The organism is Mucilaginibacter sp. OK098 (genome assembly GCF_900142915.1).
Taxonomy (GTDB): Bacteria; Bacteroidota; Bacteroidia; order Sphingobacteriales; family Sphingobacteriaceae; genus Mucilaginibacter.
Window position 1 is genome coordinate 749,728 of sequence record NZ_FRCM01000002.1, and the last position, 48,291, is coordinate 798,018.

Genomic DNA, 48,291 nt, shown 5'->3' on the forward strand with positions numbered 1-48,291 from the left:
TTGTTCCGCTTTACCATGTGCGGCGCTTCGAAATAATGAGGCGGGGTAATATCTACGGGCTCACCATCAAATGTTACCATGTCCTTTTTTAATTTTACTGCCATGCAATGCCCGTTCACCCAATTGAAACCTGACCCCCAGTATAGGTATGCCTGTCCATCGCTATCAATAAAACAATCCGGGTCGATATTATGAACACCCGGGTATTTATTCCCGGCCACTAAAGGGGTATTATCTGCTTTCGCATTTTTCCAGGGGCCAAGGGGCTTATCACTTACACCTGCCCAAACTTCACTGCCTACTGCCACATACATATAAAATTTACCATTTGCAGCTTTCCTTACGGATGGCGCCCATACCATCGACCCATTGGAGGTTGCGCTTGTACAAGCTTCTTTTGTTGGCCAGTTGATGTGTTTGGTTTCAAACTTTACAAAATCCTTTGTTACCAGCACACCAAGTTCTTTGCCGCCCCATGGGTCAATTGTAGCATAGATATAAAAAACACCCTTATCTTTTATTATTGTGGGGTCGGCGTAATAACCTTTAACAATAGGGTTATTGATAAGCACTTTTTGAGCATACGCTATTTGCGAAAAGCTAAAAACCAATATTATTACTGCGGATCTTATAATACGTTTTTTGAATATGCTCATAAAAGATTTGAAAACTATAACTTAACAACCATTGCCTTGCCAATATAGCTAAAACTTTTATCCGCTTTGCTGCTGATGCCGATGCCGATATTTTCGCCATGATTTTCTCTTACCAAAACAATATTGAAAATATGCTTTTTCACCATACCCGGAAAGCTACCTTTACGGTCAGTAATAGTTAGCTGATGTGTTTTATCATTCCATTTAAAAGTGAATGTTGAAGAGTTGCCCTTTTCGTAGTTATAGTTATCGTTTTCATCTTCATAAAATTTAAACTCACCGTTAACACCGGGGTAGATCCGCAGTTCAATAGCGCCGGCCGGTTTTTCAGTAGCATATTCAATATTTGGCCCCATAGGTACAATGGAACCTGCTTTAACATAAAGCGGCATTGTTTCTATCGGCGCTTCGGCATCAATAGTTTGGCCGCCATTAAGCGTTTCTCCAGTCCAGAAATTAAACCACTTGCTGCCTTTTGGCAGATATACCTTTCTTGTTTTTGTTTGAGCACTTGCGTTACTGCCTGAGTAAAATTGTTGTGTTACCGGGTTTACCAAAAATGCGGGACCAAACATATACTGATCAGGAATACTATAAACATTTTTATCATTCCTGAAATCAAATGCAAGGGAACGCATTATGGTATAATTATCATTGGTAACCTTTGCAGCCAGCGAGTATGTATATGGCAGCAAACGGTAGCGCAGCTTGTCATAATTTAACAGGATAGCTTTGGTTTTATCGTCCCAGTTCTTTGAGAACAAAGCTCTTTCTCCTTTACCGTGGATCCGCATTATCGGGCTAAATGTTCCAAACTGGAACCAGCGGGTAAACAGCTCGCGGTATTTTGGAAGCGACCAATCGGGAATTCCGTCTTTATCTACCCTCGACAAGTAACCTCCGATATCTGATGTCCAGTAAGGGATGCCGGATACACAGGCATTAATACCCTGCGGGATTTGATTGCGTAAGGAGGCAAAAGTACAGGTAATATCAGACGACCATAATGTAGCCGCACTACGCTGCTCCCCGGCAAATGACTGGCGGATAAGCAGGAAAGCACGCTTACCCGGAATATCCCTGCGCCATCCCTTGTAAAGCCCTTTAGAATGCTCCAAAGAGTAGGTATTAAAATAATCTATCCCTTTACCAACTGAAAAATTAGCCTTGCGTCGTTCGTCAAGCAAGCTGCCATTATCAGGTTCGCATTGGTCAACCCACCAGGCGTCCCAGCCGTAACGTTTTACAACACTGTCGCGGGCTTGCTCCCAGTATTTTTCCCTGGCCTTAGGGTTATGGGCATCATAATAACTATCAAACGTACGGGTAACAAAATTATCCCAGGTAATACTTGTTAAAAACCCTTTACTCTTCAAATCATCAAAATCCCGGGTTCCACCGCCAAATACCGGCCATATCGAGATCATAGCATGCATGTTAGCTTTGTGCAATTCATCAATCATTGCTTTAGGGTTTGGGTACCTGTCAGGACTCATAACATGCGATCCCATTGGCAGTGGCGACCACCAATACCAATCCTGCACTATTGCATCAACAGGAATGTGATTATTGCGATAGTTATCCTTAACCCCTAAAATTTCGTCTTGCCCTTTGTACCTGTCCTGCGACTGAAATAACCCAAATGACCATTTTGGATACATCGGAGCTTTACCGGTAGCGGTTCTGTAAAGGTCAATAATCCGATCAAAATCAGGCCCGTAAAAAAAGTAATAATCAACCATTTTACCACTTTCTGATACGTATTTGTATTGGGTATTATCAGCCTCGGCACCATAAAAATTCGATGCGGCGTAATTGTCCCATAGTAATCCATAGCCTTTGTTTGAGAGCATAACTGGTATAGCGCCTGTCATGTATTTGATCAGCATTTCCTGGTTACGGCCCTTGTAATTGATAGATAGTGTATCTTCAGGATGGCAGCCCAGGCCAAAAAGCGCTTCATCAGCCGGTGAGTTAAATTTAGTGGTGCAGTTATAGGTAGAGATCCCGGCTATGGTTGCCGGTTCCATGTTTTTGTTTTCAGCACCTTCGGCAGTTATAACTACACCGCTTTTATTTGTATAAGTTATGGCATTGGTAGTTTTGTTAATGCTGATATTTAGTTTTGATGTAGAGATGATTATTTTTCCGCCGCGCTCCGAAACAGTGAATGGGGTTTTCTCTTTCCATGTATTATTCACAACCAACGAATTTTTTGCAGGGAAAGCGTCAAAAATGGTGTACTTAACTTCAATTATATCTGCTTTACAAATCCTTATATTCATTAAACCCTTATCTAGCTTAAAAATAATGCCATCAGCGTTTTTGGTATAAGAAATTACCGAGGCCCTTGTTGATTGTAAGGATGCCAGGCTAATTATTAAAAATGCGGCGAATTTTAAAAAAAGTGTTTTACTTAAATGGTTTTTCATTTAATACAATTGTTTAGGGCGTAAGAATTTTAATATTATATAGACAACGTTTATACTGGCTTTGATCTTGCTGTGGTCACAACAAAACATCCGGGGCTAAAACTACCCCGGTTTTTTAAAAACCAATAACAACATTGATAATATGTATAAAACAAATGTTTACCAAGAGCACCATTTGGGAGCTAAACAACGCAATTATGGTATTTATAAGTGTTATTGGTTAAAATATCACCTGATAAACCTTAGTTCGGATAAGCTACTTTTATTAAATTTTAGCACCGGTAATATTGTACTTCACCCCTTTAATTGTGTTAAAACTTGTCACATAACCGTTAGCAGTTTTTTTGGAGGTTACCTGCATGCCTGCAATTTTCAAAGATTCATTGCTGCGGATAATACATTTACCACCAACAACAGCCAATACAGATGCGGTTGTGATCTTTTTATTTTTCCAGCTCATGCTTACTTCAAAATTACCCCTGGCTTTTAAGCCGGAAATTTCCCCGGTGGCCCAGGCATCAGGAAGAGCCGGCAATAGTTGAATTTCGTTATTTTGGCTTTGTAAAAGCATTTCGGCCATGCCTGATACGCCTCCAAAGTTCCCGTCTATCTGAAACGGCGGATGGGCATCAAAAAGGTTGATGTAAGAACCTCCCCCGCCCGAATAATTTGTTCCTTCTACATTTGTTGCCCTTAACAGGTCTTTTAACATTTTATAGCTATGGTTTCCGTCAAGCAACCGCGCCCAAAAATTAATTTTCCATGCAAGGCTCCAGCCGGTACCTTCATCACCACGTAATTCAAGGGTCCTTTTTGCGGCGGCAGTTAACTCAGGCGTATTTACAGGCGAGATCTGGTTTCCCGGGAATAAGCCAAATAAATGTGATACATGGCGGTGATGTGGCTCCGGATCTTCCCAATCTTTATACCACTCCTGCAGGTTACCTTTTTTACCAATATGGAAAGGATATAATTTTGCTTTTTTAGCAATGATGGTATCGCGGAACGCTTTATCATCACCCAATTCATTGGCGGCCTCAATTACATTTGTGAACAGATCACGGATGATTGACATGTCCATTGTGGTGGCCACTGATACACTGGCCCTTTTCCCTTTATCATCAAAAAAAGCATTCTCCGGCGATACGGATGGAGCTGTTACCAGGTATCCGTCCTTATCCTTAACCAGCCAGTCTTCACAAAACTCAGCGGCCCCTTTCATCAGCGGATAAGCTACTTCCCTCAAGTATTTTTTATCTTTTGTAAACTGGTAATGCCACCACAAATGCTGCGAAAGCCATGGCGATCCCATTGTCCAGTTGGCCCATGTAGGGTCGCCGTTGCCTTTGTCGCCCACAGGGTTTGATAATGCCCAAATGTCACTGTTATGGTGCAATGCCCAGCCTTTTGCATGGTAAAATTCCTTAGCTGTAACCTTACCAGTAACTGCCACATTTTTAATAAAATCAATAAATGGCATATGCATTTCTGAAAGATTGGCTACTTCGGCAGGCCAGTAATTCATTTGCACATTAATATTGGTGGTATAGTTCGAGCTCCATGGCGGACGTAATTCCTTATTCCAGATACCCTGCAGATTGGCAGGCACGCCACCGGTACGCGAGCTTGAGATAAGCAGGTAACGGCCATATTGAAAGTAAAGCGTTTCCAGCTCAGGGTCTTTTGCTCCTTTGGTGTAAGATACTAACCGTTCATCGGTAGGTAATTTGGCGTTGCCGTTATCTGCCGGAGTTGCAAGCTTAAAAGCTACCCGGTTAAAGTAATGGTGATAATCTGCATAGTGCCTGGTCAATAAAGTTTGCCAGCTTTTCACTGCAGCATTGTTAAGGTATTGCGTAGCTATCTTATTTTCATCCTTGCCTGCAGTAACGGGGCATTTATCAAACCCATTAAAACTGGTTGCAGCCGAAAGCAAAATAGTTACATCTGTAGCATTCTTTATAGTTATGCCGCTGGTATCGGCACTTATCCGTCCATCTTTACTCACTGCTTTTACCTGCAATTCAAAACGCATTCCTTTGCAGCCTGCGCTATCATCATAAGTAGTTGGGTTGGCAGAGTCAACGTAACTTGGATCGTCATGAGCAGGGGCCTTACCTTTCATGGCTATTTCATTGGCAGCAACAGCAACAGTATGATATTTTAAAAGACTTGAAGCCCCAACTTTAAAATTTAATTGCCCGGCCTTATTTGCAGTCAGATGGATAACTATTACCTGGTCGGGCGCAGAGCTGATGATCTGCCTGGTATAAGTGATCCCGTCAATAGTGAACCGCGTTGTTGAAATGGCATCCTTAATATTCAGATCGCGGTAATAGGCAGTTGTCACCGTGTCTTTTAAATCCTGGGTAATGGCTAAATCGCCAAGTGGCAAATAGGATTCTGAATAATAACCCTGCATCTTTTTTGCGTAGTTGTAAGCTTTCGCATAATCTTCTTCTTTAAAAAGCGCTTCCCTTGCTAACAATAAGTTGGCATAAGCACCAGGGTTTACATTGGTGCGTACAGGACCGCCCGACCACAAAGTAGCTTCATTTAACTGAATAAGCTCCCGCTTAACACCTCCAAACACCATGGCTCCTAAGCGGCCATTCCCCAGCGGCAAGGCATCTGTCCAAACCTTTGCCGACTGTTTGTACCAAAGCTTTAGGTTATCCTGGCAAAAAGCACCAAGCGGAATAATACAGGTAAGCAGAATGAGGATTTTTTTCATCATAAAGGTTGTTGTTGCGAAGGCAGGGATTAAGCCTCAAGAATCAGGAAAAAAATTGATATTCAATGATTATTATTAAAAATTTAAATTATACTTTCCTGATTCCTGACTCTTAATCATTAATTCTTTTTCACTGAGGAGATAACTTAAATAATGCCGCCCCGTGCTTGTTAACTTGTTGATGGTAGTTTTGCCTCAATGCACCCACATCCTGCTTTTTCCACAGGTCTCTAACCATTATTTTTCCTATCAGCCCTACAGAAGCAAAAGAGAAATCTATATCCTGGGTCTGCTCGCTTAAGTTAAACATAGCTACATAAACATCCTTACTGCCCTGGGCGTGGGAGTACCAGATCATTTTTCCGTCTTTTTGATACAATTGCCTCGGGTTTTCACCTTGCTGGTTTACCGCTAAAACTTCGCTGTTGTTAAACAGGCTTAACTCAAACGGTCTGTTTTCAGGAAGATTCCCACCAAGCATCAGCGGTGAGCGGAAGATACTCCAAAAGGTCATATGGGTATATTCTTCATCTTCGGTAAAACGGCTGTAACGCTCTTCGCCAACGGGGCCTCTCTTTGATAATTTACCGATCTGGATCATATCGCAATCAGGCCAGTGGCCGGGGCCGCTTACCCCTTCCCATTGCTTTGCATAGTTCATCATCCCGGTTATCTCTTTCCAGTTATCCCAAAAATCATCGGCCATACGCCACATGTTTGCATTTAAAACTGCATGATCTGCCTCCGCTACAGGCGTGGCCCCCGGCGATAAGCTCAATACGATGGGCCTGCCACAATGTGCAATTGCTTTGCTGTATCCTTCAACTTCCGGCTCGCTGTATGGCCTTGACAGGTCATCAACCTTAATAAAATCAACCCCCCACTCAGCATACAGCTCTAACAGGGAGTTCAAATATTCCTGTGCTCCGGGTTTCTTCATGTTAAGCCCGTACATATGGTTCATCCAGGGGCATTTTGAGTTGGTATCGGCAACCATGTCTGCTGTTATTCCGTTAGTTCCTTTTATTGGGGATTTTGCCCAAACAGCCTGGCGCGGAATGCCCCGCATTACATGAATACCAAATTTCAAGCCCAATGAATGTACATATGCTGCCAGCGGACCAAACCCTTTACCGCCAAATGCGGATGGAAATTTGGTTGGCTGGGGGCTTAACCTGCCCCATTTATCCATTGTTAACCAGGGGATGTATGAACCATCCTGCAATCTTGATTGAAACGGGTTGCCAATATTGCTTCCCACCGGGTTATCATACGACCATAAAAAATCAACTACTACATATTGCCACCCGTATTGTTTCAGGTTTTTGGCCATATAATCGGCATTTGCTTTTACTTCATCTTCGTGAACAGCAGAACCAAAACAGTTATAACTGTTCCATCCCATTGGAGGTGTTTGCGCTACGGTTTGTGCGGATGCGGAATTGAAAAAAGAGATTAAAACGACAGTAATAAAAATGGATAAATATTTCATTGGGATTTTAAATTCGATCAATTAGTTAGTTAAAAGAGTTATTATATAAAATTATGCAATGGTTTCTTCTTTTTCTTTACTCCGCATTTCAATTATGTATTCTGAAGGGAGCATTCCGAATTCTTCTTTAAACACTTTGGCAAAATAGGCGGCATTATTAAAGCCTACTTCGTAAGCAACATTGGCAATGCTTAGCTTACTTTTTTCTAACAGTTGTACTGCCCTTTTTAACCGGATGGTTCTGATACAATCAACAGGTGTTTTACCGGTAAGCGTTAATAATTTTTTATAAAGCGAAACCCTGCTCAGGTTTAAATTCCTGCTCAGCTCTTCAACGGAAAAATTAGGGTTAGTGATATTTTTCTCAATGCTTGCAAACGCATTTTTTAGAAATTTCTCATCTTCTGATACCACAACTATATCCTGCGCCTCAACCTCCGTCTGCTTTTGATAGGTTTTTTGGATCCGCAGCAAGCTATGAATTTTTGATAGCAGTATCTCGAAGTTAAAAGGCTTTACTATGTAATCATTGGCGCCGCTGTCAAGCCCCGCCAGTTGATCTTCCTGTCCTGTTAATGCGGTTAATAAAATAATAGGGATCTGGGCCGTACGGCTATCTCCTTTTATTTTTTTACAAAGGTCTAAGCCATTCATTTCGGGCATACTCACGTCACTCACAATAAGTTTTGGATGCAATGCAAGCGCCTTTTGCCAGCCATCTTTGCCGTTTACGGCTTCAATAATATGAAAACTATGCTTTAAATTATCCTTCAGATAGAACCTTAAATCGTCATTATCCTCTATCAGTAAAACAGTTAACTTTTTAGCTGATAAATGTGCACTATCCGCATTTTGCAATATAGCATATGAAGTTTCCTCCTGCTCAGGTGCAGCAACTGCATGTCCTTCATTCAAATCGCCAACAGGTAGTTCAATTATAAAACAAGTGCCATAGTCAGGTTCGCTTTCTATTTTTATTGTCCCGCCATGCATTTTTATAAATTCTTTGGTGATAGACAGCCCTATCCCGCTGCCCTGGTTCAGCAAACTTTCGGGCATATTATCCTGGAAAAAGCGTTCGAAGATCTTTTCCTGGTTTTCTACCGGGATCCCGATTCCGGTATCGATCACCTTTATCTCCAGCATTTTTTGATCTTGTGCAAACACATCCGGGGCCGATAAATTCAGCATAACGCTAATATAACCGCCCGAAGGTGTAAACTTAAAGGAGTTGGAGAGCAGGTTAAAAAGGATCCTTTCTATCTTGTCATGATCAAAATTGGTAATAAACGAATTTACCTCGCTCTCAAAAAGAAATTGAATTTGCTTTTGATGGGCAACATCTGTAAATGAGGAGGAAACCTCCTTTATAAATTGTATGATGTCGCCCTTTTTTAAACAAAGCTTTAGCTCATTGTATTCCATCTTTCTAAAATCAAGCAGCTGGTTTACAAGGTTAAGCAAGCGCTTCCCGTTTCTTTTTATCATTACCAGGTGATTTTGCTGGTCGGGTTTGTCGGTTGTTTTAATTAAATCATCAATTGGCGATAATATTAAAGATAAAGGGGTCCGGAACTCGTGGCTTACATTGGTAAAAAATTTAATTTTCATCAAATCAAGCTGGTGCATGCGGCGAGCCTCTTCACGTTCATTCTCAAGTTTCCGTTCTCCTTCAAGTTTATCCTGTTTAATCTTAAATTCATTTTTCAACTTACGGATCCCCCTATGGCGGATATAAAATAAAAGGCAAACAACGCTGACGAAATAGAACAGGTAAGCTAAGGGCGATTTCCAAAATGGCGGCAATACCTTAATATTGAGGGTTATTGTACTTGTATTTTCCGGATCGTTTATATTGCCGGCCTTTACTTTAAATACATAATCACCGGCGTCTAAGTTTGTATAAGTTGCCTTACGGGTATTATTCGGGGCCGAAAGCCATTGTTTGTCAAAGTCTTCCAGCATATACTGGTAAACAATTTTATCGGGGTTAAAATATTCGCAGGCTGCAAACTCAATACTAAAATCGTTTTCGTTATGGCTTAACGTTAAATTCTTAGTATTAGTAATTGAGCTCTTTAATAGTACATTTCCATTTATGGTATCGCCAACGGCAACGCTCTTATTAAATAATTGAAAATCTGTAAATAATAACTGGGGCTTGCTCTTAGTAATATTTATACTCTGCGGATTAAACATGTTAAACCCATGTGCTCCGCCAAATATCAGCTGCCCATTTTGAGTTTTAAAAGCCGAATAGGCATTAAATTCCCGGCCCTGCAAACCATCGAACTCATCAAACTTATTGATCTGAAACTTATAGTTACCGCCTGTTTTAACTGATTTAATGCTGGCCAACCCATTTGTGGTGCTTATCCAAATTTTGCCATTGTTATCTTCCAAAACCTTTAAAACATCATTTCCGGGTAAGCCATTCGTTTCATTAAGATTATAGAATTTACCGTTTTGTGCATTTAAAATACTTATCCCATCTTTTGTTCCTATCCATATCATTCCTTTGCTATCCTGGATAATACTGTTTACATCATTCCCAATTAAACTGTTAGGATTATTGGGGTTATTAACATAGTGTTTGGCTATACTTTTCCCATTCTTTATAAAATCAATGCCCCTGTCTCTTCCTATCCAGATATTTTTTTGTTTATCCTCATATATTACCGCGGTATAATTGGAAAGCATTTGGTAATTGGGATGCAAAAAACTATTGGATGCCCTGTCAAAAATATTTGTGCTGCCGGCAAAAGTGCCCACCCATAATTTTAATGAGGAGTCCTCCATAATACTATAAACCCTATCGTCAGAAATACTCGAAGGGATATTGTCATTATGCCGGTAATGGATAAACGTTTTCCCATCAAAACAATCCAGCCCACCAAAATAGGTCCCAATCCAAAGCTTATGCTCATGATCAATACACAAGCTAATAACTATGTCATTGGCAATGCTATTAGGATTATTAGGATCATGTTTAAACTGTACATATTTTTTAGTGGCCGAATTATAGTTGAGCAGTCCGCCTCCATTTGTACCTATCCACAAATTCCCTCCGGTGTCATCGGCAAAACAATCAACATCCTCATAAGGCAGGCTTTTAGCGTCAGAGACATAGTGCCTGATCAGCGGGAACTGGATTATACTTTTATGATAATAGCTGATCCCCTGTTTAAAGGTACCGGCCCAAATTATACCGGTATTATCTTTATAAAGCACCACACTGTTACCCTGCAATGATTTTGGGTCATCTTCCCTGTTCAAAAGATATTGAATACTATTGGTTACAGGGTCTATCCGGTTAATGCCGCCATGATCAGTTCCTATCCATATTTTATTATCATCACCTAGTATAATATTATAAATAACATTATAGTTAAGCCTTATATCGCCAGTCTCCGTAGTAAAATGATCAAGTTTGTCGGTATTTATACCATAGCGGTAAACCCCAATAGGGCTGCTTGCAGCATACAGCCATAAGTTATCGCTATTATCAAACGTTGCCGAATAAAGCTCGGGCTTATTATTGTTAGCCTTAGCTAACTTGTTTGAGCTGGAAACGATCGTATTGGTCAGAGGATCCAGTTTATCAATTTTTCCGTCGGCGTAAATAAGCCACATAAAATTATGATTGTCTTCAACAACATCTGTTACGGCATCTGAGTGTAATATGGCTATTGAGTTATTACCTGCGCTGTTGAAAAAGCTGGTCGTATTGTTTTTAGGATCATAACAGTATAAACCCTCGTTATTTGTTAAAAACCAAAAGTTTCCTCTTTTGTCTTTTTTAATTAAGGTTAACTGGTCTGTTAAAACTTTATATTTAGCCAGTTCGCGGGCAACATCATTTGAAAACTTTTCGGTAGTGGAATTATAAATACTAAAACCGATATGCGTTTTTATCCAGAGCATTTTTTGGGGTCCCTCAAAAATACCTGTAACGGAATTATCTGCTAATGAATTGGGATTGTTCGCCGAATGTTTAAACACCCTGAACTTATACCCGTCATACCTGTTTAACCCGGAAATTGTGCCAAACCACATAAATCCGTTTGAGTCTTTAAAAATGCTGTTTACCTGGTTAACTGAAAGCCCGTTGGTAATATCAAGGTGCGAGAACTGGTACGCTGTATTTTGGGCATACAACCATTGTTGCATTATAACAAACAGGATAACCGGTAAGTAAACTTTAAAACGCATAATATTAAGCTACTGGTATAATTGGCAATACCTAAAAATGTATATTACAATACTAATGTATGGAATAATTGTTAAAACAACAGTAATAATTAACTAAACAGCCTGCATATCATAATTATTCCATTAATTATTTATAAATGCACTTCAACCACATTTGCTGAATTTACCAGGTTTACTTATTGGTTGATATGAAATACACATTGTAAAGTTATTGATTTATAGCCGTAACCTGATGCCGCAAATGTTAACTATGATACGAAAACTGTTAGGCAGAGCGGATCAGATATAAACTTTTCCGGAGGTATAGGTTTCTCTGAATTCTTTGGGAACGCATAATTTTTTACGTTTAAAAGCCCTGTTAAAATTAGAAATATTGTTGAAACCACATTTATAAGCTATAAGGGCGATCGTAAAATTAGTGTCGGCCAGCATCCGGGATGCATGCCCCAGCCTTATTTCATTTACAGTGTCAATAAATGATTTTCCTGTTCGTTTTTTAAAAAACCTGCTGAAAGATACTGTGGGCATATTTGCAATTTCGGCAGCCTCGGCAAGGGCTATACGTTTTTCATAATTATCATACAAAAATTCAAAAACCTTTTCAACCCGTCTGCTCTTGTACAAGAATTTTTCATTTGAAAAGCCAGGTTCCGAAAGCAGCTTAATACTGGGTGAAACAGATAAGGTATGCAGAATCGACAGCAGCTCTAACACCGCTTCAAACTGTACTTTTTGCTTTAAATTTATAATCCGGTCAACCACATTAGCCGCAGTTTCCTGCGGAAAAAGAATTCCCCGCTGTGCATTATTAAACATATTTTTAAGCACGCTAAGCTGGTTTCTTTTTAAAAAGCCCTCGCCAAACAGATCCTTGTGAAACTGTATGGTAATTTCGGTAATTGCCTCCGAGGTGCATAGGTGTGTAAACCAGGAATGGTACAGGTTGGGGCCTATAAATACCAGCTCAACATCATCTATTACACCTATGCTTCCACCAATAACCCTTTTGGCTCCTTTTGCATTTAATATCAGCGTAAGCTCATACTCATTATGGTAATGCAACGGGAAATCAAACCCTTTTTTTACTCTTGATGATATGGTAAAACAATCGCCTGTGGTTAAAGGTGTTATTTCGTGCATTACACCCGGAGTTGATACTTGATACATTGCTGAAATAATTGGGTGATATAGTTTCCTTTTGTAAAACTATAGCATTACAATTTTTCCGCACCCCACAAAAGTTAATGTTTAATATAACAAATGTTAACTAAAGGGGTATAAGCGGCTTAATTACCAAAATTTAAAGATTAAAAGTAGCCTTAACCAGCAGAATGCGGCCCGGAATTGTGTAGGTATTGGATGTAAACGTATTTGCCGATAAATAAAGCGCGCTATATTTTCTGGTATCGAAAAGATTGTTGGCGCTTAGTTCCACATCTGTTTTAATCTTGTTAAATCTGTACCTTACCGATGCATCTGCAAAAATATATTTCTGATTATTGAGCTGATCCTGGTGACTGTAATAATCATCCCCGGATAACTTAATGAACAGGTTGACCAGCGGATTATAATTTATGGATGCCTGCTGATAAATGCTTTTTATAGCCGTACCTGATGCCGAAACCGGTGATTTGCTGCTGAGCTGGTTGTAAATTACTTTATAGCTGAGATTCAGCGCATCGGTTATTTTTGTTTCGGCGCTTGCACTTTCAGTTGCCGATACAGTTTTATAGGGTAAAAGAATGTTGTTTTGCAGCTGATTTGAGCTATTTGACTGCCATGACACACCACCACTGATAGTGGTACGCAATGCAAACACATATTTACTGATGTAGCCATTAAGCATCCATGAGTTTGTATGGTTAACATAGGGCAGCACTATGTTTTGCTCAATGTTATTACTGATAATGCTTGAGGCAATGTTATTGGCCGTTACGTGATCATACGAGGCCGTAATGCTAAAAAAGAAGAGGGTTATGGCTTTACGGTAATTAAAGCCAAGCGCTGCAGTTTGATCCCGTTGTTCTGTAAGGGCAGAATTATTGGCATTTAGTGTACGGTAATCTTTCAAAACATATCCCCGGTAAATATCCTCGATACTCCCTATCTTGTTTTTAAGATCATAAACCAGGCTGAAATAGTTTTCAATGCCGCTTTGATACTTTACAAATAACCTGGGGGTAAAATATAGATGGGTTGTTTGTTTATCAAAAGCAAACAGGTTATCGGTATAATGGATCTGCTGCAGGCTTAACGGTAAGGTTAAGTTTACCTTAAGTATTTTGCCCGGGAAATCATACCCCGCCTCTGCATATAGCTTTTGCCGCGACCAGTTTAAATTGTTCTGCGTACTATCTGTTACCAAATTAACGGTATTGTTGGTTTGTACCGCGCTTAAAGTAGAAACTAATTTTTGCTGTTGCAAGCTAAAACCAACCTTGTAGCTTTGTGTAACATAATCTGATGGCAACTTGTAAGCAAAGTAATTATTTGTAAACCAGGTTGGCACATTAACCTTTTGATTTAGCTGACTGTAAGGATTGCCGTTATTGAAGATTGCGGGGTTTAAACCGGGATTAATGGATAAGTTTTCCGGTTCGGCAATATGGTTCAGGTACGAATAAACTTCAATAATATTATTTGTCTTAAATGTTTTCATGAGGTTAAACTCGTTGGAGAAATCGGCAATATTGTCCTTAAAAACCTGGTTCACCGCCGTCCCGTTAGTAACCAATGCCGAATAATTGGTGTTGTGATTATAATCAGCTATTAAAGCATCGTTTAAATAGTATTTATCCTTATTAATATTTAAGGTAAGCTGCCCGTGCAAAATGTCGGGGCGGCGTTTGTTATGCTGAATTTCCGAATAACGTACCGTATCATTTGGCAGGTAGATAGCTGTTTGCTTTTGATAATCCTGCAGTTGTGTATCATGCAGGTAATAAAGGTTAGCCTTTAGCTGAACATCCTTTTGCAGGTGTACCAGGTTATTGAGGTTGATAATACCAGCCTGGTTAAACAAATACCTGTTTCGCGGCAGGTCGGGGTCAGTTGCGGTACCGGTAGAAAGCAGGGTAGCGGGTTTATTGTTATCTATCCGTTGCAGGTAATCTGATAAATTATGCGATACCAGGTCATTCTGAACATCAACCCCGGTATTGTTACCTTTAAGGTAGTTAATGGCTTTAAAGTTATCCTTAAACATCATCGCGTTAAGGTCCTCGTCATATTTGCCGGGCGTACCGCCACCTACTGTTTCCTGCCCTATCAGTTGCAGCTTTGCATCTTTTTTAAAAGTGAGGTTAAGGGCAACGTCTTCACTCACCACTTTGTCCTTCAGCATCTTAATCGGCTGATGATTTTCTATTACCTGCACCTGGTCAACCACACCATTTGGAATGCTGCTGGTGGCAATGTTATATTTATCATCAAGCAGGTTATCGCCACCGATATAAAGGTTGGAGATTCCCTTCCCATTGTAAGAAATTCTGCCATCAGCCGCAACCTGGATCCCCGGCAGTTTTTTAATTACATCACCTATAACCCTGTCCTGCGGATTGCTGAAATCAGATACTTTGTAGCTTAACGTATCTCCGCTGGTTTTAAGAAAAGGCCTTTTATCCTTTACAATTACCGTTTGCAGTTGATTGGTTGCTACTGGCAATATAAAGTTGTATGGCGCTGTAAAATCCGTTACTGAATTGGCTTGTTTTATAAAACCAATGCAGCTTGCTTCAATTGTTAAGCCATTTCTTGGGGCATCTGCGGGTAAATGCAGGGTAAACTCGCCTTTATTGTTGCTCACTGCATAGCTTAAAATTGAGCTACCGGCACCTTTTAAATTTATAGTTGCAAAAGATATCCCTTTGCCGGTACTGTCTTTAACTGTGCCTTTTAAATTTTGTGCAAAGCATCCAAAAGAAAGCAACATTACGGAAAGAAAGATCAATGCAAATTTGCTGAATCTGATCATTTCTTTTCGGGCAGCTCTATTGGGTTATTAATTACAGGACCGTCTCCAATTTTTAATTTAATGTCCTGCTTAGGACCCGAACGATTAAACTGCATGTTTCCGCCTGACCCGCCCATTGCAGAATGTACAAAAGCATCGGGGTCTTTCTTCATGGCTTCTCTTAAATTAGCAAACTCCTTTTCGGTGGTTTTTATCCCGCCCGATGGTAGTTGAATTACATTAGGATCACCTTCATCATCCATATCAAAAAGCCTTATTTCATGGCCGCCTCCTGCAGGCTGTTGATCAGCGCTGGCAACAGGACTTGCTTTAGGCGTTTTACTCAGATCTTCAATCCCCTCAAACTTAAATTCCACTTCTTTTTTAGCATCATAAGCTTCAAGGATAACACCGGGTAAACCATTTAATTTCCATGGGCCACTATGAAAAGGCAGATCGGGGCAAAACCATGCGGTATAGTCGCGCCCCCTGAAATGGGCAGTTGCTTTTTGACAATGCAAGCCGGCAAAGCTGGCTGTATCACTGCTGATTTTCCAGTCGATTGCTGCCATGGGCTCTTCAATCAGGTAGCTATTGATAAGCTTCTCTTTTCTTATCAATTTTCCTTCAACAGGAAATTGATAATACTCTGTACTTGAGCCAGAGCCCTTACCCCTCATAATTTTTATCGGGCCATTCGGGTTAGCAGCCATTTGCTCCTGCACTTGTTTTCTTACTAAAGCATCGGCCATTTTTTTGTCGTAGCTTTTATAGGCGCTTGAGTTTTTGCCCAGGAACAGGATCATATTTTCATTATAAATATCATTCCTTTTGGTTGTATCCCTCAGGTGCGAAAATTTATAATGAACAACAGCCTGTGCTGTTTCGGGTTGGCTTTGCTGTGCTTTGCCCGAAACTGATAACAGGCCAAAAGCAACGCACAGAACGAAAATTGAACGTAATGTTTTCATGATCATAATTTTATTTAAAGTAATAGTAGGGCAACCATTTCGCTCTTTAAAAACTCAGGTGCAAACAGAAGTTTTACAGGGATGAAATGCTGGTTATTTGTTATCCGGCATTTCAAAAAAGAGGCATTCAGCTAACTATTTCTGTAATTGGTAACATAAATTTTAAAGCTGCTGTAATTAAAATTACCTTAGATTGTATATGCCGGGAATCAGGAAAAAATACCTTCTGGAAATTTTGCTTCACCTATTGTTTTGGGTGGGTATTTTTTATGTGGAGCAAAATTTCACCAGTATTTATCAATTTCTGCGGAAGGATGTTAACGGGCGGTTTGAACAACATATCATATTAAAATCTGCCTACCCCATTTCCATAATAACATTAGGTTTGTTAATGATGCTTTTTTACACCAATGCTTTTTGGTTATTAAAAACGATAGTTGGATATAAAAACAAAACCGGCCGGATTGCCATTGTTATTGGGTGGACGGTTTTCCTCATTTTAACTAATTACTTTTTAGGTCTTCTTTTTATTCGCTTTGCCAGCATCAACGTGCGCGAGTGGCAGCGCTTTCAGTTTAACATTTCGCTGGTCTTTCTTTTCGTACTTGGACTTTCAACAGCTTACTTTTTTTCGAAGGAATGGATAAAGAATGAGTTGCTTCGTAAGCAGCTGGAATCCTACCAGCTTACTACCGAAATAAAGTTCCTCAAATCGCAGATCAACCCGCACTTTCTTTTTAATACGCTGAATAACCTTTTTTCAATGGCCCAGGAAAAAGGAAATGATGAGTTGGCTGATGGCATTTCCAGGCTTTCGGGCATGATGCGTTATATGATCTATGAAAGCAATGCCGAAACAGTTCCACTGAAAAATGAGATAGAATATATTAAAAGCTGCATAGCCTTAAACAAGCTGAGGTATGCCGATGACGAAGCACTTGTTAATTTTCGCTATGGCGAACAAGTGCCCGATGCATTTATCGCCCCAATGCTATTTATTCCCTTTATTGAAAATGCATTTAAGCATGGGGTGCTTATTAATAATACATCGCCGATTGATATTTCTATAGCTGTGAATGATAAAGAGCTATTGTTTACCTGCGAAAACAAAAATTATAGTTTCGTTAAAAAGATGGAAAATGATAAAAGCGGCATCGGTTTAGAAAATGTAAAAAGAAGGCTGGAGCTGGTATATCCCGGCAAACATGAGCTGCTGATTAAAAGCGATGAAAACCTGTTCCGTGTGGATCTCAAAATAAATTTAAGCTGATGAACTGCATTGCAATTGATGATGAGCCCCGGGCACTTGAGGTAATAGAAAGGTACTGCACCAAAAGCGGGGTCTTGAACTTGCAGGCATCATTCCGCGAGCCGCTTAAGGCCATTGAATTTTTGAACCGCGAAAATATTGAACTTGTTTTTTTAGATATTAATATGCCGGGGATCAACGGCATCGAGCTGCTTTCAACACTTGCCATTAAGCCAATGGTTATCTTCACTACTGCCTATAGCGATTATGCCGTAGAAAGTTATCAGCTTAATGCGATAGATTATTTGCTAAAGCCGATAACATTTGAACGTTTTTTAACTGCCACCAACAAAGCGCTGAATTTACATTTGATGAAAAACAATGTTCAGCGCAAAGATGATTTTGGAGATTATGCATTTGTTAAAAGCGGGGCGCAAACCTACCAGGTAAAGATCAGCGAGATCCTGTATTTAGAAAAAGATGGTAATTATATTTCTATTGTATTAAAGGACAAAAAGATCCTGATCCGCCAAAACATGGCTGATATTTTTGAAGTGATCCCCGCGCAGAATTTTGTTAGGGTTCATAAATCATTTGTAGTGGCCATAAGGCACATTGCTATGGTCGAAAATCACCAGTTGATAATTAATGGTGATAAAATACCTATTGGAAGTACCTACCGGGATGAATTGAAAACAAGGCTTGGTTTAATTTAACTTTCTCCGGTTAATAGAACATTTAAACAGGCAATGTGAACCAAAAGGTACTGCCTTTACCTAATTCGCTATTAATGCCTATCTGGCCGTTGTGCTTTTTAATAATTTCGGCGCAAATGTAAAGTCCAAGTCCTAAACCCGAACCCTGGATCCCCTGGGTTTCTACCCGGTAATACCGATCAAATAAATGCGTTAGCTTATCGGCTGTAATGCCAGGGCCTTTGTCAGTTACTGATACTTTAGCCATATCATTTATTTTTTCAATACACACCTTAATAATTTTTGATTCAGGGGCATATTTAATGGCATTATTGATAAAGTTTATTATTACCTGGTTCATTCTTTCAGCATCTGCATAAACCTGGAGCCGCAGATCACCTTCAGTAACTATGGTGTATATGCCTTCCATATGAATGTAATTGCAGCACTCGTCAATCAGTTCAGCTATTACAATTGGTTTTTTGTTTAAATGAAGCTGCCCTTCATTTACCTTAGTTGCATTTAGCAGATCTTCAACCAGTACAGTAACTTTATTTAAACTTTTATTAGCCTGTCCAATCAGCGTAGGTAACATTTTATGAGAAGGGTTATCCTTCATTTGGTTCAAAAGCTGTAAAGAAGCTTTCAGCGTGGTAATTGGCGTCTTCAATTCATGGCTGGCAATACTGATAAAATCATCTTTCTGTTGTTGCAGTAACCTAAGTTCATGAATATCTGTTGCTGTACCAACCCATAGTTGTACCTCACCTTCTTCATTATTGATCGGCATTAAACGGCTTAAATGCCAAAGGTAAGTACCTTCTGTGCTCTTAATGCGGACTTGAAACTCACCACCATCATGGCTTTTACGAATTGTTCTAAATTGTTCTAATGTAAATTGAAGGTCGTCCGGGTGAATTGCTTTCCGCCATCCCCGCGTCCTGGTTTGTTCTGAATCAAGTCCGGTATAATCATACCATCGCTGGTTGTAAAAAGTAATTTCACCTTCAAATGTATTTGTCCAGGCTATTTGCGGAATGGTTTCCATCATGTTACGAAACCTGTTTTCGCTTTCTGCCAAAGCTTTTGTACGGTTTACTACCCGTTCTTCCAATTCCTGGTTTAGTAGTAAAAGGTCCTGATTAATAACCCTAACCTTTTCCTCCTGCTTAATAAGCAATTCCGTTTTATCATTAAGATCATCATTTGCCTGCCTTAATTCTTCTTGCTGCGCATGTAATTCCAGGGTTAAGAGGGCCAGATCCGCAGCGCGTTTTTCCTTTTCTTCATTTTGAATAACAAGCTCATCATTTGCCTGCCTCAATTCTTCTTGCTGCGCATGTAATTCCATGGTTAAAAGAGCCAGATCCGCAGCGCGTTTTTCCTTTTCTTCATTTTGAATAACAAGCTCCTTGTTGGCAATTATTAATTCAGCAGCTCGGTTTTCTTTCTCTTCGTTTTGAAAAGCAAGTTCTATGTTAGCAATTAATAACTCTGCTGCGCGATTTTCCTTTTCACCATTTTGAAAGGCAAGTTCCACGTTAGCTATGAGTAGTTCTGCTGCACGATTCTCTTTTTCACCATTTTGAAAGGCGAGTTCTTTATTAGCAATAGCTAATTCTGCTGCGCGATTTTCTTTTTCGCTGTTTTGAAAAACAAGTTTTTTGTTAGCAATCACTAACTCAGCGGCACGATTTTCTTTTTCACCATTTTGAAAAGCGAGTTCAATATTAGCAACAACTAATTCTGCGGCACGGTTTTCCTTCTCTTCGTTTTGAAAAATAAGTTCATTATTTGCAATGGCTAATTCTGCTGCACGGTTTTCTTTCTCCCCGTTTTGAAACACAAGTTCCTTGTTTGCAATCACTAATTCTGCAGCACGATTTTCTTTCTCATTATTTTGAAAGACAAGTTCTCTATTAGCAATAGCTAATTCTGCCGCACGGTTCTCTTTTTCCAGATTTTGAAAAGCCAGCTCTTTGTTAGCAATCACTAATTCTGCGGCGCGGTTTTTTTCCCCCACTTTTTGAAGAGCAAGCTCCATGTTAGCAGTAACTAATTCTGCTGCACGGCTTTTTTTCTCTTCATTTTGAAAAGCAAGTTCTTTGTTTGCAATAATTAATTCTGCGGCGCGTTTTCTTTTCTCTTCGTTTTGAAAAGCAAGTTCTTTGTTTGCAATAGCTAATTCTGCAGCACGTTTTTCTTTCTCTTCGTTTTGAAAAGCAAGTTGTTTGTTTGCAATGATTAACTCATCCGACTCTCTTTTACTCATATGCAGTCTTTACGAAGTCGGTTTGTTTTGAAGATGTGGCATTACCATGATTATGTAACAGTAGGATAGAAAAATTGTTCTGCCTAAATGTAACCTAATACAGCGAACTTCTCCCATATTTTTATATTAAAAGAGTAGACCCTAATTCCCTAAGGCACAATTGGTTTTAAATTTTCGATAAATTGGCCTGGTGATAATCCAGCCTGGGTACAAACCCTTTTGATTTTTCTGAAGCATTACCGGAACGAAAAAATAAATTATTTTTTTTATAAAATTTAAACTCCCACACTTAACTATAAATTAAGCAATTAAGTATAGTTGGGTTTTGCATCACTTTAAATACAGCTCCTCTTTTTGATTATTCATGTCAGTGAAAGGCAATATCTATTAAATTAAAGCGTCTTAATAAGTATAAAAAGCATTCGGATTAATTTAAAACTATTCAGAACATCTGTAAAAAGACAGCATCAAAAGTTTTTAACTTAAAGTTACAGCTATGCAATACTTTTTATAACTAAAGGCCAAATCAGCCGCCAATTCCGTAGAATTTCTTTTCATTTAAGCAGGGTTAACCTGTATTCAAAGCATATAGGCTTTTCTTTTTTTATATGCTCTAAATGTGCATTAATAGCAATTTTTAATATAAACTTTTAATCATCAAATTAATGGAAACACAAACAATGAAAGCAACAAATTTAAAACTCAAGGAGTTTTTTGTTCACCAGTTAAGAGATATTTATTGGGCAGAAAAAAAATTGTCTAAAGCACTCCCTAAACTGCAGGATGCAGCAACCACACCGGAATTAAAGGACGCCTTTGGCCGGCACCGCAATCAGGCACAAACTCATGTTGAAAGACTGGAGCAGGTATTCGGCATGGTTAATGAAAAAATAGACTCTACTAAATGTTCCGCTATAGCCGATATTGTAGATGAGGGTGAGGAGATTATTGACCAAACAAATAAAGGCACCGCACAAAGGGATACTGGCCTCATATTTGCAGGCCAGAAAGCCGAACATTATAAAATTGCCACCTATAGCGCAATGGTTAACCTCGCTAAAAACATTGGCTATAATAACGCAGCAGATGTTTTGAGGAAGACACTAACCGAAGACAGGGCAGCTGATGACTTGCTGATGCAGATTGCAGAAAGAAACGTCAATTATCAATTAAATTAGTATCGTGTCAATCATGAATTGACGCTTAGTCTTGGGTCGAAAGTCTTGAGTTCTAAGTCAAAAAAAGACCGAATTTGACTTACGACTAAAGACTATTGACTTAACACCAGGAATTGTTATTAATTAAAACTGCAAAACCAGTATTTTCAACGAATACTGGTTTTGCAGTTTATATATGTTGTCGCAAACATCCTGCAATCAAAATATCATTTAAATAAAAAAAGCATAACCGGGGCTCCCCCCGGTTATGCCATTCTCAACTAAACTCAACAAATAAAAATTTATCTGTCCCACCAAACCATTGCATTTTATTAAAAAAAATAATTAACATTGTTCTAACTCCTATCCTAATTATGGGAGTAAAATAATAACCTATTCACCTCTTCAATCATCACAAATTATTTACTTATGAAAACACAAATTAAAATTTTCCTTTCGGTAATTGTTTTGTCCTTGTTATTTTATCGCTGTACGCAAAAAAACAATGACGTTGTACCTTCCCATTCTATTTCAAGTGTATCTGCCCTCCCTGTGTCAAATTTAAATGTATCTAAAGCGTTTAGCGCGATCCCTTCAGGTGGAAATCCTGCTAATGTCCCCGGTTTTACAAAATGGGTTGATAGTGTTTGGCATACCTGGTACGATCCGATACTTAACCCAATGCATGTTATGATCCCAATAAAATACAAGGTATCTCCCAACAACAATTTCCCCTATTATTATATGAAATCTTACCCTTCAACAACTACCTTTTCACTTGCCACTCCCTCTAATTCAATGGTAATAAATGCCGTATCCACCTTCTATAATCTACAGTTCAGCGTGAATGCAAGATATCATTATCAAATGGGGCCTGCTTCTATTAATTTCGGTAATCAGTCAATGAAAGTTTTATCAGTAACTAGTTCAACGTATAATAGTACACCCCAGATAGTAGGAGGCATTTATTCTTATAAAGGCACCTATCAGATGATCTTTCAAGCTGCACAGTATGTTTCTCATTGGGGATATTCAGTATGGTGGCCTTGTCAGATTACAGTAACTTGTGGATCGCCTGATTATTTACCTGGTCTTGCTGACCCAACACCAACGACTGTAGATTGCGAAGTTTATGTTATTTATCCATATAATGCAGCCGGCGCTTAAGAATAAATTAAATCTGTGCTAGGTTGTTGTCTCAATATCATCCAACTTAGTGTATAATACATATCACCAAAAAAAAACATAACCGGGGCTCCCCCCGGCTATGCCATTCTCAACTAAACGTTAACAAATAAAAATTTATTTGCTCTATTAAGCCCTGATTATTTCGTTATCCAAATTTTGGTGCTGGTAAGATCGCTTCCACCTGTGGCGGCTTTCCAGTTAGCACTGTTAAACTGCTTTTCGTCTGCAGGGTATTGGTAGCGTTGTAAAGTGCCATAATTCTGCTGATAACCTGCCGGGTTGCTTGCATCCATTGGGGTCGCGCCACCGGTTCTTCTCAATAAGGTCCAGGCTACCCATGGCTGACGGAACAAATCAATCCATTCCTGTGCATATATCAACTGAACAGCATTTGCCGCATTAAAGGCCACCTTTGAATTGGTCAACACTGCCTTTACGGTTGCATCTTGTGCAGTAGCCGGATCAGGCTTGTTTACCTGCCAAACAGAAGAGTTGTGAGCCGCCGTTGTCCAAAAAATAATAGAAGCTGTTACTCCCGCCTCATATTCAATTTTAGCAGTTGCAGTATTTTGACTAATACCGGCAATGCCCCTGGCATATACTTCCGCTTTCAAAAAATGTACTTCTGCAGGTGTCATAAAAATTTCAGGAATGGCTCCGGTTGATCCGGAGATATTCCCGTCCCGTCCCAAGTAGTAATTGTAATCTGAATATAGGTTACCCGCTCTATATTTAGGGTCCGCCCAATTGGCATCTCTGTTTTTATTATACGGATCGCCACCGTCGGATATAGGGCTAACCGGGTTTTGCGGATAAGGCACCCACTCATTATTCCCGTTTACCTCAAAAAATATTTTACATCTCGGATCGAATATCCCACTACCATCAGTATTATTATTATTGCTCATTAAATTCCACATGGTAGTTCCCATTCGGGCACGGCTTTCCGAGCTAAAAAAAGCATCGCGGCCTGCCGCATCAATGTCAAAAGATATACCGGAAATATTTGCCTGGCTAAGGCCAACTACATCAGTAACAGGATCTGTTAATAATGGCTTGGTCATTGCATCGGCTATAATTGGCGTGGCATCCACATTATCCTTGTCATACATTGTAAGCGCGTAACGTAAACGGAGCGAGTTGGCGAATTGGATCCATTGAGTAATATTATTCGCTAAAAGAAATTCCCCCGAACCAAACGAGTATTGGTTACCGCTGGTATTAAAATGATTAACAGCCCAGGTTAAATCATTTAAGCAGGATATATATATAGCCTGCTGTTTATCATAAGGTACGGTAAGGTCTGTTGTAGATCCCGAAAATGCCTTCCCTGCTTTAGAATAAGGCATATCACCATAAAAATTCGATACCTCAATAGCCTGGTACGCCCTGAGCACCTTTACCATAGCCTCCGCATTGACATAAGTTGCAGAATCGGGGCTTTTTTGCATTGTATTAAGCATTTGATTCATAGCAGGTAAATTTGCATAGAAATTGGTCCAGTTTACCCCCTGTATAAATGGAAAATCAGATGCTGCATACACAGCGCCCTGCTGCGTAATTGGGTACAGCCATCTTGCCGCGGCGTTGTCTTCACCTATGTTGACGGTACGATCAATATTAGCCCCGATACCTGTATAAAGCTGTGGCAGGGTAGCTGACACCGGGCCATTATAGGCGGCATTCTCTTTTTGAAAATTCTTGGTACAGGACGCAAGAATTGCAGCAACAAACACCGTAAGGGCTATTATCCCCGTCCATTGTTTTATATTATAATACTTTAACATAACGTTATCTTTAAATTTTTTAAAAAAATCATATTAAAATCCCGCCTTTACGGAAAAACCATAAGAACGCACACCAGGCAAACCGCCAAACTGTATACCCTGAACATTTCCACTGGAAACAATACTTTCAGGGTTAATTTTATCCGGCAATGTTGTAAACAGGTAAAACAGGTCGCGGCCTATTAATGAGAACGATAGGCTCTGGAATACTTTGGTTTTCTGTACGAAGTCTTTTGGAAGGTTGTAAGTAATAGATAATTCACGCAATTTAGCCCATGAATCATTAAATATGGAATTAGTACGCACTATAGGGTCGTTATCCCATGATTGATAATTACCGGCATATTTCCACCATGAGTTAACAACATTAGTGTTTGGCGTGTATGTACCCGGCGTGGCGCCCTGTACAACTCCAGGTAAAATTACGCCAACATTAGCCTTCGTTCCATCAGGGAAGGTATATGGTAATCCATGACCGTCTCTTTCATAAACTGTTTCAGGGGCCATGCCTTGTCCCATAAGGGTTGCATAATCACCAGACCAAATCTGACCGCCAATTTTAAAATCAGTTAAAATATATACGCTGAAGTTTTTGTAACGGAAAGTTTGGGAAATACCACCTGTTAATTTTGGCGTTGCATTACCTATTTTAACAATACTGTCTGAAGTGGCGTATTGCGCACCAAGCACAGGGCCGTGCCCGGTATTTAAGCCATTGTCATAAACCAGGTTCACAATTTTCTGGCCGTTAGCGGTATATTTGTAATCAGAACCATAAATGTTGCCGTAATTATCACCAGCATCAACCTTCATGATTACACCATCGCCCCCAAACCACGAACCTAATTGCAGGGATTTAATGCCCTGCTCCAATGCCACAACTTTATTTTGGTTATGCGCTGCATTCAGGGTTACATCCCATGAAAAATTACTTGTCTTTATTACTTTCGCGTTCACTGTTAACTCAACACCTCTGTTGCGCAAAGCTCCGGAGTTGATCAAAACGCTATTAATCCCTGACGAACCGGCAACAGGAACTGTTAATATTTGATGATCTGAATAGGTATTATAGTAGGTGAAATTCACATTTAACCGGGAGTTAAAAAAGCCCAGATCCGGCCCAATTTCAAATGATCTTGAACGTTGCGGCTGTATATCAGTGGGATATGTTCCAGGTAAGTTTAAGCCGGTTGAAAAACCCGGTGTGCTATTATTTACAGGGTTATAAATAAGTCCGTTTTGATAAGGTAAATAAGCATTTGCGCTTTTCGCTTCGCTGATCCGCAATTTTCCATAGCTCAGCCAATTTTTTACTGAACCCAGATCAAACGCATCTGTAAATACAAAGCTCAAACTTGCTGAAGGATAAAAATAGCTCCAGTTTGAAGGTCGCAGTGTGGAAGACCAGTCATTAGTTCCGGATATGTCTAAAAACAGGTAATTTTTATACGACAAATTGAGCAAACCATACGCGGAATTTATTTCCATTTCGTACCTGTTCTCTGAAGGATTAAGATCCGTTGGAGTAGCGCCATTATAATTGGACAAGTTAAAAACAGAAGGATAATTAAACGGTCCGGGATTATTTGCCGCTATATCATACATACTGTTATAATAACGCCTTACACCAAGGGAAAGGCTGGCATTAAAATCTTTTACCACGTTTTCTTTATGAAAAACTAAACGACCGTCAAGGTTATTGGTAGATGTCCTTGCCAGATCATATCCATATTTTCCCTGCAGGCCTTCTGAATCTGTAGGATAGTCTTTGGTTATGTACTGGTTAGTATGATAGTCTATTCCCACATTACCAACCGCTCTTAACCAGGGTGAGATCTCAGCATTAAGCGAAATAGAGCCCACAAATTGATTTTGAGTAAAAGTGGTAATATTATTATAAACACCCCACCAGTATAAGCTCTGCCCATACTCATAAGGCGATTGCTTCAATAAAGGATTTTGCGATCCGTCTGGTAGTGTCGTAAGGCCCCTTTCAATAGGCTTGTAATCGGCTGGTATATTATAAACAGTCATATAACCAACACCGCCGTTGGCTCCGGCTGCGGCGCCATTTTCAGCATATAAGTTTACCGGGTTAAACTTGTTAAGGTTAACATAGCTGGCTGTCGCGTCAACTCTTACTTTCGGGCTAATATTTATAGAAGAACCGATATTGAAGGTGTTGGTCGTGTTATTGCTATTGTAGGTTATAGCGTCGTTTGTTGTTCTGGTAAATGATATGCGCAGGGTACCCAAATCGCCTCCGCCTGAGAAGGATATGTTGTGGGTTTGTGTATTGCCGTTTTTGTAAAAGCTCTTGAAAATATTAGAATTAGGTGAGTAGGGCCTGGTTGTGCCGTCCCACCAAACTAATGGCTGACCTAACATTTTTGGCCCCCATGATGCTCCGTCTCCGGGAAAACCAATGTAATTATAAAACGGGCCACCAGCCGCACTGGTAACTCCCGGGCCTAAATAAGCTCCCGGTATGCTTCCCAAAGAGCCGTATGGGTCACCGCCTATTTGTTCCTGCCTGTCTTTTCCATCACCGTTTTTATAAAACTGTGGGTTTGCAGAATAAAGCGCTTCTGTCATCCCATTGCCGTATTCATGCTGAGTTTGCATAAACCGGTATGGATCATTAACACGGTACGAATAGTTATAATCTATGCCAAACCCTTTCTTTTTTCCGCCTTTTTTAGTAACAATAAGAATTACCCCATTTGCCCCGCGTGCGCCGTACAAAGCTGCCGCTGTCGGGCCTTTTAATACGTCAATGCTTTCTATGTCATCAGGGTTTATGCTGTTTAAAAAAGACCCATAATCTGTTGGCGGTTGCGATACATCAGTTTGTCCTTTACTTAATGCATCAGTATAAGATTGAACGCCTCCTTTTGGTTGTACCGGCTCATTATCAACTATAACGTTATCAACCACAATTAAAGCCTGGTTATTCCCTAAAAGGTTATTATTACCCCTAATCACGATGCGGGTAGAGGCTCCTTCAACACCATTTGGAGCTGTAATATTTAAACCTGATACTTTCCCCATCAAACCTGTGGCAATATTCGGCGGATTTACCTTATTCATATCCGTCCCTGAAATTGTTTGGGCCGAATATCCTAATGATCTGGATTCACGCTTTATACCAAGTGCGGTAACAACTACTTCATTCAAAACACCGGATGGCACCAATGAAATAGTTAATGGCGCATTACCAGATACGGTTACTTCTTTGGTTTGATAGCCAATGTAGCTCACAATCAATACGCCGCCATCGGGTATATCAATGTTAAACTCGCCTTTTACATCGGTAACAGTACCTGCCTGGCTGCCTTTCACTTTTACTGATGCATCGGGCAATGGCAGCCCTTTCTCATCAACAACCTTTCCTTTTACATTGACAGGCGTTACCTGCTCGCCCAACGGAGAAATTACAACAAGGTGATTTTGCAATTCGTTATACTTAAAGCCCGAATTTGCCAATACCTGGTCAAGCACTGCTGTTACTTCTGCATTCTCAACATTAATATTTATGTTTTTATCACCCGGGATCTTGCTTTCGCTGTATACAAAGTGATAGGCGCTTTGCTTCTCAATACTTGATATTATCGTTTTAAAACTAGCCGATTTAAGGTTAAGCGTAACCTTTGTTTGCGAATAGCCATCCGCAACAACATTTATACTAAAAAATAATATGAGTATTACTGTTAATTTCATGATTAATATAGACTTAAGCAGCCAATACTTCTCCATTACACCCATTTTGGGGTGTTTAAAAAATTTCATATGTTTACTGAATTAAAGGTGAATAATTGCCGTGATCTGTACCAGAGATACACGGCATAATTAACTTTAGGAATCATCTTAAGCGGGGATTACCATTAAAGAGGGTTCCCGCTTTTGTTTAAGTAATTTTTTCTTTTGTCATACGCATCATCTTTGTTTAGTTGGTTAATATATAAATACAGTTGTGTTTTCTATTTTGTAATTAAAATGCTCAATCATTTTCAACGCGTCAAGCGCCTGTGGCAGCGTTTCTTTTTCAAACATCCCGGTAAACTTGTACTGTTTTACCTGTTCGTTTTCAAATACTATGTTCATCCCATACCATCTTTCTAACTGGTCAGACAGGTGGCCAAAATCCTTATCGCTGAATACCAGCTTGTTTTGAACCCATGAGGTTTCAATTATTGTTTTATCATTATTGGGGAAGTAGGTTAAATTAGTAAGGGAGTATCGCGTCCCTTTGCCGATGCTTTCCGGGGAGGATGAATCGGCGGTTATATTGGTTCTTTTTCTTATAAATGCATTATTTTGAACTATAAGCTTTTCTTTGGGTTTAAGAATGATCCTGTCTGAAGGGCGGTCATTCAACGTAACTTCTATTGATCCCCTGATCAGGGTAGTTTCACTTAAAGGTTCGTTTTGGTACGATTTGACATTGAAAGATGTGCCCAATACCCTTACATTCATTTTATTTGTATGGATAATAAACGGGTGCTCATGATCTTTGTGCACATCAAAATAAGCTTCGCCATCCAGGTAAACTTCGCGCGTTTTACCGCTAAAGTTCTCCGGATATTTTAAAGTTGTTGCCGAGTTTAAGGTAACAACAGTGCCATCAGCCAGCGTTATAATTGATTTTATAGTGGGCTTTGTGTTTTTTTGCAGCCATTTAATTGCTGCCAGATCATTATTAAGCCTTGGGGTAATTACATAATGGTAGGTAGCAATGCTTATTATGGCCAGGATAACGGCAGCTGCGCTATACCATGCTGTAAACCTGAATCTTTTACGTGGTGCCTCTTCTTCAATTTCATCAATAGTTTCCACCGGGCTTTCTTCGGCCCTGATCCTATCCATTACCTTTTTAAACATGGCAGCATTGGCAGCATATTCAACGTTGTTCCGTTTCCAGTAATCCTTTAAGATCCTCCGCTGATCACGACATTCCTTATTATCCTGCAAAAGCACCTTTAACTCCAGCTGCTCATCATAAGTGAGTTCATCGCTTAGTTCTTTTGTAAGCAGCTTAATAAATCTATCGTTTACCATAAAGCGGAATATCCCTGATTGCGGTAAGGACAATATTTTTTTACGAATTGCCTACAGGCCTGGAAAAAATAATTTAAAGAAACTTAAAAGCAGCACAATGTTTAAAAGTGCTTCGTTGGTTTTTGATGCGCGGGCAGGGATCAGATAATCAGACAAAGAAACACTGAGCTTTTTAACGGCTCTGAAAAGTTGGGTTTGTACGGTGCGGGGAGAAATGTCGAGAATTTCGGCTACCTCTTTGTATTTAAGTCCGTCTTCTTTTATCAGCCTGAAAATAATCCGGCATTGTTGGGGCAAAGCTTCAATAGATTGCTCCATTTTAAATACCAGCTCCTTTTTTTCAAACTCTTCCTGCGGGTTAAAAGTATTAACAAACTTTAGTTCATTAGTATCTTCAATTTGAACAAGATGGACGTGCGAGTATTTTTTAATGTAGTTTAACGATTGATTTTTTACCGCTACAAACAAGTAGGTATCCAGGCTTTGAATATCAGCCAGGTTTTTACGATTTAACCAGCATTTAACAAACACATCCGAAACTATTTCTTCAGCCGCTTCATTCCGATGAACATACATCATGCAAAATTTAATAAGCGGCTTGTTTAGCAAATAAAAAAGCGTTTCAAATGCTTTATCGTCATCATTATTACTGATGCGTTTCCACAAATTTAAAATATCAACTTTTCTATCTTTCAAAATATCAAGAAATAAAACTGAGGCCCTGCGAAACTTAATAATAATGTAACAATTATAATATATTAAATTTAATATTATACTATTTAGGTTTGAAATAAAACCTTTGAAAAAACTCATACCTGTTTAAGCTTATGAAAAACAAAGCTCTTCATAACAGTTGATAGGTTTTACTAACTATACCTAAATAAAGGAAACTGATTAAATCGAGTAATAACTTGCTAATAAAGCTGAATATTTGCTATCCTGCTTTTTATTAATTTGTAATAATAGCATTTCATACCAGGTGTTAACGCTAAGTTATGTAAGCGTTTTGATATAATGTATAGCTTTTATTGCATAAAACTTTCTTTATATAATATGTAGGCAATTCAACAGAAAGAAATGTCTATGTATTTGAAGTGTTGCAAAACAACAACAAACTGTAAATGGTAATTTATTGCCTCTTAAATCAATATAATTTTATGAAGAAATTATTTATTATACTAATCCTGTTTTCTGTGCAAGTTTCACGAGCAGCAGCGCAAGCTCACACTATGTCAAAAACCTATGTTGCGCCATCAGACCCGCAGGTGCAAAAAAAACTGGCAGACTGGCAGGACCTGAAGTTTGGCTTGTTTATGCATTGGGGAACCTACAGCCAATGGGGCATTGTTGAAAGCTGGAGCATTTGCCCCGAAGATGAGGGGTGGACCCAGCGGAAAGGCCCCTACAGCGCCAATTACAATACCTATGTAAAAGCATACGAAAATTTACAAACCACTTTTAACCCAACAAAATTTAACCCGGAGAAATGGGTTACTGCGGCTAAACAGGCCGGGATGAAATATGTGGTGTTTACCACCAAGCATCATGATGGCTTTTGCATGTTTGATACCAAACAAACTGATTATAAAATCACCAGCACAAAAACACCGTTTTCAACCAATCCACGCAGTAATGTTGCCAAAGAAATTTTCAATGCCTTCAGGAGCCAGGATTTTATGATAGGGGCTTATTTCAGCAAGCCCGACTGGCATTCAGAAAATTACTGGTGGCCTTATTTTCCATCTAAAGACAGAAATGTAAACTATGACCCGGCCAAATACCCTGAACGCTGGCAAAAATTTAAGGATTACACTTATAACCAGATCCAGGAACTGATGACAGATTATGGGCGGGTAGATATATTGTGGCTGGATGGAGGATGGGTACGCCCTCAAAAATCAGAAAGCAAGCCGGATGAGATGCTGCCAAGCGATAAATATAACCAGGATATTGATATGGCTAAAATTGCTTCCATGGGCCGCGCCAAACAGCCAGGCTTAATTGTGGTTGACCGCACCGTAACCGGCGAATATGAAAACTATACTACGCCAGAGCAGGAAGTGCCGAATAAACCGCTTGATCACCCATGGGAAACCTGTATGACAATGGGGAACTCATGGAGCTATGTGCCGAATGATCATTATAAATCTGTTAACCAGATAGTGCAGCTGCTTGTAAAAATAGTATCCCGCGGCGGAAATCTGCTGATGAATGTTGGCCCCGGCCCAGATGGCGATTGGGACCCGGTTGTTTATAACCGCCTGGCCGGCATAAGCAAATGGATGCAGGTTAATGGCGAAGGTATTTATGGAAGCACTTCTATTGCGCCTTATTCATCTGATAATATTTATTATACCAAAGCCAAAAGCAGCAATACTATTTATGCTTTCCAATTATCAGCCACTGATAACGTTACTTTAAATCCAACCGTTAATATTCCTCTGGATAATATCAGCAGTGTTAAAAAAGTAACGCTTTTGGGCAGTAAGCAACACCTTAAATGGAAGCTGGATGGTAAACAATTAATAGTATCCATCCCTGCATCGCTCCAAAAAGTAAATACATTACAACAGTCGGCAACCTTTAAAATTGAGTATTAGCGGGTAATAAAAAGGCGGTTACTTTGCCCTGTAACGACTAAATGTATATTTTTATAGATTGGGGCCCATCTGTGTGTTGAGCTATGACCCATCGGGTCATACTTGATTTTCTGTATGTTTTATATTTAGAGGTTAGTACCTTAAGTGTTCGAAACATATACTAATGATCAATTATTTTCCTGATTCATCCGTATTTAGCGCAGGCCTTCGACCTGCGCTGGGACATTAGGCCCTTTCAAGGCCAGGAAGATAGCAGGATCCAAAGGAAAGGGCGACATCCATCAGCGCAGGTCGCAGGCCTGCGTGATGGATAAGGTTTCGAACACCCTTAATTTAGTATCCAAAATATAAATACCAACCAAAAATTCAAAAAGACATGTACACACCATAGTTCGCCTGTAAGGGGTGGCAAACTAAAAAATTAAAATAAATTTCATAACTAAATGAATATTCATTTATATTTGTAACGATATATGCGCACAAGAGATATTGATAAAGAATTGCTGGTAAAGCAAAAAGCCATTGAAAGTATTGTAAAGGATGGCTTGGAAGGCTTTAGCATGAACAAACTGGCAAAAGCCTGCCAGATCTCGGTAGCTACGCTGTACATTTATTATAAGGATCGCGATGATCTGATCGTAAAAATAGCCCAGGAAGAGGGCCTGCGGATGGCTGAAGCTATGCTTGAGGGTTTTGACGTGAATGCTTCATTTGAAGATGGAATGCGGGTTCAGTGGAGGAACCGCTATAAACACATGATGGATAATCCGTTAATAGGCGTGTTTTTTGACCAGTTAAGAAGCTCAAGCTATCACGCGCAATTTATGGAGACATTTAAAAAGAATTTTGAAACATCCATTGGCACGTTTATGCATAATGTACTGGAAAGAGGTGAAGTTAACGAGATGCCGCTTGAAGTATACTGGTCAGTTGCGTATGCACCACTTTACTCCCTGATCCGTTTTCATAATGAGGGACATAGCATTGGCGGTAGCCCCTTTCAAATTTCGGATGAAATATTGTGGGCTACGTTCGACCTGGTTATTAAAGCGTTGCGGAACTAGTGATTAGAGGTTAGAGACTGGAGATTAGGAATGAATGTGGATTTTATTTTGATATCTTAATTAAAGGCCATCAATTAGATAACTAAATAAACAGGCTTAACATTTTTTGCCTGCTTAAGTAAGTGAATATTTATTTATAAATGGAAGATTTTGATCACATATTGCTGTTTAAAACCAACTGCAAAACTTTTGCGGATAAACTGGTGCTGCAATGTTTGCTGGAACAACAGGAAGGGATTGATGAGTGGAACATTGACCTGGAAGATTGCGATTATGTGCTGAGAATAATCTCTTATACGCTCAGTCACAATTGCATAATTAAATTACTTAACCATCACGGCTACCATTGCTGTGAACTAACATAAAATACAATGACACAAAAACAAGACATTATACCATTTACCGGGTACCAAAAACTGGTGATATTTATTTTAGCCCTCACCCAATTTACGGTGATCCTTGATTTTATGATCATGTCGCCTCTTGGAGATATGCTGATGAAATCAATGAACCTTAAACCTTCCGCATTTGGAATTGCCGTATCTGCCTACGCATTTAGCGCAGGCATCTCGGGCTTGCTTACCGCAGGTTTCGCCGATAAATTCGACCGTAAAAAGCTATTGCTGTTTTTTTATATTGGCTTTATTGCCGGCACCGTATTATGCGGAATGGCGCATACCTATCCCCTGCTGTTGGCTGCCCGGATCATTACTGGTTTGTTTGGCGGGGTTATCGGCTCTATTTCTATGGCAATTATCACCGATCTTTTTGCACTGCAGCAACGCGGCCGTGTTATGGGATTTATCCAGATGGGGTTCGGGGCAAGCCAGGTGCTGGGTGTGCCTATCGGCTTATATCTTGCTAATCATTTTGGCTGGGAAATGCCTTTCTTTTTAACGGCTGCATTAGCCGGGATCATCGCTGTAGCTATTATGCTGCGCTTAAAACCTGTTACTGCCCACTTACTGATCCAGCATGACCGTTCGGCTTTTATTCACTTATGGCACACCGTTTCCAAACGCGATTACCGGATAGGCTTTGCGGCTACTGCATTGTTATCAATAGGTGGTTTTATGATGATGCCTTTTGGCAGCGCCTTTGCTATCAATAACCTGCATGTAACCAATCAGCAACTGCCGGTATTATTTATGATCGCAGGTGTTAGTTCGCTTATTGTTATGCCGGTGATAGGGCGCCTCAGTGATAAGATCAGTAAGTTTAAGCTATTTGCCGGCGCAACGGTTTGGATGATGGTAATGTGCGTTTTGTACACCAACTTATCCGTAACCCCATTCTGGCTGGTGATTATATTTAATATCCTGATTATGATGGGCGTTATGAGCCGCATGGTTCCCTCCTCTGCCCTTACCAGCGCAGTGCCCGATATGGAAGACCGCGGAGCCTTTATGAGTATAAACGCATCTATGCAGCAAATTGCGGGAGGTGTAGCCGCTGCGGTTGCCGGGCTTATAGTGGTTCAGCAAAGTAAAGGCAGCCCATTGCAGCATTATGATACCATAGGTTATGTAATTGTTGGTATTTCAATATGCAGCATCTTATTGATGAGCCGTGTAAATAATATGATCAACAGAAAAATAAAAGATAAACCTGCTGATGTTAAAGTGGATGAGGTGATGATTAGTGAAGGGGTTTAAACTTATTATTTAAAATATGTCATTGCGAGCGTAGCGCGGCAACCGCGTACTATACAGAGCGAACAGAAAGGTGTTGAACTTTGCACAGCAGACTTGTATAGTTCGCGATTGCTTCGTACCTCGCAATGACATAGTGGTTAATTAGTTATCTGTCCAAATTAAAACCTGTTTTGTAACAACCTATTTCTTAACCCACTTTTGTTCAAGCATCTTTATAAAATACCCTCCCACCACACTTCGTGCCTGGAAACCTGTCTGTTTTCCATTGGTTGTTTCGTGCCAGTCGCTTAAGGGAACGCGGGTTGGGGTTTCGGTAGCAAATTTATAAACCGGGGCCGCCAAAGCTTCAAAATCGGCTTTGTTTTTCGCTAAGGTGGCTGTCCACATTATCCAATCGCTTTTTGTATAGGTTTTACGGCTATCCAGGGGCAGTCCGAATTCATTTTGTTTGGTCAGATAAAATTTAACCTCCTTATCATAAACAGCTTGCGGGAACAGGTTCAAGTCTAAAATTTTATCCCAAACCATGTTATATTTTTGGCTCCAGCTGCCTTTATTTCCAAACGTTAAGGTATAATGGTCGTTATCGCCGGCTAATTGCGCCCACTTTGCCGCCATATCCTTAGCAATTTTGCCATACCTTTTTGCTGATCCGACTTCACCCATTTGCCCTGCCAGCTTTGCATAACAGGCAATGCCTACAATAGCCTTTACCGATAAATTTGCGTTGCGTGCCAGGTGCCCGGCAAAGTCATCGGTACATAGTTGGTTTTTAGGATCAAAGCCCTCATTAACCAAATAAGTTACCCATTTACCTAAAGTTATCCAATGCTGTTTGGCATAAGCAGGGTTGCCTTCGGCCTGTGCAATTGCAGCAGCAAGTATCATCATATTGCCCGATTCTTCAACCGGCATCCCTTCGCCGTATTGCTGGCCGTTCGCCTGCGGATAGGTCCCCAGGTCATGCGCGGCATAACCGCGTTGAAACTTGCCGCTTTCGCTGAAATAGAAGATCCCATTCAGCATCCCCTCCAATAATTTAGGGTTGTATAAAAGATATAATGGGGCCGATGGATAGGTAACATCAACCGTATTTATAAAACCACCGCTATAATTTTCTTTTGACAGCCACAGCAATTTACCCTGCGGACTTTTTACAAGCGTATGGGCAGCTATACTTTGACGATAAGCCATTACGCACAGTTTTGCATATTTTTCGCCTCCGGCCTTTACTGCGTCCTTATACATCGTGGCATTAAACTGCTCACACTTTTTTTGCAGGGTTGGATAATCAGCGGCAGCCTTTGCAAGTGCCTGTTCAATGGTTTTGGTTTGTGTGTTCTTCCACCATGGTTTTAAATTGGTGTGGAAATACTGAATGGGGTTAATATCATCATAACCCAGCTCAACAAACTTTTCAACAGCGGTTTTACCAACTGCACCAAACGGGATCACCGTATTTAAAACAAGGTCGGTTCCCTGGGTTGCTGTTGATTTGCTCTCGCCGCTAAAAAAAGAATTAACCGCTTCGGTACCGGCACTTACATATTGCTGCGAGTTAAAAGATTTTGGCACTGCTACGTACATGTAGCCCCAGTCAATGCGCAGGTCGTCACCCTTTTTTTGCAGGATAGGCTGCTCAACAGTGCCTGCTTTTAAAACAGACAGGTTACCCGAAGCATATTTTTTTGTGGTAACCGGCTGCGATTGGGTATTACGCGCCACATCAACCGATGCGCTGAAATATACCTTTACGTTATGTGGCTTGCCATCGTTTGATTTTACTTTGTAGCTGATGTATGATACAGGCCTTGATAAAATGCTCAGATCATTCATCAGCAGCGGCGAGGTGAAAGTTAGCTGCAAGCCTGTATTACCGCATTTAAAATTATAAATGGTTTGGGTAGCATTAAGCTTAACACCAGTTTGTTTGGCAACCTTTAGCTCGGCATGTTCAGTTGGTTTTATTTCATCGGCAAGGCCGACATCCAGCCAGGCAGCACCGCCGGTATTGGTGCAATGCATAGCCAGTACGTTTTCGCCTTCTTTTAATTTGCTTACCACATCATCACTAAGCGGGAAATATTGCAGATCGCCATTGGCGCCGCTGGCTGAATAGATCTTTTCGCCATTAAGAAAAACCTCGGCGTCATCATCATGGTGCAGTTTCAGGTAAAGCTTATTGATAGTTGTTTTGCTGTAGGTAAAAACCCGGCGCACCCAAACTTCTTTGCTTGTCCACAAGGTTCCGGCCCTGTCTTTATCATCGCTGAAAGGGGCCGTCCCGGTTTTCCAGGCGCTGTCGTCGTATTTAAGGGTTGTCCAGCCATCTCCTGGGATAAGTTCATTGTACGTACAGGCATATGGCTTTTCATCCGCAGCGGGCAGTATGGTTTTGTAGGATATAGGTTCTTTTCCCATAAAACGATAAACCTCGTCATCAACTTTTATCAACCCGATCAACGATTGATCCTTACCCGTCCAGTGATGGGTTGTCGACTGGTTAAGCTCATCGCTAAACGACCAGATGCTGAAATAAGGATTATGAGTGATCAACGGATAAGCAGGCGCTTTGGTAGCTTGTGCAAACCCCGAATAACCCGCCAGTAAAAGAAAAAGCAGGCAAATGCAGTGAGTAAGTTTGTTCATAATGTAGGTAATGTTTACAAGGGTAATTGTCAAAGCTACGGATAAAATGTGTTTTGAGATAATGGAGAGGGGTGAAATAATCCCCCGATGCATTGGATTACTGACTATGCGCTGGTACGCGAGGCAGGATAATAGAGTGGCTTACTATTCTTCTAAACTATAGTTATAAAATTTAAAGATCACTCTGATTAAAAATCAAGAAATCCGTTCAGCTGGCAAACCATCCCTCACAAAAAAAAGTGGCTAAAAACCAAGGCAACTTAATGCCCCGGCTTTTAACCACCTGCTATATTACAAAATACTGTTATTTATTGCGCATCCCACCAAACCCGATCAGTAGCTTTTGCGCTTTGCTGGGGCTGGGCGTTGGTTTGTATTTCGCTTTCAGGATACAGTAAACGGCGCGGGATCTCGGTAAGCGCGCCATCAACCTTTGTCACAGCCGGAAAGCCTGTTCTCCGCCAGTCATTAAAAGTTTCAAAGTTAAAGAAGCTGGCCACCGTTTTTTCTTCCATTATCATTTGGATCGCATTTGCACCCGTTAGGGTTCCTCTTGCTGCCAGGTAGGTGGTTACAGCCGCATTTGCAACCCCAACTTTGCTCATGTTTGATTTGATGCCATCCTGGTATATTGACTGTGCCGCTGCCGCTCCCGATTTAATAAAAGTGGCCTCGGCCTTAAGGAATAAGGCTTCCGAGTAATTCACTATGTAATTTGCAGCTGTTGCGCTTCCGTAAAAATCACCCGGATACGAATATTCGTTAAGCGCACCGGTATTGGTGCCTATTCTTCTGCCTGTGTATAAGCCGGTGCCATCAGCCGGTTTTACAAGTATGGTAAGGCGCGGATCGTTCCTGGTTTTAAAACCATTTACATAAGTTTCATTCAGTACATAAGTAGTCACTGGCGAAAAGGTAAGGTTGATGGTATTTTCGCTCCCGGCAGTACCTGCATAAACAAATTTAAAATCATCATCGTTGCTCTGCATCCCGTTGGCCAATGCGGCAAGGGCAAGGTCGGCCTGCTGTACGGCAGTATGACCGGGGGCCTTTGTTAAATGCATATAAAACCGTGCTTTTAAAATGTAAGCCAGCTTTAGCCATTTTGACATATCGCCGTTGTAAAAATAATCATCGCCGGCAGGCTTTGTAATGCTGTTCTTATTAATATCCGCAATGCCATTATCAAGCAGGGTTTGTACATCCTTATAAATATCTTCCTGCTTATCATAAACCGGCAAAAAGTTATCACTGCCTTTAAGCGCCTGCGAGTACGGAATATCGCCCCAAAAATCAGTAGCTGAACCCAGGGTATAGGCCGACAAAATCTTTGAGATGCCTGCATAATTCAATTTACCATCAGCTTCTGCCTTGGCGTTCATTATTTTCAGGTTATTGAGCAGGTTCACATAAAAGTTGTACCAGTCGCTATCAAAATCACTGTTAAACAGCTGGTAATTCCACAAGCCGGGGTTAGGCTGATTGGCTGCTATGGTTTGCATAAAGTTCTGAATATCTAAACTGGCATTACCGGCATAAACCTGGTCGGATACGTTAAGTTCAATAGGTGCAAGCAACAACGACTCCTGCACATCAATAGGATTGTTAGGGTCTTTGTTTATATCTAAAGTTTTTTTACAACTGCCTAACATAAGAGCAAGCAGCAGTAGGTATGTGGAGATCTTTTTCATCAGTGTAATTGTTAATTTTTAAATTTAGAAACCCAGTTTAACCGAAAAGTTAATGGAGCGCGAGGTTGGTGTTGAAAAGGCATAAATGCCTTGTGCACCATTCGAGCTGCCGTATGAACTTACTTCAGGATCACCGCCGGTAAAATGCGGGCTGTAGATCCACAGGTTACGCCCGGTAACTGTAAAAGATGCATCTTTAAACGGCGTTTTTTTCACCATTGATTCAGACAGCCGATAAGACAAGCTAACATTACGAAGCTTAATATAAGTACCATCCTGGATTGATGATTCGTACTGGCGGCTCTGGTAATAGGTTTGTGCATCAACAGCTATGGTGTTGGGCTGCCCGGTAGTGGCATTTACACCCGGCACAACTATTGGAGCTCGGTTCGCGGTTACTTTTGCCGTACCGTAGAAAAAGGAGACAGCTTCTACATCATTTTGAACATCCCCACCTTTTTTAACATCGAAGAAGAAGCTTAAACTCAGCTGTTTATACCTTAAAGTATTTTGGATCCCGCCTGTCCAATCGGGGTTGGCATCGCCAACAATTCCCTGGGTTGGGTCAACCACCGGTAACCCGGTATCATCTATCAGCATTTGTCCTTTTGCATTGCGCTGGTACCTTACGCCGTAAAAAATATTATAAGGCTGCCCTACTATAACACGGCCAAGCTGGGTAATATTTTTTGCACTGTTCAACTCTAAAACCTTATTACGGATGCGGGTGTAATTTATGGTGACATCCCAGCTAAAATCCTGTGATTTTATAGGCACAACCGTTAATAGGCCTTCAAAACCCCTGTTCCGGATACTGGCGGAGTTAACCGTTGTACCGCCATAACCTGTGGCATTTGAAATTTGGATACCCGGGATAATGCCGTTTAATGATTTACGGTCGAAATACGATCCTTCAAAGCTGATGCGGTTATCAAGGAACCTTAGTTCAAGGCCGCCTTCGTATTCTTTCAGCTTTTCATTTTGCAGGTATGGATTGTTGAGCGTTGCGCTTTGCAAAAAGCCAGGCTGGCCCTGGTAAGGGAACGGGAAGTAACCGGCGTTAGTGTTACGGCCAGCAAGCACAAATGGGGTGGTTAATGAATATGGCCCTACAGCGTCATTACCTACAGTAGCGTACGAAAAGCGAACTTTACCAAAATTCAAAACATTGGTAACCGATGCCGGCATAAAATGGGTAAATATAAACCCGCCTGCTATTGAGCCATACGGATAAAATTGTTTTTTCTGATACAGTACCGAGCTGCCATCATACCTTCCGGTTAAGGATAAGATCAGGAATTTATCATACTCCAGATTGGCCTGTGAGTAAAACCCGATCTTCCGCTGTGAGCTGTGCCCCTCAGTTGCAGATATGGCTGAACCTGCCGAAACGTTATTAAAATTATCAACTACAATCCCGGTTCCGTTAATGTTCGTGGCCTGGCTGTAAATGGAGTTATAGTTATTGCCTAATAACAGGTTTACATCAAACTTTCCAAATTTTTGGCTGGCATTAATGATCAGGTCATGATTAAACTGGCGGTAAAGCACATCCTGATCACGGATCTGCCCTTTAAGGCCTATAGCCGGACTTGGCGATTCGGTATATTTATCCTGTTCCATATAAATATCAGCCCCCAGGCGCTCGGTAATCGTCAGCCATTTTGTGGCCGCATAGTTAAAGGTGGTTACTGGTAAAAACCTGTTCACAATTGAGGTATTATCAATATTATCCAAACTCCATAAAGGCGAATTACGCGAGAAACGGTATAAACGTGGTGTACCATCTGCTCCTAATATCGGGTAAGGGTTCCATGAAACCGGTTGCACCATCACAACGAAAAGCGGGCCGTTGCTGGCGCCTTCGGGCAGGCGGTCCTGCCGCGAATTGCTGTAGCCTAACTGGAAAGTGGTGGTGAAATTTTTGTAGATGTTGGCTGAGTATTTTGTAAAGAAGGAGTGACGCTTAAAATCATTATTAGGCGAGATGCCCTGCTGGTTGAAATAAGAATAAGATACATAATAAGAAGAGGAATTGTTGCCTCCGGCGATGCTCAGCGAGTTACTGGTAGTTCGCCCAGTCCTGAAAAATGAATAAGGATCGTACTTGGGCGCAAGCTTACCGTTTATCATAAGGGTATCCATACGCGGGCCCCATGATGCACTGGTTTTCTTATCCTCGCCATTATAAAACAAACCGTGGGTACCCTGGGCATAAGCTGTCTGGCGTTCAGGCAACAGTGGTTTTTCAAATGAATAATCGGAAGTGAAGGTAATTGCCGGTTTTTTATTTATTGAGCCGCTTTTGGTAGTTATTATTACCGCGCCTGATGCACCTCTTGATCCATACAAGGCTGTTGCAGCAGCGCCTTTTAAAATGTTCACACTTTCAATAGTATTAGGGTCGATATCAACAACACGGCTGCTTCCCGCACCGGCTGCACCGCCGCCAATGTTTGCAGTTTCAGAATTATCAATGGGCACCCCATCAACAACAAACAGCGCCTCGTTATTACCATTTACCGAGATAGCGCCCCTGATCACAATACGCGTAGAAGAACCTGCAGTACCTGATGAACTGGTGATCTGCACACCGGATAGCTTACCATCCATGGCGTTGATAACGTTAGGTTCTTTTGCCCGTGTAAGGTCTTCACCTTTTAACTCCTGGGTGCTATAGGTTAACAGGCGTTTTTCGCGCTTTACCCCTATTGCTGTTACCACTACATCGCTTAATTCTGTAGTGCTTATTGATAGTTTAATATCTGCTGTTGTTTGGTTGCCCAGGCTAAGTTCCCTGGTAGTAAAACCAACAGCAGTAACTACTAATGTTGCAGGACTGTTATAACTGATACTGAAAGCACCGTTAATATCGGTTACAGTAGCTGTTTTAGTTCCTTTGATCCTGATGCCGGCCGCAGCAACAGGCGTTCCGCCCTCATCGGTTACCCGGCCTTTTAAGATTGTTTGTGCATAAGTTGTAAATGCAAAAAGCATAGTACACATACACATTACAATACTTTTTTTAAGTAATGGTTTAATTATCATAATTTATCATTTAGGATGGTTAAGACTTGGTATTATCAATACTTTACTTATTTGTAAAGGTATTTACCTGAATCACCCTTATTTGAACAGAAATTGGCTGGTTATTATCGTATTTTAACCTTTAGAAAATATTACCCCGTATAACTGCCAGTTAAGCGAACCAGGTAATATTGAGAAAATGACACTAAAACTTACTTGAGGCAAGGTGATGTAGCGATGATGCTTTACAACATACAATTTGTTGTACTGATATAGAATTTAAAGAGGGCCGAAAGGAATTAACATAAAAAGACGTAATTAGCCTCTCAAGGATGCGGATAAAAGCCTGCTCGCCATGTTTGACAAGCTGATAGCCCACTGCGCCACTCTTCACTAATCCGGGATAGAGGCCCCCATTACCAAGGTTAAGAATTATTCTAAGCAGCTGGCTTTACCAGGCGTTTAACACATAATGATGTCTATTTAGCCTTAGCCCGCAGCCCTGCTCAGGCTTATCAGATTATTGTTGTATGAATCGAGATAACCGCGGGGAGAATTGCCGATCACATTTTTAAAAACGCGGTTAAAATTGGTAATACTTTTAAAGCCACATTTGTAGGCTACCGTGTTTATACTTTCAAATTTGTGAGCTATCAGCTTTTTACAAGCTTCATTTATTCTTACCTCATTTAAAAAAGATATAAAGGTGTGGCCGGTATGTTTTTTAAAATAGCGACAAAATGATTCAGGCGTCATAAAGGCAACTTTGGCCACATCTTCCAGGTTTATCTCTTCACTGTAGTTTAGGATAATATAGTTATAAATATTACCGATACGGATTCCTTCATTTTCAGTTATGCCAGGTAAGCTGCCGTAGGATGAGAGCGGGTCTAATTTTGATTTGATATTGATAAGCCCCTTAACCAGGTTAAGAAACTGGATCAACTGATCAGTACCTGAAGCGTTTTTAAGCGCTATCATTAGCTGCGAGATCTTGTCTGTAATATTATGCGGTATTTTAAAACCTTGCTGATGATGCTGCAGAAATATTTTGCCAGGCTTTAATTCGGGCAAATCAAACATAGAACTCAGCACTCCTTCGGGGCTAAAAAATATAGTTAATGCTTCAATTTGTTTACCTGTATTTGGAGTAAAGTATTCAGGACTACTTTTAAAAACATGCGGCAAGTTTGCTCCTATCACAAAAATATCACCCGGTGAATAATCATGCATATTATTTCCGGCAATCAATGTACCTTCACCTTTCTGGATCCAGGTAATCTGTATTTCTTTATGCCTGTGTAAATAAGGATAATGATATTGCTGACAAACTTTCTCGGCTATCACACTTTTATCGTGGGTAACAGGAATGGTAAATTGTAAAACTTTCATCTTTTTATTTATTAATTCCCTTTGAATTTACAATTACTTAATTCTAATAATCAACACTTTAGGTAAACCTGCTAAAATCCGGCAATCATCTGTTAATTTACAGCATATAACAGCCTTAAAAACTTAAAATAAAGTCAGGTTTAAACAACTTTCAGAAAAAATTATAAATGTATAATTTACACTAAAAAAAATATCTGTAAGGTATATTTGGGTAAAATATACTGCAATAAGGCACTTATAATTGTTTTTATTACAATTATAATTAAATTTATTTAAATTCCAATTTTAAGAACGAGTCAAATTAAAACATCACCCATAAACCAGCTAATATCCGGTTATCAATGGCAAAATATTGGGCATAAAAATCCATTTTGCCCGGTTAACTTTATAAATTGATTTTACCATCGTAAAACCTCCCGAATTATGATAACAATTAAGTGGCTTAAATTAAGTGTATGTGTTTTGTCAATAGCGGCAATTGTTAAAACGACGAAAGCGCAATCATACGTACCCGAATGGAATGATAGCCGGATAAAAGTAAAACCGCAAACCGCTATAAAAGCATACACATTTGATTTAAAGGACGTAACGTTACTGGAGAGCCCTTTTAAACAAGCCATGCAGGCCGATGTAAACTATCTATTATCAATTGAGCCCGACCGTTTGTTATCGGCATTCCGTACCCACTCGGGTTTAAAAGCTAAAGGGAAGATGTATGAGGGCTGGGAATCATCGGGCCTTGCGGGCCATACGCTTGGCCATTACCTTTCGGCAATTTCCATGCATTATGCATCAAGTGGCGATCCGGAGTTTTTAAAACGGGTAAATTATATTGTTAACGAGTTGAATGAATGCCAGGTGGCCCGCAAAACCGGCTACATTGGCGCCATACCAAAAGAAGATACCATTTGGGCCGAAGTTGCCAAAGGCGAGATCCGCTCAAGGGGTTTTGATTTGAACGGGGGCTGGTCGCCCTGGTACACGGTTCACAAAGTTATGGCCGGGCTTTTAGATGCTTATTTATATTGCAACAATAAACAGGCGCTTATCATCTGCAAAAAAATGGGCGACTGGACAGGAGAAACCATCAAAAATCTTGATGATGATAAGCTGCAAAAGATGCTGCTATGCGAATATGGCGGCATGGCCGAAGCATTGGTTAATTTGTATGCCATAAGCGGCGATAAAAAATATCTTGACCTGTCGTACAAATTTTATGATAAACGCATATTGGATCCGCTGGCGCAAAAACAGGATATCTTGCCCGGCAAACATTCCAACACCCAAATCCCTAAAATAATAGCCAGCGCAAGGCGGTATGAACTTACGGGCGATAAAAAAGACAAGGCCATTGCCGATTTCTTTTGGGCGGCTGTTACCAATAACCACTCATACGCTACAGGCGGCAACAGCAATTACGAGTATCTGACCGAACCAGGCAAACTAAACGATAAGCTTACTGAAAACACCACCGAAACCTGCAACACTTACAATATGCTTAAGCTAACCAGGCATTTGTTTTCGGTTGATCCTTCAGCTGCTTTGATGGACTATTATGAAAAAGCGCTCTATAACCATATCCTGGCCTCGCAAAATCATCAAAGCGGCATGATGTGCTATTTTGTGCCTTTACGCATGGGCGGCAAAAAGGAATACAGCGACCCTTTTAATACCTTTACCTGCTGTGTAGGCTCAGGCATGGAGAACCATGTAAAGTATAATGAAAGTATTTATTTCAGGGGCGATGACGGCAGCCTGTACGTTAACCTGTTTATTCCATCGGTGCTAAAATGGAGCGAAAAAGGCTTGAGCATAAAACAGGAAAGCAATCTACCCACAAATGATCAGATCAATTTTACCATTAGTACTTTAAAGCCGGTAAACTTGGCTATCCGCATTCGTAAGCCGCATTGGGCATTAAACCCTGTGATCAGTATAAACGGCGAATCGCAGCAATTAACCGCAGATGCGCAGGGTTATTTTGTTTTAAACCGTAAATGGAAAAACAATGATAAAATAGCATTTACAACTCCTGAAAACCTATACACCGAAGCCATGCCCGACAACGCAAACAGGCGCGCTATATTTTACGGCCCGGTATTGCTGGCAGGCATTTTAGGTAACACAGAGCCTGATCCGCTTAAAGGTGTACCTGTTTTTGTTACCAGCGAAACCAATCCCAATAACTGGCTGCAAATGGTTGATAAAAATCAGCTAAGCTTTCGCACGGTGAATGTATCGAAGCCTGAAGAGGTTAAGCTAATCCCTTTTAATCAAACAAAAGACGAATACTATTCTGTTTACTGGGATGTATTTACCCCTGAATTATGGGCGGTACAGCAAAAAGCTTATGACGAGCAAAAGAAAAAGCAACAGGAACTTGAAGCCCGCACCACAGACATATTGCGTATTGGCGAAATGCAGCCCGAACGCGACCATAATTTTAGTGGTGAAAATGCCATTACCGGTGAAGATCATCAAAAAAAATGGCGATCGACAGAAAATGGCGGGTACCTTGTGTATGAGATGAAGGTTGATGCCAGTGCTCAAAATACACTTATAAATACTTACTGGGGCATGGATAACCGGGGCAGAGTGTTTGATATATTGATTGATGGTGTAAAACTTTCAACCGAAGATTTAAACAAATACAAGGAAAGCCGCTTTTACGATATCAGCTATATCATTCCTGTTGAGCTAACGAAAGGGAAACAAAAAGTAATTGTTAAATTATTGCCAAAGCAGGGCAACAGTGCAGGCCCGGTTTATGGCAGCCGGATGGTGAAAAATTAACACGGCCGCGGCAGGCAAATAAATTGCCTGGCCGTGTGTGTTCTCCCTACTAATGCTTGTCGGTGTCAGCGGAGATATAATATGCCCTGCTACATAACTTTAGGAGAGCTGTAGCTGATGGATGGCACAACAAATTGGTTTGTTTTTTTTAAAACCTTACCTGTTTTGGCCATATGGCCGTTTTTAAATTTTGCAAAAGAGTAGCCTGCAGCATATAGGATGTTAAAACAAAACAGCATCCATAATATCAACACAGATAGCAGGCCAATAAAGGCTATTTTAGGAAATAGTTTTTTTGATGAAGGTAAAGATGTTTTCATAACGATGAAGGATGAGGCTATAATCCGGGGGATAATGCACTGAAAATTAAATTTGTGATGACACAAAGGTCAGACATATAACCCTATAGGTCAATCATATAACCCTATGGTTTTTAGAAATGGAGGAAATTAAGAAATCAAGAGGTTTCTGAAGAGAAGCAAGATGTCAGGAAACAACGATTCGGGAAATAAAATACAGGACATGAAGTAAACCAATTAAGCTCTTCTTCTTAATTATTTTTGTACTGGTTATCACGTGGTAAAAAATTAACACTGCCACGGCAGGCAAATAAATTGCCTGGCCGTGTGTGTTTCTCCCTAACTAATAATTTATCCCTAATACTTTAATAAAATATAGCCTGTTTTATATTTTACTTTGCCTTTGTCGTTATATTCAAGCTGGTAAAAATAGGTGCCCGGCTTTTGCATAGCCATGGTTTTATTTGAATGCCCATCGAATACTTTATTGGCATTATCATAACCTGATACATGGTAGATCTCAACACCACCTACGTTCATAATGGTTAGTTTATTATCAGGATATTTTGCCAAGCCGTCTATGGTCAGCACATCATTTTTGCCATCCCCGTTTGGAGAAAGTCCTTTATGTACCACAATACCATCATCTGCTGCTTTCAAACTATCGGCAGGGTTTTCAACATATTGAAGCGCCATCCCGGGTGCTGCGCGGTTAGCTGTAATAATGTAGCTATCGGTTGTTGTGCCATCCTGCGCGGTTACAACCGTGGTGATAACATTTGCGCCAACATTCAGCGGTATTGATTGTGAGGCTACATTTGAAGCTGTTGTGACGCCATTTACTTTTATAGTAGCCGTAGCATCCTGCACTACGGCAATAATCTGCAGGCTGCTTTCGCTATTTGGTACGGCTGTTGTATAATTCCTATAACCGGGCCCGCTTACCGCAGTCAATGTGCTAACCGGACTTGCTTTTATTGACGTTAACAGCGCATTGGTTGATAATGCTCCCGACGCACGGTTAGCCGTAATAATATAACTATCGGTTGTTGTGCCATCTTGCGCGGTTACAACCGTGGTGATAACATTTGCGCCAACATTCAGTGGTATCGATTGTGAGGCCACATTTGAAGCGGTTGTGATGCCATTTACTTTTATAGTAGCCCCAGCATTCTGCGTTACGGCAATAATCTGCAGGCTGGTTTCGCTATTTGGTACGGCTGTTGTATAATTCTTATAACCGGGCCCGCTTACCGCAGTCAATGT

General features: G+C 40.4%; 28 protein-coding genes (1 of these 28 only partly in view). 9 read left to right on the forward strand and 19 right to left on the reverse strand.

Translation table 11 applies throughout. From position 1 onward, the window contains the following. From BUE31_RS10225 to BUE31_RS10260, 8 genes are all read right to left on the reverse strand, one after another. Positions 1-656, reverse strand: the 5' portion of a protein-coding gene (locus BUE31_RS10225; RefSeq protein ID WP_073402986.1) for a family 43 glycosylhydrolase. It extends 319 nt beyond the left edge of the window; only the first 656 of its 975 coding nucleotides appear in the window; it begins with the start codon at positions 654-656; its stop codon lies beyond the left edge, outside the window. A gap of 14 nt (positions 657-670) precedes the next feature. Next, positions 671-3,088 (reverse strand): glycoside hydrolase family 31 protein, encoded by a 2,418-nt coding sequence (locus tag BUE31_RS10230; RefSeq protein ID WP_073402988.1) that lies wholly within the window; start codon positions 3,086-3,088, stop codon positions 671-673. Between the two features lie 265 nt (positions 3,089-3,353). Then, entirely contained in the window at positions 3,354-5,825 is a 2,472-nt protein-coding gene (locus tag BUE31_RS10235) for a glycoside hydrolase family 95 protein (RefSeq protein WP_200801900.1), read from the reverse strand. Between the two features lie 127 nt (positions 5,826-5,952). Then, a complete protein-coding gene (locus BUE31_RS10240; protein ID WP_083619620.1) occupies positions 5,953-7,314 on the reverse strand; it encodes a glycoside hydrolase family 27 protein in 1,362 nt (453 codons plus the stop codon). A gap of 51 nt (positions 7,315-7,365) precedes the next feature. Beyond that, positions 7,366-11,526 (reverse strand): two-component regulator propeller domain-containing protein, encoded by a 4,161-nt coding sequence (locus BUE31_RS10245; RefSeq protein ID WP_073402992.1) that lies wholly within the window; start codon positions 11,524-11,526, stop codon positions 7,366-7,368. Positions 11,527-11,805: 279 nt separating this feature from the next. Next, positions 11,806-12,693, reverse strand: a complete 888-nt coding sequence (locus tag BUE31_RS10250) for an AraC family transcriptional regulator (protein WP_073402994.1) — start codon at positions 12,691-12,693, stop codon at positions 11,806-11,808. 133 nt (positions 12,694-12,826) lie between these two features. Further along, positions 12,827-15,499, reverse strand: a complete 2,673-nt coding sequence (locus BUE31_RS10255) for a TonB-dependent receptor (RefSeq protein WP_143167081.1) — start codon at positions 15,497-15,499, stop codon at positions 12,827-12,829. Continuing rightward, positions 15,496-16,449: a GLPGLI family protein gene (locus tag BUE31_RS10260; RefSeq protein WP_073402998.1), complete on the reverse strand. Its 954-nt coding sequence runs from the start codon at positions 16,447-16,449 to the stop codon at positions 15,496-15,498. Before BUE31_RS10260 ends, BUE31_RS10255 begins: the two co-directional genes overlap by 4 nt. 199 nt (positions 16,450-16,648) lie before the next feature. Here BUE31_RS10260 and BUE31_RS10265 point away from each other — a divergent pair, with 199 nt between their 5' ends. Both BUE31_RS10265 and BUE31_RS10270 read left to right on the forward strand, forming a co-directional pair. Continuing rightward, a complete protein-coding gene (locus BUE31_RS10265; RefSeq protein ID WP_073403000.1) occupies positions 16,649-17,719 on the forward strand; it encodes a sensor histidine kinase in 1,071 nt (356 codons plus the stop codon). Then, positions 17,719-18,414 carry a LytR/AlgR family response regulator transcription factor gene (locus tag BUE31_RS10270; protein ID WP_073403002.1) on the forward strand — a complete coding sequence of 232 codons (696 nt, stop codon included), beginning with the start codon at positions 17,719-17,721 and terminating at the stop codon, positions 18,412-18,414. Before BUE31_RS10265 ends, BUE31_RS10270 begins: the two co-directional genes overlap by 1 nt. A 22-nt stretch (positions 18,415-18,436) precedes the next feature. On the opposite strand, the gene BUE31_RS30535 is transcribed toward BUE31_RS10270, so the two are convergent. Next, a complete protein-coding gene (locus BUE31_RS30535; protein WP_083619626.1) occupies positions 18,437-20,665 on the reverse strand; it encodes a sensor histidine kinase in 2,229 nt (742 codons plus the stop codon). A gap of 665 nt (positions 20,666-21,330) precedes the next feature. Here BUE31_RS30535 and BUE31_RS10300 point away from each other — a divergent pair. Beyond that, positions 21,331-21,843 carry a ferritin-like domain-containing protein gene (locus BUE31_RS10300; RefSeq protein ID WP_073403003.1) on the forward strand — a complete coding sequence of 171 codons (513 nt, stop codon included), beginning with the start codon at positions 21,331-21,333 and terminating at the stop codon, positions 21,841-21,843. Positions 21,844-22,251: 408 nt separating this feature from the next. Next, positions 22,252-22,989: a hypothetical protein gene (locus tag BUE31_RS10305; protein WP_073403005.1), complete on the forward strand. Its 738-nt coding sequence runs from the start codon at positions 22,252-22,254 to the stop codon at positions 22,987-22,989. Positions 22,990-23,147: 158 nt separating this feature from the next. Here the strand turns inward: BUE31_RS10305 and BUE31_RS10310 are convergent, their stop codons facing one another. The 4 genes from BUE31_RS10310 to BUE31_RS10325 all read right to left on the reverse strand — a co-directional run bounded on the left by BUE31_RS10310 (position 23,148) and on the right by BUE31_RS10325 (position 30,551). After that, complete coding sequence (locus BUE31_RS10310; RefSeq protein WP_073403007.1) at positions 23,148-24,797, reverse strand: SusD/RagB family nutrient-binding outer membrane lipoprotein; 1,650 nt, start codon at positions 24,795-24,797, stop codon at positions 23,148-23,150. Between the two features lie 33 nt (positions 24,798-24,830). After that, a complete protein-coding gene (locus BUE31_RS10315; RefSeq protein WP_083619628.1) occupies positions 24,831-28,586 on the reverse strand; it encodes a SusC/RagA family TonB-linked outer membrane protein in 3,756 nt (1,251 codons plus the stop codon). Positions 28,587-28,751: 165 nt separating this feature from the next. Continuing rightward, on the reverse strand, positions 28,752-29,855 hold the full coding sequence (locus tag BUE31_RS10320; RefSeq protein ID WP_073403010.1) for a FecR family protein: 1,104 nt from the start codon (positions 29,853-29,855) through the stop codon (positions 28,752-28,754). A 51-nt stretch (positions 29,856-29,906) separates the two neighbouring features. Beyond that, positions 29,907-30,551, reverse strand: a complete 645-nt coding sequence (locus BUE31_RS10325) for an RNA polymerase sigma-70 factor (protein WP_159440657.1) — start codon at positions 30,549-30,551, stop codon at positions 29,907-29,909. Positions 30,552-31,012: 461 nt separating this feature from the next. Between BUE31_RS10325 and BUE31_RS10330 the strand changes: the two genes are divergently transcribed. The 4 genes from BUE31_RS10330 (at position 31,013) to BUE31_RS10345 (ending at position 35,174) form a co-directional block, all read left to right on the forward strand. Further along, positions 31,013-32,455 carry an alpha-L-fucosidase gene (locus tag BUE31_RS10330; protein WP_073403012.1) on the forward strand — a complete coding sequence of 481 codons (1,443 nt, stop codon included), beginning with the start codon at positions 31,013-31,015 and terminating at the stop codon, positions 32,453-32,455. Positions 32,456-32,928: 473 nt separating this feature from the next. Then, positions 32,929-33,519, forward strand: a complete 591-nt coding sequence (locus BUE31_RS10335; protein WP_073403014.1) for a TetR/AcrR family transcriptional regulator — start codon at positions 32,929-32,931, stop codon at positions 33,517-33,519. A 140-nt stretch (positions 33,520-33,659) separates the two neighbouring features. Then, positions 33,660-33,884, forward strand: coding sequence for a hypothetical protein (locus BUE31_RS10340; protein WP_073403016.1), 225 nt, complete (start codon positions 33,660-33,662; stop codon positions 33,882-33,884). Positions 33,885-33,890: 6 nt separating this feature from the next. Next, a complete protein-coding gene (locus BUE31_RS10345; RefSeq protein ID WP_073403018.1) occupies positions 33,891-35,174 on the forward strand; it encodes an MFS transporter in 1,284 nt (427 codons plus the stop codon). A gap of 180 nt (positions 35,175-35,354) precedes the next feature. Here the strand turns inward: BUE31_RS10345 and BUE31_RS10350 are convergent, their stop codons facing one another. The 4 genes from BUE31_RS10350 to BUE31_RS10365 form a co-directional block, all read right to left on the reverse strand. Next, positions 35,355-37,823, reverse strand: a complete 2,469-nt coding sequence (locus tag BUE31_RS10350; RefSeq protein ID WP_073403019.1) for a glutaminase family protein — start codon at positions 37,821-37,823, stop codon at positions 35,355-35,357. A gap of 308 nt (positions 37,824-38,131) precedes the next feature. Next, a complete protein-coding gene (locus BUE31_RS10355; RefSeq protein WP_073403021.1) occupies positions 38,132-39,514 on the reverse strand; it encodes a SusD/RagB family nutrient-binding outer membrane lipoprotein in 1,383 nt (460 codons plus the stop codon). A 24-nt stretch (positions 39,515-39,538) separates the two neighbouring features. After that, positions 39,539-42,562 carry a SusC/RagA family TonB-linked outer membrane protein gene (locus BUE31_RS10360; RefSeq protein ID WP_200801901.1) on the reverse strand — a complete coding sequence of 1,008 codons (3,024 nt, stop codon included), beginning with the start codon at positions 42,560-42,562 and terminating at the stop codon, positions 39,539-39,541. Positions 42,563-43,030: 468 nt separating this feature from the next. Next, complete coding sequence (locus BUE31_RS10365; protein ID WP_073403023.1) at positions 43,031-43,933, reverse strand: AraC family transcriptional regulator; 903 nt, start codon at positions 43,931-43,933, stop codon at positions 43,031-43,033. A 423-nt stretch (positions 43,934-44,356) separates the two neighbouring features. On the opposite strand from BUE31_RS10365, the gene BUE31_RS10370 reads away from it, so the two are divergent. Further along, positions 44,357-46,726, forward strand: a complete 2,370-nt coding sequence (locus BUE31_RS10370) for a glycoside hydrolase family 127 protein (protein ID WP_073403025.1) — start codon at positions 44,357-44,359, stop codon at positions 46,724-46,726. Between the two features lie 89 nt (positions 46,727-46,815). Here the strand turns inward: BUE31_RS10370 and BUE31_RS30685 are convergent, their stop codons facing one another. Together BUE31_RS30685 and BUE31_RS10375 are read right to left on the reverse strand one after the other, a co-directional pair. After that, entirely contained in the window at positions 46,816-47,046 is a 231-nt protein-coding gene (locus BUE31_RS30685) for a hypothetical protein (RefSeq protein WP_143167082.1), read from the reverse strand. A 336-nt stretch (positions 47,047-47,382) separates the two neighbouring features. Next, positions 47,383-48,291: cadherin-like beta sandwich domain-containing protein (locus tag BUE31_RS10375; protein WP_200801902.1), on the reverse strand; the 909-nt coding region annotated here is incomplete at its 5' end.

Excerpts from the sequence above, each read along its gene's own strand:
- BUE31_RS10230 (WP_073402988.1), bottom strand. The coding sequence starts at position 3,088 with ATGAAAAACCATTTAAGTAAAACACTTTTTTTAAAATTCGCCGCATTT.
- BUE31_RS10235 (WP_200801900.1), bottom strand. The coding sequence starts at position 5,825 with ATGATGAAAAAAATCCTCATTCTGCTTACCTGTATTATTCCGCTTGGT.
- BUE31_RS10240 (WP_083619620.1), bottom strand. The coding sequence starts at position 7,314 with ATGAAATATTTATCCATTTTTATTACTGTCGTTTTAATCTCTTTTTTC.
- BUE31_RS10245 (WP_073402992.1), bottom strand. The coding sequence starts at position 11,526 with ATGCGTTTTAAAGTTTACTTACCGGTTATCCTGTTTGTTATAATGCAA.
- BUE31_RS10250 (WP_073402994.1), bottom strand. The coding sequence starts at position 12,693 with ATGTATCAAGTATCAACTCCGGGTGTAATGCACGAAATAACACCTTTA.
- BUE31_RS10255 (WP_143167081.1), bottom strand. The coding sequence starts at position 15,499 with ATGATCAGATTCAGCAAATTTGCATTGATCTTTCTTTCCGTAATGTTG.
- BUE31_RS10260 (WP_073402998.1), bottom strand. The coding sequence starts at position 16,449 with ATGAAAACATTACGTTCAATTTTCGTTCTGTGCGTTGCTTTTGGCCTG.
- BUE31_RS10265 (WP_073403000.1), top strand. The coding sequence starts at position 16,649 with ATGCCGGGAATCAGGAAAAAATACCTTCTGGAAATTTTGCTTCACCTA.
- BUE31_RS10270 (WP_073403002.1), top strand. The coding sequence starts at position 17,719 with ATGAACTGCATTGCAATTGATGATGAGCCCCGGGCACTTGAGGTAATA.
- BUE31_RS30535 (WP_083619626.1), bottom strand. The coding sequence starts at position 20,665 with ATGAGTAAAAGAGAGTCGGATGAGTTAATCATTGCAAACAAACAACTT.
- BUE31_RS10300 (WP_073403003.1), top strand. The coding sequence starts at position 21,331 with ATGGAAACACAAACAATGAAAGCAACAAATTTAAAACTCAAGGAGTTT.
- BUE31_RS10305 (WP_073403005.1), top strand. The coding sequence starts at position 22,252 with ATGAAAACACAAATTAAAATTTTCCTTTCGGTAATTGTTTTGTCCTTG.
- BUE31_RS10310 (WP_073403007.1), bottom strand. The coding sequence starts at position 24,797 with ATGTTAAAGTATTATAATATAAAACAATGGACGGGGATAATAGCCCTT.
- BUE31_RS10315 (WP_083619628.1), bottom strand. The coding sequence starts at position 28,586 with ATGAAATTTTTTAAACACCCCAAAATGGGTGTAATGGAGAAGTATTGG.
- BUE31_RS10320 (WP_073403010.1), bottom strand. The coding sequence starts at position 29,855 with ATGGTAAACGATAGATTTATTAAGCTGCTTACAAAAGAACTAAGCGAT.
- BUE31_RS10330 (WP_073403012.1), top strand. The coding sequence starts at position 31,013 with ATGAAGAAATTATTTATTATACTAATCCTGTTTTCTGTGCAAGTTTCA.
- BUE31_RS10335 (WP_073403014.1), top strand. The coding sequence starts at position 32,929 with ATGCGCACAAGAGATATTGATAAAGAATTGCTGGTAAAGCAAAAAGCC.
- BUE31_RS10340 (WP_073403016.1), top strand. The coding sequence starts at position 33,660 with ATGGAAGATTTTGATCACATATTGCTGTTTAAAACCAACTGCAAAACT.
- BUE31_RS10345 (WP_073403018.1), top strand. The coding sequence starts at position 33,891 with ATGACACAAAAACAAGACATTATACCATTTACCGGGTACCAAAAACTG.
- BUE31_RS10350 (WP_073403019.1), bottom strand. The coding sequence starts at position 37,823 with ATGAACAAACTTACTCACTGCATTTGCCTGCTTTTTCTTTTACTGGCG.
- BUE31_RS10355 (WP_073403021.1), bottom strand. The coding sequence starts at position 39,514 with ATGAAAAAGATCTCCACATACCTACTGCTGCTTGCTCTTATGTTAGGC.
- BUE31_RS10360 (WP_200801901.1), bottom strand. The coding sequence starts at position 42,562 with ATGATAATTAAACCATTACTTAAAAAAAGTATTGTAATGTGTATGTGT.
- BUE31_RS10365 (WP_073403023.1), bottom strand. The coding sequence starts at position 43,933 with ATGAAAGTTTTACAATTTACCATTCCTGTTACCCACGATAAAAGTGTG.
- BUE31_RS10370 (WP_073403025.1), top strand. The coding sequence starts at position 44,357 with ATGATAACAATTAAGTGGCTTAAATTAAGTGTATGTGTTTTGTCAATA.
- BUE31_RS30685 (WP_143167082.1), bottom strand. The coding sequence starts at position 47,046 with ATGAAAACATCTTTACCTTCATCAAAAAAACTATTTCCTAAAATAGCC.